The organism is Prosthecobacter sp. (assembly GCF_044378005.1).
GTDB lineage: Bacteria > Verrucomicrobiota > Verrucomicrobiia > Verrucomicrobiales > Verrucomicrobiaceae > Prosthecobacter.
Window position 1 is genome coordinate 1 of sequence record NZ_JBILYB010000013.1, and the last position, 56,804, is coordinate 56,804.

Annotated in this window: 53 protein-coding genes (1 of these 53 running past the window's edge); 30 read left to right on the top strand and 23 right to left on the bottom strand. The window is 59.7% G+C overall.

The features are described 5' to 3' along the window. The coding region (locus AC6FTP_RS04645; protein WP_497205735.1) for a hypothetical protein at positions 1–950 on the top strand (950 nt) is incomplete at its 5' end. A 46-nt stretch (positions 951–996) separates the two neighbouring features. Beyond that, positions 997–1,344, top strand: coding sequence for a VOC family protein (locus tag AC6FTP_RS04650; protein WP_497205736.1), 348 nt, complete (start codon positions 997–999; stop codon positions 1,342–1,344). 11 nt (positions 1,345–1,355) lie between these two features. Here the strand turns inward: AC6FTP_RS04650 and AC6FTP_RS04655 are convergent, their stop codons facing one another. Both AC6FTP_RS04655 and AC6FTP_RS04660 read right to left on the bottom strand, forming a co-directional pair. Continuing rightward, a complete protein-coding gene (locus tag AC6FTP_RS04655; RefSeq protein WP_497205737.1) occupies positions 1,356–2,594 on the bottom strand; it encodes a hypothetical protein in 1,239 nt (412 codons plus the stop codon). Positions 2,595–2,726: 132 nt separating this feature from the next. Beyond that, positions 2,727–4,766, bottom strand: a complete 2,040-nt coding sequence (locus AC6FTP_RS04660; protein ID WP_497205738.1) for a type II secretion system protein GspD — start codon at positions 4,764–4,766, stop codon at positions 2,727–2,729. An 837-nt stretch (positions 4,767–5,603) separates the two neighbouring features. Between AC6FTP_RS04660 and AC6FTP_RS04665 the strand changes: the two genes are divergently transcribed. From AC6FTP_RS04665 to AC6FTP_RS04715, 11 genes are read left to right on the top strand one after another with little or no spacing between them, the layout of a single operon-like run. Then, positions 5,604–6,569 (top strand): choice-of-anchor K domain-containing protein, encoded by a 966-nt coding sequence (locus tag AC6FTP_RS04665; RefSeq protein WP_497205739.1) that lies wholly within the window; start codon positions 5,604–5,606, stop codon positions 6,567–6,569. A 22-nt stretch (positions 6,570–6,591) separates the two neighbouring features. Next, positions 6,592–7,656, top strand: coding sequence for a type IV pilus twitching motility protein PilT (locus AC6FTP_RS04670; RefSeq protein ID WP_497205740.1), 1,065 nt, complete (start codon positions 6,592–6,594; stop codon positions 7,654–7,656). Continuing rightward, the gene (locus tag AC6FTP_RS04675; protein ID WP_497205741.1) at positions 7,643–8,512 is read left to right on the top strand and encodes a hypothetical protein; all 870 of its coding nucleotides are present in this window, start codon (positions 7,643–7,645) and stop codon (positions 8,510–8,512) included. Before AC6FTP_RS04670 ends, AC6FTP_RS04675 begins: the two co-directional genes overlap by 14 nt. Positions 8,513–8,532: 20 nt before the next feature. Next, positions 8,533–9,084 carry a hypothetical protein gene (locus AC6FTP_RS04680; protein ID WP_497205742.1) on the top strand — a complete coding sequence of 184 codons (552 nt, stop codon included), beginning with the start codon at positions 8,533–8,535 and terminating at the stop codon, positions 9,082–9,084. A 21-nt stretch (positions 9,085–9,105) separates the two neighbouring features. Next, positions 9,106–9,687: a hypothetical protein gene (locus tag AC6FTP_RS04685; RefSeq protein ID WP_497205743.1), complete on the top strand. Its 582-nt coding sequence runs from the start codon at positions 9,106–9,108 to the stop codon at positions 9,685–9,687. A gap of 33 nt (positions 9,688–9,720) precedes the next feature. Beyond that, positions 9,721–10,443 carry a hypothetical protein gene (locus AC6FTP_RS04690; protein WP_497205744.1) on the top strand — a complete coding sequence of 241 codons (723 nt, stop codon included), beginning with the start codon at positions 9,721–9,723 and terminating at the stop codon, positions 10,441–10,443. After that, a complete protein-coding gene (locus AC6FTP_RS04695) occupies positions 10,440–11,447 on the top strand; it encodes a pilus assembly FimT family protein (protein ID WP_497205745.1) in 1,008 nt (335 codons plus the stop codon). Before AC6FTP_RS04690 ends, AC6FTP_RS04695 begins: the two co-directional genes overlap by 4 nt. Positions 11,448–11,453: 6 nt before the next feature. Further along, positions 11,454–13,073, top strand: coding sequence for a hypothetical protein (locus AC6FTP_RS04700; protein ID WP_497205746.1), 1,620 nt, complete (start codon positions 11,454–11,456; stop codon positions 13,071–13,073). 50 nt (positions 13,074–13,123) lie between these two features. Continuing rightward, entirely contained in the window at positions 13,124–13,588 is a 465-nt protein-coding gene (locus AC6FTP_RS04705) for a prepilin-type N-terminal cleavage/methylation domain-containing protein (RefSeq protein ID WP_497205747.1), read from the top strand. Positions 13,589–13,609: 21 nt separating this feature from the next. Then, positions 13,610–14,836, top strand: coding sequence for a type II secretion system F family protein (locus AC6FTP_RS04710; RefSeq protein WP_497205748.1), 1,227 nt, complete (start codon positions 13,610–13,612; stop codon positions 14,834–14,836). A 58-nt stretch (positions 14,837–14,894) separates the two neighbouring features. Further along, entirely contained in the window at positions 14,895–16,202 is a 1,308-nt protein-coding gene (locus AC6FTP_RS04715) for a S8 family serine peptidase (protein WP_497205749.1), read from the top strand. A gap of 111 nt (positions 16,203–16,313) precedes the next feature. Here the strand turns inward: AC6FTP_RS04715 and AC6FTP_RS04720 are convergent, their stop codons facing one another. The 4 genes from AC6FTP_RS04720 to AC6FTP_RS04735 all read right to left on the bottom strand — a co-directional run bounded on the left by AC6FTP_RS04720 (position 16,314) and on the right by AC6FTP_RS04735 (position 18,396). Continuing rightward, positions 16,314–16,928, bottom strand: a complete 615-nt coding sequence (locus tag AC6FTP_RS04720) for a hypothetical protein (protein WP_497205750.1) — start codon at positions 16,926–16,928, stop codon at positions 16,314–16,316. Positions 16,929–17,014: 86 nt separating this feature from the next. Beyond that, positions 17,015–17,296: a DUF167 domain-containing protein gene (locus tag AC6FTP_RS04725; RefSeq protein ID WP_497205751.1), complete on the bottom strand. Its 282-nt coding sequence runs from the start codon at positions 17,294–17,296 to the stop codon at positions 17,015–17,017. Beyond that, positions 17,293–17,883 carry an N-acetylmuramoyl-L-alanine amidase family protein gene (locus tag AC6FTP_RS04730; RefSeq protein WP_497205752.1) on the bottom strand — a complete coding sequence of 197 codons (591 nt, stop codon included), beginning with the start codon at positions 17,881–17,883 and terminating at the stop codon, positions 17,293–17,295. The genes AC6FTP_RS04725 and AC6FTP_RS04730 overlap by 4 nt, the downstream gene beginning before the upstream one ends. Before the next feature lie 12 nt (positions 17,884–17,895). Beyond that, a complete protein-coding gene (locus tag AC6FTP_RS04735; protein ID WP_497205753.1) occupies positions 17,896–18,396 on the bottom strand; it encodes a LysM peptidoglycan-binding domain-containing protein in 501 nt (166 codons plus the stop codon). 61 nt (positions 18,397–18,457) lie between these two features. On the opposite strand from AC6FTP_RS04735, the gene AC6FTP_RS04740 reads away from it, so the two are divergent. Next, on the top strand, positions 18,458–19,759 hold the full coding sequence (locus AC6FTP_RS04740; protein ID WP_497205754.1) for an alpha/beta hydrolase family protein: 1,302 nt from the start codon (positions 18,458–18,460) through the stop codon (positions 19,757–19,759). Here the strand turns inward: AC6FTP_RS04740 and AC6FTP_RS04745 are convergent. Together AC6FTP_RS04745 and AC6FTP_RS04750 are read right to left on the bottom strand one after the other, a co-directional pair. Continuing rightward, positions 19,737–20,165: a hypothetical protein gene (locus AC6FTP_RS04745; RefSeq protein ID WP_497205755.1), complete on the bottom strand. Its 429-nt coding sequence runs from the start codon at positions 20,163–20,165 to the stop codon at positions 19,737–19,739. The two genes, AC6FTP_RS04740 and AC6FTP_RS04745, sit on opposite strands and share 23 nt — an antisense overlap. Further along, entirely contained in the window at positions 20,155–21,810 is a 1,656-nt protein-coding gene (locus tag AC6FTP_RS04750; RefSeq protein WP_497205756.1) for an AAA family ATPase, read from the bottom strand. Before AC6FTP_RS04750 ends, AC6FTP_RS04745 begins: the two co-directional genes overlap by 11 nt. Before the next feature lie 403 nt (positions 21,811–22,213). On the opposite strand from AC6FTP_RS04750, the gene AC6FTP_RS04755 reads away from it, so the two are divergent. Further along, positions 22,214–22,615, top strand: a complete 402-nt coding sequence (locus AC6FTP_RS04755; protein ID WP_497205757.1) for a hypothetical protein — start codon at positions 22,214–22,216, stop codon at positions 22,613–22,615. Between the two features lie 244 nt (positions 22,616–22,859). Here AC6FTP_RS04755 and AC6FTP_RS04760 read toward each other — a convergent pair whose 3' ends face one another. The 3 genes from AC6FTP_RS04760 to AC6FTP_RS04770 form a co-directional block, all read right to left on the bottom strand. Beyond that, complete coding sequence (locus AC6FTP_RS04760) at positions 22,860–26,129, bottom strand: LamG domain-containing protein (RefSeq protein WP_497205758.1); 3,270 nt, start codon at positions 26,127–26,129, stop codon at positions 22,860–22,862. 30 nt (positions 26,130–26,159) lie between these two features. Further along, complete coding sequence (locus AC6FTP_RS04765) at positions 26,160–27,476, bottom strand: right-handed parallel beta-helix repeat-containing protein (RefSeq protein WP_497205759.1); 1,317 nt, start codon at positions 27,474–27,476, stop codon at positions 26,160–26,162. A gap of 161 nt (positions 27,477–27,637) precedes the next feature. Beyond that, on the bottom strand, positions 27,638–29,092 hold the full coding sequence (locus AC6FTP_RS04770) for an enolase-like domain-containing protein (RefSeq protein WP_497205760.1): 1,455 nt from the start codon (positions 29,090–29,092) through the stop codon (positions 27,638–27,640). Between the two features lie 85 nt (positions 29,093–29,177). On the opposite strand from AC6FTP_RS04770, the gene AC6FTP_RS04775 reads away from it, so the two are divergent. From AC6FTP_RS04775 to dapA, 7 genes are all read left to right on the top strand, one after another. Then, entirely contained in the window at positions 29,178–29,642 is a 465-nt protein-coding gene (locus tag AC6FTP_RS04775; RefSeq protein WP_497205761.1) for a hypothetical protein, read from the top strand. A 51-nt stretch (positions 29,643–29,693) separates the two neighbouring features. Next, positions 29,694–30,506 (top strand): tryptophan synthase subunit alpha, encoded by an 813-nt coding sequence (trpA, locus tag AC6FTP_RS04780; protein WP_497205762.1) that lies wholly within the window; start codon positions 29,694–29,696, stop codon positions 30,504–30,506. 214 nt (positions 30,507–30,720) lie between these two features. After that, entirely contained in the window at positions 30,721–31,284 is a 564-nt protein-coding gene (locus tag AC6FTP_RS04785; RefSeq protein ID WP_497205763.1) for a transposase, read from the top strand. A 125-nt stretch (positions 31,285–31,409) separates the two neighbouring features. Next, positions 31,410–32,222, top strand: a complete 813-nt coding sequence (dapF, locus tag AC6FTP_RS04790; RefSeq protein WP_497205764.1) for a diaminopimelate epimerase — start codon at positions 31,410–31,412, stop codon at positions 32,220–32,222. 36 nt (positions 32,223–32,258) lie between these two features. After that, positions 32,259–32,486, top strand: a complete 228-nt coding sequence (locus tag AC6FTP_RS04795) for a DUF4160 domain-containing protein (RefSeq protein ID WP_497205765.1) — start codon at positions 32,259–32,261, stop codon at positions 32,484–32,486. A 2-nt stretch (positions 32,487–32,488) separates the two neighbouring features. Next, a complete protein-coding gene (locus AC6FTP_RS04800) occupies positions 32,489–32,749 on the top strand; it encodes a DUF2442 domain-containing protein (protein WP_497205766.1) in 261 nt (86 codons plus the stop codon). Positions 32,750–32,771: 22 nt separating this feature from the next. Continuing rightward, the gene (gene dapA / locus AC6FTP_RS04805) at positions 32,772–33,650 is read left to right on the top strand and encodes a 4-hydroxy-tetrahydrodipicolinate synthase (protein WP_497205767.1); all 879 of its coding nucleotides are present in this window, start codon (positions 32,772–32,774) and stop codon (positions 33,648–33,650) included. A 44-nt stretch (positions 33,651–33,694) separates the two neighbouring features. On the opposite strand, the gene AC6FTP_RS04810 is transcribed toward dapA, so the two are convergent. Further along, on the bottom strand, positions 33,695–35,278 hold the full coding sequence (locus AC6FTP_RS04810) for an arylsulfatase (RefSeq protein WP_497205768.1): 1,584 nt from the start codon (positions 35,276–35,278) through the stop codon (positions 33,695–33,697). 122 nt (positions 35,279–35,400) lie between these two features. On the opposite strand from AC6FTP_RS04810, the gene AC6FTP_RS04815 reads away from it, so the two are divergent. Together AC6FTP_RS04815 and AC6FTP_RS04820 are read left to right on the top strand one after the other, a co-directional pair. Then, positions 35,401–36,186, top strand: a complete 786-nt coding sequence (locus tag AC6FTP_RS04815) for a 3-keto-disaccharide hydrolase (RefSeq protein WP_497205769.1) — start codon at positions 35,401–35,403, stop codon at positions 36,184–36,186. 53 nt (positions 36,187–36,239) lie between these two features. Continuing rightward, entirely contained in the window at positions 36,240–37,502 is a 1,263-nt protein-coding gene (locus AC6FTP_RS04820) for a right-handed parallel beta-helix repeat-containing protein (protein ID WP_497205770.1), read from the top strand. Between the two features lie 3 nt (positions 37,503–37,505). Here the strand turns inward: AC6FTP_RS04820 and AC6FTP_RS04825 are convergent, their stop codons facing one another. Continuing rightward, complete coding sequence (locus AC6FTP_RS04825; RefSeq protein ID WP_497205771.1) at positions 37,506–38,624, bottom strand: DEAD/DEAH box helicase; 1,119 nt, start codon at positions 38,622–38,624, stop codon at positions 37,506–37,508. A gap of 47 nt (positions 38,625–38,671) precedes the next feature. Then, positions 38,672–39,973, bottom strand: a complete 1,302-nt coding sequence (locus tag AC6FTP_RS04830; protein ID WP_497205772.1) for a glycoside hydrolase family protein — start codon at positions 39,971–39,973, stop codon at positions 38,672–38,674. Positions 39,974–40,028: 55 nt separating this feature from the next. On the opposite strand from AC6FTP_RS04830, the gene AC6FTP_RS04835 reads away from it, so the two are divergent. The 5 genes from AC6FTP_RS04835 (at position 40,029) to AC6FTP_RS04855 (ending at position 46,791) form a co-directional block, all read left to right on the top strand. Then, on the top strand, positions 40,029–40,877 hold the full coding sequence (locus tag AC6FTP_RS04835; protein ID WP_497205773.1) for an alpha/beta hydrolase: 849 nt from the start codon (positions 40,029–40,031) through the stop codon (positions 40,875–40,877). A gap of 40 nt (positions 40,878–40,917) precedes the next feature. Next, on the top strand, positions 40,918–42,411 hold the full coding sequence (locus AC6FTP_RS04840) for a sulfatase family protein (RefSeq protein WP_497205774.1): 1,494 nt from the start codon (positions 40,918–40,920) through the stop codon (positions 42,409–42,411). After that, complete coding sequence (locus tag AC6FTP_RS04845) at positions 42,408–43,865, top strand: sulfatase family protein (RefSeq protein WP_497205775.1); 1,458 nt, start codon at positions 42,408–42,410, stop codon at positions 43,863–43,865. Before AC6FTP_RS04840 ends, AC6FTP_RS04845 begins: the two co-directional genes overlap by 4 nt. A gap of 41 nt (positions 43,866–43,906) precedes the next feature. Further along, the gene (locus tag AC6FTP_RS04850; RefSeq protein WP_497205776.1) at positions 43,907–45,346 is read left to right on the top strand and encodes an arylsulfatase; all 1,440 of its coding nucleotides are present in this window, start codon (positions 43,907–43,909) and stop codon (positions 45,344–45,346) included. Positions 45,347–45,438: 92 nt separating this feature from the next. Continuing rightward, entirely contained in the window at positions 45,439–46,791 is a 1,353-nt protein-coding gene (locus AC6FTP_RS04855) for a sulfatase family protein (RefSeq protein ID WP_497205777.1), read from the top strand. 82 nt (positions 46,792–46,873) lie between these two features. Here AC6FTP_RS04855 and AC6FTP_RS04860 read toward each other — a convergent pair whose 3' ends face one another. From AC6FTP_RS04860 to AC6FTP_RS04875, 4 genes are all read right to left on the bottom strand, one after another. Next, complete coding sequence (locus AC6FTP_RS04860; protein WP_497205778.1) at positions 46,874–48,073, bottom strand: NnrS family protein; 1,200 nt, start codon at positions 48,071–48,073, stop codon at positions 46,874–46,876. A 93-nt stretch (positions 48,074–48,166) separates the two neighbouring features. Beyond that, on the bottom strand, positions 48,167–49,657 hold the full coding sequence (locus AC6FTP_RS04865; RefSeq protein WP_497205779.1) for an amidase: 1,491 nt from the start codon (positions 49,655–49,657) through the stop codon (positions 48,167–48,169). Positions 49,658–49,663: 6 nt separating this feature from the next. Continuing rightward, on the bottom strand, positions 49,664–50,218 hold the full coding sequence (locus tag AC6FTP_RS04870) for a redoxin family protein (protein ID WP_497205780.1): 555 nt from the start codon (positions 50,216–50,218) through the stop codon (positions 49,664–49,666). Positions 50,219–50,264: 46 nt separating this feature from the next. Beyond that, positions 50,265–51,527, bottom strand: coding sequence for a Glu/Leu/Phe/Val family dehydrogenase (locus AC6FTP_RS04875; RefSeq protein WP_497205781.1), 1,263 nt, complete (start codon positions 51,525–51,527; stop codon positions 50,265–50,267). Between the two features lie 210 nt (positions 51,528–51,737). On the opposite strand from AC6FTP_RS04875, the gene AC6FTP_RS04880 reads away from it, so the two are divergent. Beyond that, complete coding sequence (locus AC6FTP_RS04880) at positions 51,738–52,241, top strand: 3D domain-containing protein (RefSeq protein WP_497205782.1); 504 nt, start codon at positions 51,738–51,740, stop codon at positions 52,239–52,241. Between the two features lie 4 nt (positions 52,242–52,245). On the opposite strand, the gene AC6FTP_RS04885 is transcribed toward AC6FTP_RS04880, so the two are convergent. The 5 genes from AC6FTP_RS04885 to AC6FTP_RS04905 all read right to left on the bottom strand — a co-directional run. Then, complete coding sequence (locus AC6FTP_RS04885; protein ID WP_497205783.1) at positions 52,246–53,127, bottom strand: sugar phosphate isomerase/epimerase family protein; 882 nt, start codon at positions 53,125–53,127, stop codon at positions 52,246–52,248. A gap of 42 nt (positions 53,128–53,169) precedes the next feature. After that, positions 53,170–54,009, bottom strand: a complete 840-nt coding sequence (locus AC6FTP_RS04890) for an alpha/beta hydrolase family protein (protein WP_497205784.1) — start codon at positions 54,007–54,009, stop codon at positions 53,170–53,172. A gap of 39 nt (positions 54,010–54,048) precedes the next feature. Continuing rightward, on the bottom strand, positions 54,049–55,338 hold the full coding sequence (locus AC6FTP_RS04895; RefSeq protein ID WP_497205785.1) for an aminopeptidase P N-terminal domain-containing protein: 1,290 nt from the start codon (positions 55,336–55,338) through the stop codon (positions 54,049–54,051). Positions 55,339–55,389: 51 nt separating this feature from the next. Beyond that, the gene (dgt, locus tag AC6FTP_RS04900) at positions 55,390–56,658 is read right to left on the bottom strand and encodes a dGTP triphosphohydrolase (protein ID WP_497205786.1); all 1,269 of its coding nucleotides are present in this window, start codon (positions 56,656–56,658) and stop codon (positions 55,390–55,392) included. A gap of 94 nt (positions 56,659–56,752) precedes the next feature. Beyond that, a protein-coding gene (locus tag AC6FTP_RS04905; protein ID WP_497205787.1) for a Gfo/Idh/MocA family protein crosses the window boundary here: on the bottom strand, positions 56,753–56,804 show its end. 1,070 nt of this gene lie beyond the right edge of the window; only the last 52 of its 1,122 coding nucleotides appear in the window; the start codon falls outside the window, past its right edge; it ends in the stop codon at positions 56,753–56,755.

A 56,804-nucleotide genomic window follows, 5' to 3' on the forward strand; every position in this document is an offset into this window, starting at 1 on the left:
CGGCTTTTCAGCAGGCATGGCTGGATGTGGAGTCGCGGCAGTTGGGGCCGATCCGTGTGTGGATGCCGACCTCGCTCAGCTACATTTATGCGGACCCTAGCCCGCTTTTCTACATGTTCAGCGGACCGGACATGCTGTATGCGCATGCGTTTTATCCCAATGCTTCGACCTACATTCTGTGTGGTCGCGAGCCGGTAGGGGAGGTGCCGAATGTGGCGGGGCTGAAGCCTGGGGTGCGGGCGGCGGCTCTGGGGAATCTGCGGAAGTCGCTAAATGCGATCCTGAGCTACAGCTTCTTTATCACGGCGGACATGAAGAATGATCTGGCGGCGACGCAACTGAGCGGGACTTTGCCGGTGATGATGGTGTTTCTGGCACGCGCCGGGTGTGTGATCACGAGTGTGGAGCTGGTGAAGCTGGATGCGGCTGGCGGGTTGACGACGGAGAAATCAAAGACGCCGGGGGTGAAGGTGGTCTTTATGGGGACGACTGGGAAGGTGCAGACGTTGTATTACTTCCAGACGGATCTTTCGAACTGGGGCATCCAGGACAATCCGGGCTTCATGGCTTTTTGTGCGAAGCAGGGGCAGGGGAATGCGCTGGTGAAGGCGGCGTCGTATCTGATGCACATGAATGAGTTTTCGACGGTGCGGGACTTCCTGCTGAACTCGACACGCAATGTGATGCAGGATGACAGCGGCATCCCGTGGCGGCATTTCCAGCAAAAGGAATGGATGATGGGGCTGTACGGGAACTATGTGGGGCCGATCAATCTTTTCAAACAGCACGATCAGGGGGATCTGAGAGCGGCTTTTGGGCAGCAGCCGGTGGGGGATCTGCCTTTCGGGGTGGGGTATCAATGGAAGCCGGGGATTTCATCAATGATCGTCGGGACGGCGCTGAGATCGGTGCCGAAGGCGGCGGTGGTGGCAGAGCCGGTAGAGGAGTGAAGTCTGTGCTATCGTGAGCGGCGGTCCTGTGCGAGATGCCACGCTTATGAATGTCGAACGCGTGAAGTATGTGATCTGGGCTGTGGATATGGCACGGGCGGTGAAGTTTTATCAGGAGGTCTTCGGGGGAGAGCTGCTGAAGCGGAATGATTACATCAGCGAGGTGCGCATCGGGGAGGGGATCATCGGCATCCACGGCGGTGGTGAAGGTGGCAGGACATGGACGGGGCTGAGCTTCCAGGTGGCGGATGTGATGGCCGGTGCAGCGGAGATCGTGCAGGCGGGCGGTCAACTGACGCGCGAGCCTGAGCCAGAGGATGATGAACCGCCGCATCTGGCGATGTGCGTGGACACGGAGGGCAATGAGATCATGCTGACGCGGAAGCGCTCGTGATGGAGCGGGGCTTAGCGCCCCGGAGCGGCGACGACATCGAGGATGAAGAGCCAGTTCCGCGTGACTAGGGCGCTGACGAAGATGGCGAGCATGAGGGTGACGGGGACGGTGAGTTTTTTCCAATGCTGGAGGGCGCGGTCGAGCCCGAGTCCGGCCGCGATGACGACGACGGAGGTCCAGAGGCAGGCGTAGAGGAGGAGGTGATCCTGACGGCCATACCAACTGACGGTGGCGATGCTCCAGATGAGGACGCCGATGACGCCGAGGGTGAAGGGTTCGATCTGCGCGCGCCAAACGATGCCGGCAAAGGCGAGAGCGAGGATGAGGAGCCAGCCGCCACTGAGGCCGCGCTGAAGTCCAAGGGCGGACCATTCGGGAGCCTGGAGCACGACTTTGCTGCGAGTGCGGTCCAGTTCCCTGGTGGCGTAGTCGGGGGCGACGATGTTGGAGACGAAGACTTCGCGCGCGACGAGAGCCTGGGTGTCGCGTGTGGCTTCCCAGTCACTGCGCAGGCTTTGCCAGTCATTCCAGCTTTTCGGCAAGGGAGTGGAGGTGGGGTAGATCTGGCGCTGAAGATTGGCGAGGCCGAAGGTGAGGGTGAAGGCGGCGAGGGTGATGAGGATGGGGCGCACGTTGAAGCTGCCGTTTTGAAGGCGGTCCTGGGCACAACGCGTCATGGCCATGATGAGGCAGGGGATGACATTGCCGATGAAGCAGCTCATCGCATAGACAGCGGCGGCGACATGCCAGGCTGGATGCACGAGCGCGCCGCGTGCGGTCACTGCGATGAGTGAGGCGACGCCGAGGCCAGCAAAGATCCAGGTCTCCGGCAAGGGGGCCATGATGAGGGCACAAGTGCCGGTGCCGAAAGTCATGGCGAGCAGGATGCTGTGTAGATTGCCCGAGCCTGACCACAGGAGCGCATGATAGACCATGACGACGGTGAGTGCGGCGGCCAGACAGGTGAGGAAGGCGACGCCATGCTTTTGGGCGCTGCCGAGATCCTGGCCGATGAACTTCCATCCTTTGATCATGATCTGGGCGAGCGGCTGATGCAGGAGGGTGAAGGCAGGATGAAGCGGGCTGATTTTGCCATGAGCTCCAAGGCGATCTGCAGTGAGATCCTGAAACACAGTCTGCGTGGCTGCACCAAAGATGCTGCCATCCCGGATATAGATGGGGGTGTCCTGAAATTTCAGGTGGGCGGCAAAGAAGAGACTGTAAAAGACGGCGGCAAGGAGGGCGCCCATGCCATGCCAACGCGTGAGGACGCGCGCGGTTTTGTCAGGTGATCTGGGGCGTGTGGATGGACGCATGAAAGGAGAGCGTTGTGAGAGACCACAACCCGAGAGTGAACTTGCAGCAAAGGCGAAAACCTGGGATCAGCGGTATTTTTTGCTGAACATCAGCCTTGCCAGCTCCTGGTGCCGCTTTTGCAATTTCATGACACGCTGATGGTGAGTGTCGATGACGGCGATCTGGTCGGGTGAACTCAGACGGAGGTTTGCGCAGTTTGCGGCCATCTGATCGATGGCGATCTTGAGTTCGCGCAGCTTGCGACTTTCGTCAGCGGTGATGCGGCTCTCATAGATGGTGTGATGGAGGATGTCTGTTTCACGTTCCAAATAGGAGATGGCATTGGGCAGGGCTTCGACTCCGCCAACGAGGCTGCCTGAGTTCGGATCGACCTGGGGGATCTTGGGCAACTGATTGCCAGGACGCTGGGGGATGACAGCCTGGGGTTCTGCGGGTAGTCCGCCATTACGCGCATCAATAATGGTCGGAGTGATGAAGAGCATGAGGTTTTTGTGGTTCTTGCTCTTGCTGTCATACCTGAATGCCTTGCCGATGAGAGGGATGGCCTGAAGGAAGGGAATGCCTGCTTTGCCCTCGCTCTCGCGGGCTTCATCGAGTCCGCCGACGGCCACGGTGTAGCCAGAATCTACCTCGACGGGGGCTGAGTAGAGGCGCGAGGATGCGATGGGGTAGGGATTGCCGCCGATGACTTCAGTGCCGACGATGCTGGAGACGGTGACGGCCATGTTCATGAGGATTTTATCACCGTCCATGCGCTTGGGTAGGATGTTGAGGACGGTACCAATCGGGAGGTAGGTGACGCTCTGCGCGGTGGTGGCTCCGGCTCCGACAGTGGAACTGGACTGGCCGTCGAGCACAGGCTGGTTTACAACCGCACGGATGGCGACTTCGCGGTTGTTCAGCGTGACCATGCGTGGGTAGGACGTGGTCTGAGTCTCTTCATCGCGGAGCATGGCGCGGAGTTTCACATTGATGTCTTGGGCACTGAGAATGCCGAGTGCGGGCCAGCCGAGGGCTCCTTTGGCGAGGTTCAGATTCGTGTCGGTCCAGAGATTGGAGAGGTCGGTGCGGTAACCGCCGTTGGTCCCGATTTGCTCGAATTTGACGGTCGTGTTGGTGCTGCCATCTTCGTTGACGTCCTGGGACACGTCGGTGGCTTGATTGAAGGTGCCCTGCTCAAATGTACCGCCCCAGTCGATGCCGAATTCGCGTTTCGGATCGCGGGAGGTCTCGATGAATTTAACCTCCAGGGCGATGAGCGGCTGCGGTTTGTCCGCAGCTTCTAGATAACCTTCCACCCACATGTGCTGAAGCCGAGTCGCGACGACGTAGAGTGTGTTGGAATCAGACTTCCAGATGATCTTGGGTTTGCGGAAGCTGCTCAGTTCATTGGAGTTCCATGCCTTCGCGACGTCTGCCATGCCCTGAGGTCCTGATGGAGTTGCAAACGAGTCAGCTCCGCCGCCCAGATCATCCGGTGGTAGTCCGAGCAGGTCACGAATGTCGCGGATGATCTCGCTGGGTTTCAGGGCGAAAGTCTCCTGCATGCCTTGCAGGCTCAAGCCGCCGCCGTTGAGGCCGCCAGCACCACCACCGCTGCCCCCGCCACTTCCGCCCCCGCCGCTGCTACCACCACTGCTGCTACTACCGCCACCGTTGGTGCTGATTTTTTCCACACGCTCGGCGGAGTTGTTTTTGATGATGTAGGATTTGCCGATGAGTTCGCGGTCATCCGATGGGCGGAAATAGAAGATGCCATTTTCAAAAATGACCGAGAGTCCATTGGCGCGGCAGACGGTTTCCAGAACAGCAAACGGGCTTGCCTTGATGGAAAAGGTGGTTAGTTTTGCTGCTTCAGGACTGTCCTGAGGCAACGAGATGAAGGGCACACCGGAATCTGTGGCGAGGAAGCGGATCACGTCACCAAGCATGGCTTGAGAGAAGTCATACTGAGTGGCCTGTGCCTGCCGCAAACCTGAAGCCATGGCTTCATACTGTGCGCTGGACTGACCATTGGGGTCTAAGAACACCTGTGCACTGCAAAAATGGCAGAGCGCAAAACAGGCCCCGAGAAGCAGTGGGCGGAAAGTGGAGGAGTGGCTCATATTGTGAAAAATATGGAAAACATAATTAAACTAATGAATTAGCTCAAACGAAATTTATCACTTTCACAATTAAATGATCAAAACATCCTTAATCCATAGTGATTCGATTTGAGATACATCCTATCAATGTGGTATTTATGGTATTTAGTTGCATTAGGGGTGAAGCTTCATTATTATTAACTATTCACCGAAAGTCATATGAACCTCGCGTCATCAAACTTTAGCTCATGCCGCCCTCGGGTGAGTTTGTCTGCCTTGAGGCGGGCCTTCTCGCTCGTGGAGGTTGTCATGCTGATCGCCATTCTGGGAGTTCTGGCGACGGTGGCTGTCACCATGGTCGGTAAGCAAAAAGTGGCTGTGATGGATACCAAGCTGTTGTCTGACGTCTCTGCGTTGAATCATCATGTGGCCATGTATCTGGCGGATGGGGGCTCCCTCACCGGTCTCACAAGTCCACAGGCTGTGATCGACAGATTGAAGAGGACTCGAGCGCAAGCAGACTGGCAAACGCATACAGGAGCGGTTTCGGGAAGATTGGTGGACACAAGACTGAGGGCCACAATCACCAACGCTGCCAATACAGACGGGAAACCACGCGCCCAATGGAATACGCGAACCGAGCGTTTCGAACTGACAACGGCAGGAGGCCAGGCGGTGTCTGAGTTCACCTTTGATGAGGCACTTCGAAATACAGAGTACGGGACAGACTCCAACAGAAGGGCTGGTCGTGTCAAATATAACGCCAGCTCGCGAGGCTGGATCTGGGGGGGCGCAGGTGCCTCCGCAGCCATTGCCTATCAGAATCCAGGTGGAACAAGCGGAGATGGCAGTACTGACATGTTTGATCCAGACGAGGCTGTGCCGGTGGCTCCACCACCGGATGCTGGTGGCGGCGATGATGGCGGAAGCGGTGGTGGTGGCGGCGGCGGGGGAGGAGGTGGCGGCACACCCGATCCTGTGCGTCTGCCATCACCCAGCATTTCGCCTTCAGGCGGCACCTTTTCGTATGCTACTTTTCCCACGACTGTCACTATTAGTCCGAATGGCGCTCCAGGTGGGACGATCTCTCAATTGCGCTTTCAGAAGAATGGCGGTGGCTGGGAGCCTTATCTGGGCATCCCCATCTCGTTGACCCCATCCGATGTCGTGGTGGCGAAAAATTTCGCGATCGACACCACCGGCTACTCTGACAGCAACTCCAGGAATGCGAAATACTACCGCCTCGTGTCAGGCTTTACTGGCACGAGCACTGGCACCTGGGGAAATGCCACGGGGGGATCTGGATTGCTCACCGAAACCGCCAACGGGGTGGATAACTCCACTTTCAAACATGGGAACACCAAGCTGGATCTCGGCAACGGTGAGTTTCTCGATGCAGGCACAGAGAATGTGCTGAGCTTCACGAGGAAGCCCTTTGACTCAATCATTCCGAATACATGGTTCCCACTCGGTGGGCTGGTCATGCTTAATGGCACCACCTTCTACAGCAGCGAGGCGGATGGAGTTACGCTGAGTATCAATCTCAACATTGCCGATCCCGCACAAACCGGGGTCGTGCATGTGAATCTTGGTTTGATCAGCACCGAAAACACCTCGGATCGCACTGCCAGTGCCGACATCGTCGAGCTGCGCAATCCGAGCACCGATTTCACCGTGCTGGTCGATGGGGTCACTTACAGGCTCGAACTCGGCTGGGCTACGCTTGATCCAGGCGCGGGCATCTCCCGTGGCAATCAATTCCTCGTTTACGAAGGCTCCTCTGCGACGGCCGAACTCCGCGCCAGATTCGTCAGCGACCGCTAATTCACCACCCTCTATCAGCATCATGGAAGACATCAACGAACGCAGTCAGCTTGGTTACCGAATGCTTCACCTTTCGAAGGACTCGGGAGTCAGTGACTTTTACATCACCCCATGGGAACCGCTGACCTATAAACGCAACGGCAAGCTCTTCTTCGACTCCTTCATCTACCAACCCGAGCGCCCTTTGGAGTTTACAGCCGGCTGTATTGACTACGCGCTCGCACTGGGCAACCGGCGCTATCGTGTGAATCGCATGGTCACGCGCGGACGCCCGCGCTGGGTCATGCGTCTGCTGCCGGAAAGCATTCCTGATATCAGCAAGCTCATGGTGCCACCTGCTGCCATCAAAGCTTTCCTGGAAGCGAAGAACGGGCTCTTTCTCGTCTGTGGGGCCACAGGTTCTGGTAAGTCCACCACGATTGCCTCGATGATCCTCGAACGAGCAAAGCGGCGTCAGGAGCATGTGCTCACATTCGAAGACCCGGTCGAATTCGTCTATCCTTCCGGCATCCCCTCACTCGTCTCTCAGCGCGAAATCGGCACGGATGAGCTGGACTTTAGCAAGTCTCTGCGCGCAGCCTTGCGCCAGGCGCCTGATGTGATTTTGGTGGGGGAAATCCGAGATGGCGAGACTGCTGAGATCGCTCTTCAGGCAGCTGAGACCGGACATGTCGTCGTGGCCACACTGCATACCTCCAGCGCGGCCCAGACCGTGCAGCGCTATTTAAAACTCATCCCCAGTGATCGCATGGAGAATGCCATGCTATCCTTTGCGGACAGCTTCCGTGGCATTCTCTGCCAGCGTCTCTTGTTTGATGAATCACGCGGCAAACGCTTCCCCATCCACGAGCTGCTTCTGCCCTATGACTCGGTTTGCGGCATGATCCGCCGTGGCGAGTTCAAGAACCTTGAGCAGGAGCTCGAAGCTGGTTTCACTCGCGGCATGCTCAGCTTCGAGCGCTGTTTGAACAACCGCATGGGTGACGGCTGGAAGCCCACACAGCCGAAGAAGAGCGGCTACGCCGAACACGAAGTCTATGACTACCTCCAACGCGAAAACCTGACCTCCATTTATGCTATTAGCTGAAATTAAATCCGTACTCACCTTCGCGGCATTCAAACCCGAGCCAGATGACTCCAACGTCTCCTGGGCGAAGCGTTTTGAGGGGCACAAATCCCTGCTCATCAATGTCAGCCGCAGTCAGACGAGCTGGCGCGCCATCAACAAAAAGGGCCGTTTCGAAGACGGTGGCGTCATGGAGGGCGAGTTCTCAGACATCGCCCCCCAGCGAGCCGACGAGTGGCGCCAGATGGTCGAGGGCGGGTGGTGCGCGCTCAGCGTGAACAACCGCTTCATCATCAGCCTCGAGAACAACATGATGCGCGGGGACAACGTCACCAGCCTCTTGCGCACCAATCCCCGCGCCGTCCTCGGACCGAAGTATGACCGCGGCAAACGTTATGCCATGTGCCACCACCCAGAGACCACGGCCAGCATGCTTCTCGCCTGCGAGGAGAGCATGGTAAAGACTACCGAGGACGTGCTCAAAAACATCGGGCTGCGCACCGGGCGAGTCTGCTGCGGGCTCTTCGCCATCCTTGAGCACGCCGTGGGAGAAGTCTATAGCATCAAGCGTGGTGGAGCGCCTGCCAACCTCGCCATCATCGCGGCTTGTGAAGGCTCCATCGCCGTCCTTGTCCAGCAGGATGGCGTCTGGAAAGAATTGCGCTGCCGCAGTGGTCTGGGGCCAGATGCCATCGAGACATCGCTTCAGATCATCACGCCGCTCATTCAAAAACTTCCCCAGGGAAGTCCGGTGCATTTCATCAGTGATGGGCAGGATCTCAAGTTCCGCAGCGAGCTGATGTCACATCTCGAAAAGCTCGGAGCCAACGACATGTCACAGGATGATCTTCTTTGGACAATCCTCGGCACCCACTAAGCCCCAAACCACCAACTGCCATGAGCGAAATCATCTGCCACGATTTTAAAACACCGCGCAATGACACATCCAAGCGTCTGCCGGACACCTTCAAGGCCATCCCTCTGCTATTCTATCTCTCCCTTGTCGGAGCGGCCTACTTCATGACCATGGACTGGCTGGCATACAAGCAGGCCCAGAAAGAAAAGATCGAGGCCGAGGCGAGCAAAACCCAGCATGATGAGGGGACTCGGCGCTTTCAGGAGGAAAAGGCCAAGCTCGATGCTGAAACCGAGAAGGCGGAGAAGCTCGCCAAATGGATCGAGGGCGCACGCAACGTGCAGCCCATCACCGCTGCCATTGCCCGGGCCATGCCACCGGAAGTACGGTTGTCTGATCTGACCATCGAACGCAGTGAGCAGGTGCCGGGGAATCTGTCTCTCTCTCTGCGCATCAATGGCGGTTCCGCCTCCGAGATCGGGCTGTTGGAGACAGGCATTTCCAGATTGCAGTATCGCTCATTTTCACCCCAGCAGAGCAAGGAGGGGGAAGCCATCGAATACCGCTCCACGCTCGTGCGGCAGGAACAATAAACTCAAAGGAATCCCACCCACATGAATTCCAAACAACTTGCCTGCGTCGTGCTGATGGTCTTCATCGGCATCGTCACCTACTGCGGCCAGATCGTGCATAAAAAGGTCACTGCCATGAAAGATGAGGCCACCGCAGCCATGGATGCAGCCACTGCTGCCGAGTCGGCTCTCAAGCTGGCGGAGATAGCGACTGCCAAGACAAAGGTGGAGACCGAGGATCTCCGCCGCTTCCTCAGTTCATGGACACCGCACGCAGATAAAATCCAGACCGAGCAGGAGATTGAGAGCGCCTTCGACATCAGCCTGCGGGACCGCAGCATTACCCTCGTGCGCTCCCGTAAAAGTGAGCTCAAGGCAAACCGCAGTGACAAGTTCATCCCCAAGGTCGTGCTGACCACCCTTGTCGTGGAGGACGAATACTCAAAAGTGCTCAATTGGTTTGGCGACATCGAAAAGCGTCTGCCACTCGCACGAGTCACCTCCTGCAACATCACGGGCGGCAGTACGGTCCGCCAGCTCCGCCTGGATGTGACCATTGAGACTCCCATCGTCGATGTCGGCGCTGACCTCACGGATCCAGCAGACAAGAAAAAGAAAGCCTGATCTCTTACCATGAAACCTATTCTGATCACTTTAATGACCTTACTCCTGGCTTCGGCAGTCATGGCCCAGGAGCAGTCCCTGGTCGATGCGGGCGAGGATGTCAAAGAGCGTGTCCAGTACACGCTCTTCCTGCCTGAGGAAAAGACTCCCGAACTCATCAAACCCGAGGAAAACAACCCCTTCGAAGCCGCCGCCGATCAGAATGAAAAGGAGGGCGACACCGAGGAGAACCGTGTTCGTGACAGGCTGCTTCAAATGCATGCGAAGGGCGGTGGCAACGGTCCTGAGGGCATGCGTGTCATGCTCGGCAGCATGAGGCTTGAGGCCGGGCAAATGGTGCCTGACGTGCTGCCGGACCAGCAGGTGAAGTTAAAGGTGAAGTCCATCAGCCCCACACAGATCGAGATGGTTTGGGTGGAAAAGAAGCCCACAGGCCTGCCGCCGAAGCCTTTTGTCATCGACGTCGATGTCTCTCCACGAGTGCGCTACCAAATGCCAAGCCCTGGCGCAGATACGGGGGGAGGGATCGGGACCATGAAGATGGACGGCATTTCCGCCTTCACCCGTGAGGAGGTCGTCAGCCGCCCTTTGCCGAGTGATTCACCGCCGGTCAAGGCCGTCGCCATGGATGACAAGCCTACTTCTTCGGAGCCCTCCACTACCCGCAGCAGCAGCAAGTCTGCACCTCCGCCCAACGTCCCTGAAGCTTCCGTGCTGAGAATGCTCTTCGGCAATCATGCCGCCAAAGGTCAATGAAGCAGACTCCTCCAGTTCGGCGCACCTCAGCTTCAGGCTTCACTGCCATGGAGTTGCTGACCGTGCTCGCGCTCGGGGCGGTCATTCTTGGCAGCATCGTCGTTGGTTATTGCACACTGGTGCGCATGCGCACAGGAGTCGCCGCGCTCGTCACTGTGGAGTTGGGGGCCGCCCGGCAGGCCGCCTTTGCCTACCCAGGAGCCACGGGTACCAGCCGCAATGTCGTCACGGCACCGAGTTACGGCATGATGGCACAGGCCGAGGAACTGCGTGAGTCCTTTCTCTCCGACACTCTCGGTGCCACGGCCGTCTTCTGTCTCCCTCGTGCTGGCGTGAACACCTACAAACCCCACACCATCTCCTACAACCCGGTGCAGCATGGTGAACTCGACACTCCGCAGAAGTTCCGTGATCACCTCTACCAGATCCTTGGTCGTCCGGCCACCTTCCCGTACCGTGACTATCGCAATCCGCTCAACACCACCGCCACCACGCCCTCGGAGAATGCCAGCATCTTTATCCTCGGCTTCAGCAAGGTGGAAAACAAGCTCAAGGTCCTCGCCCTCTATGACCTTGATGTCATCCGCTACACCGCCAGCAACGAGCCCCAAGGCTTCTACGCCAGCGTGAAACGCTACACCGACAATCCCCTCGGCACCACTCTACCACTCGCTTTCTCCGGCGGTTATGAGGTGTTTTATCCTCCCTCCATTCCAGATCCAGATCCTTATCGTCCCGAGCAGTGGGCTTCCGATGGGTTCACCCCGCTCTTCATCACCTTCGAGCGTGCCACACGTCTGGCCTGGGTGGAGAGCACGGAGATCGACCGCTTCAAGCGCGCTGCCGAGCGACCCTTTTACTTCATCTGGTGGCCTGATCCCGGTGCACGAAACTTCAGCCGCACTTCCTCCAGCCTGCATCCGCGTGATCCACGCCATGCCTACAACCACATGGGAGGCAGCACCTCCTACATGTTCACCGTGCCCATGTTCCCCACTCTCTGACGCCTCATGCGCATCTCTATCCCAAGTCGATTCAAGTCTCATCGTGGTGCCCTCATGGCCGCCGCCTTGCTGCTCATGATCGTCAGCGGCATGTTCATGACCGCCTGGGTCTCCCTCCTCAGCGCTCGCAGCACCCAGGTCGGTTTCATGGAGACGGTCTTGAAGCGCCGCCTCTCCGTGGAAAACTCGCGTCAGTTCGCCTGGCAGTGTGCTTTGGAGAAGGCCTTCGATCCCGGCAGCAATCTCTCCTCCGGCACCTCCGGCACCCTCGGAGCCAGCTTCGGCGGCCTCAGCAGTCACGATGGCTGGAGCGCTCTGAACATCTACACCTCCACCCGCACACCGGGTGCCATGACCAGTGTCTTCCCCTACAACTACACCGGCATGAGGCCCATGAGCAGCTACCTCAGCACAGAGCAGCTCAAGCGTCCCTCCGCCCTCACTAATGTCGATGACTTCAATGCCTACCTTTTCCTGAAAACCTACTGCCCGGTGCTCGCCGGAGACCTGCTCACCTACTTCCGCAAACCCGAAGGTGGCACCTACAACAGCCGCCAGATCGAGGCCAACAGCACCGCTGTCAGCAACACTCTCTGGACCGTCGAGGGTCGCACCGTCATCCGCGACAATGCCTCCTTCTTCGCCCGCACCACGCCCAGTCCGATGCAGTTGCCCTTCTACACGCGCTCCCTCTACATCCAGTCTCACGATAGTTATAACTCGCGCGCCATCCTCGGCACCACCACCGACTCCAACGGCGACCCAGTCAAGCTCCTCCCCTCCAATCTTCCCGCTGTCCCCAGCACCACGGGTCCCGTCTCCGCCACCACCGCCGACCGTTTTGCTGGTTACCTCAACGTCGTCAATAACGACCTTAATCCCGACAACTCTCTCTGGCACTTCATGGAGCGCGAGCAACTCGCCGGACGTGGCTCCTTTGTCGAAATCGATGTGTTCTCCCACACTGGCACATCCGCCTCTCCCTACTGGATGGAAGACCACACCGGCAATCCTGACGACCAGCCTCTCCATCCTCCCTTCGATTACAGTCTCAGCCTCAATTACATCCGCACCCTCTACATCCGGCTGGATCACCCTAACCTTCCCCACCTCCGCATCAGTGGCAACTCCGTGGACCAGATCGTCCTCCTCGGCCAGACCAGCTCCTCCACCCTCGAGGCCGCCGGTGCCATGCGGCCCATCATGATCGCCATCGACAAAGACGAGTCCCGCCCTCTCAACGACATCACCATGGTCGATGACAACAACCGCCGTCTCGTCGTCGGAGTCAAAGTCGCCCGCCCCTCCAATCGCGGCCTTTACATGAACTGGCTCCGCTCCACCGCCAGCATCGCCTCCCACGACTGGCGCATGGTCTTCATCAATGAAGGTCAGCTCACCATTCTCAAGCTCCCATCAAGTCTTAGCCAGAGCGTCCGCTGGATCGGCGGCGTCATGACGAACTGGTCCTTCAAGCGCTATGCCGCTGACGGCACCTCCCTCTCCCGTCTCCGCTTCGTCTCGGATGCCTCTGTCTCTACTCTCACCCCCGCCGGCCCCAGCTTCGCCTCCCTCCTCCCGCGTGATGCCTGGCTCGAGTCCTACTTCCTCCCCACACCGCCGTGAAGATCAGAAGTCCAATCCGCTTACAGTCGTTTACTGTGGTTGACCGTTGTTTGCGATGGTTTGGAAAACAACCGTCAACCCTCTGCCGGGCTGGCTACACACTCATCGAGGTTCTCGCCGCCTCCACCGTCGTTGCCATCGGCATGTCGGCCATGGTCTCCCTCACCGGCACCCTCATGCTCCAGGAGGAGATGACCTGGCGCGTGGCCGTCACGCGTAACTATCAAGAAAACATGGGCCGTCTCTGGCAGCTCGGTCTCCGGCCTGAAGATGTCCTCAACCTCATGCCCAGCCAGGCCGACAACGCCCAGCTCAATCAGATCATCAACGGCACCCCCAGCATCATCCAGACCGGCACCACAAACCCTTCCAGCCTCGGCGTCATGCAGGCTGCCGCCGTCACCGCCGCCGTTAATATCTCGCAAAACCCGAACGCCGAGTCTCAGGGAACACCCCTCACTCTCAGCGTCTATCGTCCCAGCCTCCCCGCCAATCTCCGCCCCGCTGCTCCCTGACCCTCCACCTGTTCCACGGTCATGCTCAAAAAAGTCACCATCACCAACATCAACACCGGGCACAAGGCCATCACTCTGGTCACCACCGACACGCATGACAAAGCCATCATCGGCTGCGGCATGTCGTCCAACGAGACCGCTGTCATCGAGGACGTCGGCGGCTTCGATGAAAAGCTCCAGGTTCTTACCTCCCCGAAGCCTGGCAATGAAGACTGCGGTGCCTTCTTCTCCGGGCTCGGACGCTGCCTTGAGCGTAACATCAGCATGGTCAAAGGCCTGAAACTCCAGGTCAACCGCGTCAGCTCCCCCGCCTACAAAGGCATGATCGCCGATGTCGTCTATGCCATCACCCAGGGGGAGAAATTCAGCGAGGCGATGGCCAAGTATCCCCATCTCTTCTCCGCTGACATCCTCTCCCTCCTCTTCGCCGGGGAAGAAGCCGGTCAGCTCGCCCGCGTCTGCAAGCGCATCGGCATCGCCCAGAAAAAGTCCTCCAAGACTCTCAAGAAGCTCAAGGGCGCCATGATCTACCCGGCCATCGTCATGGTCCTCGGTGTCATCGTTGTCATCGTCATGAGCTTCACCCTCGTGCCCGCCATGGCCAAGCTCTTCGCCAGCTTCGGCACTGAGCTGCCCGTCCCCACCAAGATCCTCATCTGGCTCTCCAACCTCTTCCTCCACCAGCCCTACATGGTCGCCATCCCTTTGGTTGGCCTGTACATGCTCTTCTCCAATTTCGGCAAGATCATGGCCCAGCGCTGGACCCAGGACCTCTGTCTCAAGCTCCCCGTCATCGGCAATCTCGTCCGCAAAGCCGCCGCCTCCACCGGCTTCCGCACGCTCGCCATGCTCACCGAGTCCAACATCCGCCTCACTGGCGCCCTGGAGATCACCGCCTCCGCCTCCTGGCACTACCATTACAAAGAATTCTTCACCCGCCTGCGCGATCACATCACCGTCGGCCGCAATCTCCACGAAGCCTTCCTCCTCGAATCCCACTGGCTCGGCACCGACGGGCGCAACCTCTGCGGCCTCATCGAACTCGCCTCCGAGACCGGCTCCGGCACCGAGATGCTCACCGAGATCGCCGACGACTACGAAGAGGAGCTCGACAACCTCGCTGCCTCCCTCGACAAACTCATCGAGCCCCTCACCATGCTCGTCCTCGGCGTCATCGTCGGCTTCCTCATCTACGCCATCTACGGCCCCATGTTCAGCCTGGGAGACGTCATCCTCAAAAAGAAGTAAAGCACTCCGGCTCAAAGATGAAACATGCAGCAGGGCAGGGGAGTCCTAGTCTGCACTCATGAACTCCTGGCCCAAAATCTTCCTCTCGCTGAGTGTCGTGCTCTGCCTCATCTCCTTTGGAGCCTTGGGCTGGCTGGCGCTGGAGACCACAGACATGGTGGAGGAGGGGGCCTCCGCGCCCCCACCTTTCGAGAAAAGCTCGGCCCAGGTGGGAAAGCAGGCGGGCAAGGCGGCCACATCCGGAGCCGTGGCCCCTGCCGCAGTGCCAGTGCAGGATGATCTCATCCAGAAGCTGGCAGAACTGAACAACTCCAAGTCCGCCGTGCCGGGGGAGCTCCTCCTCACCTTTGAGTCACCAGAAGCACTGAATGCCTTCCGCGTCCGGGCAGGGCTGGCCGGGATGGAGATCCTCTACAGCGATGCCCGGCTAAAAGTCGCTCGCGTGCGCTATCGGGATGCCGGGAGGATGGCGCAGGAGCTGCGCGAGCACGCGAAAGACTACGCCAATGTGGGACCCAACTACCGCGCCTGGGTGCCGGGCGTTCCCAAGGAACCTGCCAAGGATGCTGCCAACGCAGGCGGAGCCGCCCCCTTTGAAAGCAGCGGACTCGGCATGATCGGCGCGGACCGCGATCGCAGCCGCTGGGGAGCAGGCATCAAGGTGGCCGTGCTCGACACTGGAGTCACTGACCACCCAGACCTCGCAGGCGTCAAGATCACCCACATCGATCTCGTCAAAGACGGCCTCCCGCTGCATGGGCACGGCACCGCCATGGCATCCCTCATCGCTGGGCGGGACGCCGTCCACGGCGGAGTCGCCCCGGCCAGTGAGATCCTTGATGTGCGGGTGGCAGACTCCACCGGCGCGGGAAACACAGCCTTCGTCGCTCAAGGCATACTCCAAGCCGTGGACGCAGGAGCGCGCGTCATCAATATCAGCCTCGGCTCCGCCGCAGATGCCACCATGCTGCGGGACGCCGTGGCCTATGCCATCAGCCGTGGCGTCACCGTCGTCGCCGCAGCGGGCAATGAGCAGGCGTCATCCCTGGCCTATCCAGCGGGTTATGAAAAGGTCATCAGCGTGGCCGCCGTGGATGCACAGGGGCGGCAGGCCTACTTCTCAAACTCCGGGGAGGGCCTCTTCATCTCCGCACCCGGAGTCGGCATCGTCTCCGGGTATAGCGATGGCAAGACCGTGATCGGCAGCGGCACTTCCCAGGCTGCGGCGCTGGTCAGCGGTGGAGTGGCAGCCTTGCTCAGTCGGAATTATCAGGCGGTGAACATCCCGCTGGTATTGAGCACCAACGCCCAGCGCACCGGTGCTCCAGTGACGCAGGTGGGGGCTGGCATACTGAAGCTGCCGTGATCCAGCGGCTCATGCTGAACACTGACTCACTGTCCCGCGCCCGCCGGTGGATCAAACAAAAGGCGGAAGACTCGAAAGCCTTCCGCCTTTGGAAATGACATTAGTAGCAGCTTACTTGCTCTTCGCTTCGCCTTCAGCCTTCTTGCCATCAAGAGGCGTGATGAGCGGGCGATCCTTCATCTCAGGGGAGATGGTCCAGGAGTCGCCCTGCTTGACGAAGGAGATGAGGAAGAGTTCTTCGATACGATCCGTGAGCGTTTCCTGGGAGGTGCGGACGGTGGCGTGAACGAAACCTTTTTCCTTTTCTTCGACGAGGCCGAGCACGTCGATCTTGAGGGTGTCCTGCTTGCGCTTGGTGACATCAGCGGCGGCGTTGATGCGCTTGTGCCAGGCTTCGCGATCAAGGATGTAGAATTCCTGGGGAGTGAGCTTTTCGAGTTCGCGGATTTCTTTCACGCCAAAGCGTTCCAGCATCTGCTGCTCCTCGGTCATCGTGGGGGCGGTCTTGATGATGGCGATGGTTTCCTTTTGTTTGCGCTCCAAAGAGGAAGCCTGGAGCAAGCTGGAGGCGGTCTTCCATTCCTGGTTCACGACACTGGTGAGGTATTTTTTGACCAGCTCACCGCAGGGATGATCCGCAGGCAGAGGTGAACTGAAGGCATCACCGGTAATGGCGAGAAGGCTGATGGCCAGTGTGACACAGGAAAAGAGACGGGCAGATTGCATAGGGCTGGGTTTGACCGAGCAGGAGAGGAAACGTTCGGGCGAGTTTCTAGCCCGCTGCTATGACGGCGTCAAATGGAGAAACCCTTTCAACGCGCAGGCAGTTTCACAAGACACTCTGCCGGAACGTCCAGCACCTTCTGTCGGCTGCCCTCCCCACGCACGAGTTGCACTCTGCTTTTGGAACAACTGAGGCAGTCAGCCATGAAGCGGACAAGCTCGGTGTTCGCCTTTCCATCCACGGGTGGCGCGGCCAGCTTGATCAGCAGCACGGGGCGGCCTTTCTCATCCGCTCCCCAGCCAAGGATTTCGGACCGCCGGGCATTTGGTGTGACGCGGACGACGAGCTGGGCGGTGGTTTCAGCACTCATGATCGGGCCGCCAGGATGCCGCGGGCGATGGCTTTGGCCAGTTCTTCGCGATGATAAGCGGTCGCACATCGGCTGGAGTCGGTCTTGTGGCTCAAGTAGCCGCCCTCCACGAGCACGGCAGTCATCCGTGTGGCTCGCAGGACTTTGAGATCTTGATAAAAGATGCCGCGATTCACCCCTTTGCAGTTCACATCCATGCTGCGGAGGATTTTTGCCGCCACGGTCTTGCCTTTATCGCTGCGATAAAACACCTCCATCCCGCTGATGGATTTATCCCGGCTGGCATTGAAGTGAATGCTGACAAAGAGCGCGTTCTTTTGCCGGTTGGCGATGGCGGCACGCTGTTCGAGGGAGACAAAGGAATCGGTGCGCCGGGTCATCACCACTCGCAGCCCCTTGGCTTTGAGGGTTCGCTCCAGACGCAGGGCCACGTCCAGGCAGATTTTCTTTTCAATGAGCCCGTGATGAACACAGCCCCCGTCTTTGCCGCCATGCCCGGCATCGATCACCACCGTGGAGAAGCTCAGCGCCCAGGCGGGTGCCTGGAGCATCACGAACAGCAGCGCACTGAGGATCAATCGCAGCATGGGGGTGGCCGATTATTTCGGGATCTTCAGGGTCTTGCCTTCGCGGATGAAATCCGAGGACATGCCGTTGGCGGCTTTGATCTTGGACACCGTGGTGCCGTTCCTTTGGGCGATCGCTCCGAGCGTGTCTCCCTTCTTGATGGTGTAGCTGCTGCCACCTTTCGATTTGCTGGATGAGGAGCTCTTCTTCTTGCTGCTAGACGATGGCACTTTCCTCACAGGGGATGGATTCCTCCGTGAAACTGATCCTTCATGTGACTTCTGCCACGAATCATAATCTGAAACCGATCCCGCACGTCCGCTGTTGGAAGCCCAGGCCGTGAGGTATTCACCATTGGGAGCAAAGGGGTAATCTTCCTTCTCCATGCTGTGGGACGGTGTCGCGGCGGAGCCATGAAGATCGATCTTCGGCAGATTCCTGGGCACTCCGCGCACTCGGGGGGAGGACCCGCAGGAGGCCAGCGTGAGCAGGAGCGCCAGACTGAGAACGATGCGAAGGGGGGCAGGAATCATCCACTCATGATTCTGCTGAACACGCACTCCTGCAAACGCATTGTTCATTCAGTCAAAGCACATGAAAAATTCGCTCGGAATCAGTCGCGTGGCGGCGTTTGATCAGACCGCCATGAGGTTCCCACTCTTTACCGCCGCCTTACTCTCCGCCATCGCACCTGCCCTTCACGCTGAAAAAGTCGGCTCATGGGATCTCGATGCACTCAAAAGCAACGTGCCTGCCATGAAATGGGTGCGTCAGGATCAGCCCATTCACTCACTGACCTATGCCGGTGAAAAATATCTGGGCCATGACACCGAAGTCTTCGCCTTTTATGCTTCCCCCATCACCCTGGGCGAAGCCAAAGCAGGTGCCAAGTTTCCCGGCGTAGTGCTCATTCACGGCGGTGGCGGCACCGCCTTCGCGGAATGGGCGCAGCTTTGGGCCAGGCGTGGCTATGCCGCCATCGCGATGGATCTAAATGGCTCGCGCCCGCCCGAGGTGGAGTTCGACGCCAAAGGCATCGCCATCGGCAATGGTCACCGCGGCACGCGAACACGTCTGCCAAAGGGCGGCCCGCCGCATGGGGCTCCCGAGAAGTTCGACAGCATCGGCGGTGACACGAGTGACGACTGGCCCTTCCACGCCGCCGCCAGCGTCATGCGCGCTCATACCTTGCTGCGCAGCTTTCCCGAAGTCGATGCTGAGCACACCGCCGTCACAGGCATCAGTTGGGGAGGCTACACCACCTGCCTCGTCGCCTCGCTGGATGATCGCTTCAAAGCCGCCGTCCCTGTCTATGGCTGCGGCTTCCTCCATGAAGGTGAGTCCGTGCAGAAACCCAGCATCGACAAGCTCGGCGCCCGCGCCGCCGACTGGGTCAAAGCCTACGATCCCGGCAGCCTTCTGCCGCGCTGCCGTGTGCCCATCCTTTTCGTCAATGGCACGAACGATGTCCACTACGTCCTCGACAGCTACATGAAGAGCTACGCCGTCGTCCCCGGTGAGAAGCAGATGCGCATCCAGGTGAACATGCCGCATGGTCATCCGCCCGGCTGGGCACCGCAGGAGATCGGTCTTTTCATCGACTCCAAATGCCGCGCTGGCAAAGCTCTTCCCGTGCCCGGCAAACCCGAGATCAAAGGCGAACAAGTCGTCGTCACCTGCACGTCCAGCACCGCACTCAAAGCCGCCAAGCTCAACTACACCACCGATACCGGCCTGCGCTCAAAGCGCCAGTGGACCAGCATCCCCGCGATCATTGACGGCACGACCATCTCCGCACCCAAACCACCCGCTAACGCCAACACCTGGTTCTTCACGATCTTCGACGAACGCGACGCCGTGGTCAGCACGGAGGTCACGCTGGTTCCTCAGCCTTGACCCTTGAAAGACTGTCCAGTGCTCGATCACTCACCATCACGCCGATGAGCATGGCAAAGCTCGCGGCGAGGATGCCCGAGAACGGCTCAAAGAGCACACCATTCAGCGCCAGGATCGGCGTGAGCAGGAGCGTCAGGAAGGAGAGGCCGAGCAGATACAGATACTTCTTCCAGGCCGCCTCCAGCTCCATGCCCAGCCACGCACTGCTGAAGGCGAGCACGGTGTAAAACAGGTACTGCAGGGGCAATGAATGACGCAGCACTCCTTCGGGCAGCACGAGCAGATTGGGCAGACGCCCGCTGATCCATCGGGCAGCCTCCGGGAAGACACCAAAGTGATACAGTGCCAGCAGCGGAGCACTGACGAGGACACCAATGAAGAGGACGGCGGCGCGATTACGATTCATGCGGAGCGGAGGATGGCGAGTTGGCTTCGGGTTGGCGATAAGAATTCACGACGAGATCGCTCAGATACTTGTCCGGCGCATCCACGGCCTGGCGGTCGAGTTGGAAAGTGGTCTGACCCGTGCCCCGTGAGATCAGTTTCAGGCCAAAGGCAAAGTCTTTAAAGAGCCGCGAACACATCACGTCGATCGCGCTGCCCTCACGCTCCGCACGCTGCACCAGAGCCGAGATGGCAAAGCTGTCGAAATCCAGATGAAAGCCGGATTCATCGGCAAAACGAACGGCGAAGGCGCGCACCTCATCCGCGCGCCCATCGGTTTGCAGCTTCTCCGCTTCACTGCGGCAGCGCTCCAGCCGTGTCAGGGGATCATTCACCAGCGCTGCGTCGATCACGATCTCCGGCAGGCCCAGGCTCGGCAGCTCGAACTTGAAGTCACGCAGCACCTTTTCCCAGGCGGTCACGAGACCTCGGGCTCCCGTCTTCTCCTCCGCAGCGCGCCCGGCGAGCACACGCAGAGCCTCATCCTGGAAGGTGGCGCGCACGCCATAGGCATGAAACTCGCGCTCATACTGGCGGATCAGACTGCCCTCACTCTTCTTCATGATCAGGAAGAGATCGTCCGCCGTCAGCGAATCACAAAACACCCGCACCGGCAGCCGCCCGATGAACTCCGCCTCGAAGCCGTAGTCGATGAAATCCTTCGTCATCGCCTGGCGCATCAGCTCCTCGCTGCTCGGATTCTCCGCCACCGCCGCACCAAATCCGATGGTCGCCTTGCTCTGGCGCTTCTCGATGATCTTCTCGATGCCTGAAAACGCCCCGCTGACGATGAACAGGATGTTCCGCGTGTTGATCACCTCACGCCCCTGCTTCTTGCCCTGGCGCATCTCAAACATCATCTTCATCTGGCTGCGGAAGTCATTGCTCGCGTAGAGCGGCACCTCCGTCTCCTCCATCAGCTTCAGCAGCGCCGTCTGCACGCCACGCCCGCTCACATCCCGCCCGATCCGGCCCTCGCCGCCCGTCGCCAGCTTGTCGATCTCATCCAGGTAAATGATCCCGTGCTCGGCCAGCTCCACATTGCCATTCGCCTTCGCCACCAGATCGCGCACCAGATCATCCACATCCGCCCCCACATAGCCCGTCTCGCTGAACTTCGTCGCATCCGCCTTCACAAACGGCACGCCGATCAGCTCGGCAATGTGCTTCACCAGGTAAGTCTTGCCCACACCCGTCGGCCCCGTGATCACGACATTCTGCTTGGAGAACTCCAGCGCCTGAGCCCCCGGCTGGGACTCATGCTCCCGCAGCATCCGCGCATGGTTGTAGTGATCGCAGACCGCCGTCGCCAGCACCTTCTTCGCCTCATCCTGACGGATCACAAAGCGGTCGAGATGCGCTTTGATGTCCGCAGGCTTGTAGCGGAAATCAAAGATCGAGCTGTTGTCCTCCTCAGCCTGGGGCTCGGAGTCGCCCTCTTCCAGTTCAGGCGTCTTCGTGCCAAGGTTGTGAGGCTCGATGCGGGAAAAGACCACCTGCCCGCCGAGACTGTTCTTGATGAAATCCTCCAGCTTCCGCGTGATCTCCTCCGGAGAGGGCAGGGGCTTCTGCGGCGGCTGGGGCGGTTCGGAAGGAAAGTCACTCATGATACCAGCAGTCTCTGCGAGACCGGGCACGAGGGCAAGAGCAGAGCGTATCGCTCATCCTGCTTCATGAGATGAGCGGAATGCTTGCGTAAGGTATCTTTCTCGGCAGTCGTGCTGGGATCTGGAAGGCTTCACCCCCGGCACGGTGGTCTGGGTGTGCGTGCGCACGGTGGGCCGCAAGGGCGTGATGGGCTCGTGGAGTGATCCCGCGCAGATCCGTGTGGTGTAGCGCGCTGGAGCGCCGAGCCGTTGACGGTTGTTGAGGGCGCTTCGCGCCGTTGACGATGGTTTACAGTGGATACTCAGAGCCGAGAGCCGAGAACAGCCCCCGCTTCAAAACAACGGTCAACCACCGTCAACGCTCGCGCAGCGAGCCTCAACCACGGTCAACTTCTTCTAAGCCATGCCCTTCGACCCATCCCAGCCTGCTGAAAACTCGCCGCTTTCGAGTGCGGTGATGCGTTCCCAACTCAATGGCCTCAACACGCTCATCGACGCGGTGACGACGATTTCCTCGGCGGTGGTGGATGCGGTGAACACACTGCCCGCGGGTGATCCGGCGGAGGTGAGTGTGTCGGTGGTCGGCGACGTGCTGCACCTGACCTTCGGCATTCCCATGGGCCAGAGTGGCCCGCCCGGTGAAGTGTCGCTGGCAGACATGAATGCCGCCATCGCGACGACGAGCAGCAACTCGAACGCGGTCACCATGCTGAGCCAGGTGGCGGATGCGGAATACAGTCAGACGCAGATGCAGTCGCTCTTCACCAAGGTGGACGAGCTGCTCATGGCGCTGAGGAGGTCGTAGAACGAGTTTTCAACTCGTACATTGGTGCCCCGAGTTTTGAACTCGGGTGTGGGGGGATGGTCAGGGCTGGCGCATCCAATCGACAACTGATTGTTAATCAGGGCCTTGGTGACAGGATTGACATGATTGACAGGATGAACAGGATTTTCAGACCTGTGAATCCTGACCCTCTTGTGAATCCTGTAGTAATCAGCCCCTTCTCATGATGATGCGCGAAGCTCTGGGCGACGCGGGGGCGGTGGCCTCATGGCCGTTGCACCTTCATCCACTTCACGGTCTCGATGCCGGAGGCCAGCTCGCGCACGTGCACTTCCCAGGTGCCGGGCGTTTCGTTCTTGGCGAGATCGAGAGGCAGGGTGAGCACGCCATCCTCGACGACGTGATACCCGTCCCACTCGGCGGGGGCGCCATCGGCATCGCGAATGCGCACGGCGACAGGAATGGCGGCGGGCATGGGGCGACCTCCGGAGGTGTTCAGGGTGATGCGTGCTTCGGCGACATTTCCGCAGGTGGCGGTCTCGGGCAGATCGAGGTTCAATTCGAGCAGGGGGGCGGATGAGAGCAGGAACACGCGGCCTTCCGCAGGCCCGAGTTTCAGCGGAATGGTGAGCCCGTTGTCCTCGCGCTTTGGCAGGACAAAGGCGGAGCGTGTGAGGTCATAGACGTTGATGCTGTCGGAGCCAAGATTCAGACTGGCGGTGACGGGCAGTCCATTCTCCTTCACGAGACCATGCTGCCCGACATAGGTGCCGGCCTCACGGCTGTTGTTGATGACGAAAAGACAGGTGGCTTCCCCCGTGCTGCTGGCATGGAGGATGACATCGGGGCTGTCGCAGGTCACGCGCGGCAGCCAGCCGAGGTCTTGGCAGATTTGGGCAAGTCTTTCCGACAAGGAAGCGGGCGCGGGGGGAGGAGCGGCGGGTGTTGGAGCGGGCGTGCCGTTGGCAGGTGCAGGGGCTTCCGGTGGGCTTGCTGGCGGAGCTGGCACAGGCGCTTCAGACAATAAAGCATCTGCTTTCAGGGCAGGGCAGAGGTGCTCGTCGGCGATGATCTTGCCGCCGCCCTGTTGCCACTGCTTTAATTTTTCCACGAGGCTCGCGGGCAGGACATCACACTCGGTCATGATGAGGATGTCACGACCATCGAGTCCACCGGCGGAGAGGATTTCCTCATAGACCAAGTCTGCCTGGATGTGCGCGCGCTGGAGAGCCTGCCAGACTTCCAAGGAGCGAGGTGAACCTTTGCGGTAGATGCCGCGTCCCGCGAACATCTGCGAAGTAAAGCTCTCCACCATGGCCACGGGTGAGCGCGACTGCTGACGACGTGCCAGCATGGGGCCGAGAGGCCGGAGGATGCGGTCGGCGAAGTCACGGAATATGGTGCGGGCATGAGGATGCGTCGAGCGATCCATACCGATGGCATCGGTGGTGGGAAGCAAGGCAGACCAGCCCGTGCACACGAGCCCCTTCACAGGGCGGGCAAGCGTCATCCAGAGAGACTCTTTCAGGATTGCGGGGGACAGGGTGACCCGCCGGACAGGAGCGGTGCGCTCGGCCATCAGGATGCTTTCCGCCGTGCCTTCTGCCCCGAGGGGCGAGACGGTTTCGCGCTCCCAGCTCAATGGCAGAATGCCGAAGACTCCCTGTTCGCGGGCATTCGCCTGACGCATGGCCAGGAGCTGATCCAGACAAAGCCCCGTGAGCATCGGGTCACGGGCATCCGAGGTCTGATCGGCGATGTAGTTCACCGGCCCGGACGTTCCACCGATGGAAGGCTGACGCACGGCGGGATCTTGCATGGACCAGATGTCCAGGCGTTCCCCACGTTCACGATCCAGGCCCTGAAGCCAGCCTTCATGGACGCCCTTCCAGCCATTGCCTTCGGACCAGAACCAGCGGTAATAGGCAAGGATTGGATGATCGTCCGGGATGACTCGATCCGCTGGAAAGCCTGGCAGCGTCTTCCAGTCCACACCGCCACCGCTTTGAACCTCGGGCGGAATTTCATGCGTGGAAAACTTCTGATAGGCCTCCTTCTCCTCCTTGCTGAAGCCTGGCTGGGACTGGCTGAGCGGGGAGGAGTTTAACCAAGTGCCGGTCCAGATTTTGTTTTCACGGTAGTTGACCATGAAACGTCGGGCGCAGTTGGTGGTCAGGCCGACCACACCGCGATTGGTGGCATTGAGGTCGGCCGGCTCGTAGGTTTTGCCATCGCGATTCATGCGATGAAAGGCACTTTTCGGCAGCATGGCCCGCCAGGGTTCAAGAGCAACGATGGTGCGGAGTCCGGCGACGAGCCCGGCATCCAGCCAGGGCAGGGTATCCAGATGATGCGTCTTCCCATGAGGTCCCAGGTAGGGAGAGTCATCATTGGTAAAGCCCACCCAATGGGTGCAGGCCAGAGGTTGCAGTTGCGGCAGATCATCGACCTTTGCGCCCTGCATGATGACGGGAAGACTGGCGGGAAGACGCGGCACGATTTGGAACTCCTTCTTGCGGCTCAATTGAAGATTGCCGCTGCGAATCACCGCCTCCATCTGATAGGTGTCAGGCTTCAAAGAGGTGTCAGGCGCGAAGTCAGTCGCGTATTTGGCGCCCGGCTCAAGGTCAGGCAGAATGAACGACTGAGTGGTCCCGCCCACGGTGTAGGTCATGCCAGCTCCGACCAGGGGAACAGGCCGCAAATTCGTGCAGGTGATCTTCCAGGAGGTCGATTGCTCCTGCCTCTGCCAGACACGGCGAAGGCCTGCCAGCTCCAGCGCAAACGGGGCGAAACCGCGCACGCCATCGCACAAGCGGACTTCGTCGATGTCACCGGGGAACGAGGCTGAAAGCTTGAGCCCTTCGCCAAGACTCAAAGGCTGATCCCCCGCCTGCAAAGCTCCACAACCCTTCTGAAAAACGACTCCCAGGGATTCTGCATCGGCAAAGAACTCCACCCTGCCGGCAGCATCATAAGTGAAGGCCAGATGCCGCCACTGACCGGCAGGAATCAGCAAAGGCTCCGAGAGGAACTCTTTGGCCTCTGCTCCGAAACCCAGACTCACCGCCATGCGGCGTAGGCCACGCTCATCGGCAGCCATGAGGCTCCAGCGGTAATCCTCCAGACGCTCCCCCTGCTTATCCATCAAATAGGCGTTCTCTGTGGTCTGAATGTGTTCATTGGCCCGAACCCACATCTCCGCCGAAAAGGCAGCGACAGGCGAAAGGCGCGCAAGTGATGGCTGAGTCAGGGCGACGTAGCGTCCTTTGCCAGCCTTGATACGAAAGGTCAGTCCACCTCCAAAGCGACCTTGAGGCTGCAAGGTCGCTGTTTTCAAAAAGAGCTGCGCGCCATGCCCGGAAGCATCCGACAAAGGAAACTCATCAAACTTCCAGCAGGCGAGCACATGGGGAGCCGTGGCATCCAGATTGGCATAGCTCGCCTCCCAGGGGTCTTGCAATGACTGAGCCGGAGAACTGCTCAGCAGGAGCAGACTGAGAAGGGCGGCGGATAACTTGAGATTCAAAGACATACGCGGTGTGTGACGATGGCGAGTGGAGGGTCAAAGACCGCCCAGGTTCAGTGGGGTCCCGGTGGCTAATTCCTCCAGCTTCTGATGCTTCACGTAGCGCTTGGCTGGCTTCGGAAGTTCTGCTGCGAAAGTTGCCCCAGCGCCCTTGCAGGGGGAATCAGGCAGGAGAGTCAGGTCCAGTTTCTTCAGCGATACAAAGCCTGGCTCTTTCCCCTCCAGGGAAGGCTCCAAAGTCTTCAGATCGAGCTTGAGTTCTTCGACCGCCTTCACCCAGCCGGAGGTCAGCCAGTTCTTCCCCAGGGTCAGCGTGCCACTGCCGCCCATGAGCGAAAGCTTCATCCCCGGAACGGTGACATGCAGGATGTTGCCATGGCATTCCACTTTCTCTTCGGGAGTGGAGGGGCGGAACAGCACCGTGGTTTTGGTTCGGTGGGAAACGACGGTGTTGTGGTAGAAATGCAGCACCCCTTTGCGGTAGCCTGCGGTCTTGGTGCTGTCGCCACCGTAGTGGACGATCTGGTTGTTGCCGCCGTCCTCGTTCTCAATGAGCACATTGCCATACACCAGCGTGCGCCTGTATTCGGGAGAGGCGTTTAGGGCTTTGTTGCCCGTGGCATCCACGAGATCGAGCTGGCGGCTGCCGCCTTCGATCCAGTTGTAAGCGACCACCAGACCTGCGGAGCGATCCTTGAGGTTGATCCCCAGGCAGCCTTTCCGCAGCGGGCCGAAGTGGTTGCCCTCGAAGACGATGCCGTTGCACTCGGTGTAGGCGTTGTGTTCGGTGATGCTGCCTGGATTGCCATTGTCATAGATGTGGCAGCCTTCCACCCGCACATTGCTGGACTGGGCGCTGATCATGAGTCCGTTGCCGCTGTCGTGCAGGGTTAGATTTCGCAGCACCAGATGGTCAGCCTTTTCCACGATCACACTCGCCGCGTCTTTGCTGTAAGCGGTGGCTCCTTTCCGCCCGGCAAAGGTGAAGGGTCGCCGCGCGCCACGGATGTCGAGGTTTTCGATCAAGATGTGTGCCGGCATTCGATCCGCTGGCTTGTTGGCTCCGCCGATCTTCAGCACTCCGCGTTCCTCACCCCAATAGCTCAGCACCGGACGCTTCGTCGCATCCTGACCGTCGATCACCGGCAGTTGCCCTTTCGGTCCTGGCACGCCGCTGATGGTGATGGGCTGTTCCTGGGTGCCACGGAAGCACAAGACCCACTTTTCATGGTAAGGCTGTGCCCTCCAGTGGATGCGAACCGTGTCACCAGGCCTCAGCGCCTCCCAGGGAACTTCGCCAATCGTCGCGAGAGACTTGCCAGTTCCCACTTCATAGACCGCGGCAGGAGACATCAAAGGCCAGGCCAGCAAAATCCCGGCAAAGAGTGGAGAACAAGGGCGAAGAAAGCAGGTCATCAGGAGCTTCATACAATCTGCGAAAGGACTAGGCTCCTGAAATGTCTGCAAACGAATCTTTTCCAATCTCAAGGTGACCATGCGCGTGATGATTCATATCACAATGCGCCCATGCCACCGCCCATGATCCATGCCTTCAGCGGCGTGAATTGTGCGGCATCGATGGGGATGGCACAGCCGAAGGGCGCGGCATTCACCGAGGTCATATCGAGCAGGCCGTCCTGCACATCGAGCGTCGGGAAACCCAGTTCGTGTCGGCGATAGTAGCCCGGATGACACCGCAGCGCATCCGCCTGAAACTCTGCCGAATACATGCTCAGTCCCCGGAAGTAGTGGTGCCCATTTCGCTCCACATGAGGGATGCCAAGCGCGGACATCATCGCCAGATCCTGGAGCACGGAGACAGGACCGACATTGGCGAGGTCTTCGCCACTGAGGATCGGCGGGCGCTTCATGTGCGGGGCGCGGACCTTCAGCAACGCGGCGTTCGCCAGGCCTTTGACGATGCCTTTGCAGCTCTTGTGACTCGTGCCGCTGTAGCCGAGATCCAGAGCACGCGGCAGATCGGCGAGTGATCCATCCGATTCATCAATGATCATGCCCGGCCCATCACTCCAGCCTTGGAGAGCGGGGGCCACGTCATCCTTCAGCGCATGATCACGATGCAGCGGTTGCTCGATGAGGAGCAGGCTATCAAACAATGGCGCGAGCTTCGCATCCGCCTTCAGCGCCTCATAAAAGTCACGGAACGCCGCGAGGTCGGTGAACTGCTCATTGCCATCGAGCGTGGCTTTGAAGCCCTGCGGACAGCCCACCGTGAGCACCTCGGTGATGACCCGCAGCCGTGGCAGGTCCACCTCCGCCTGACCCGTGACCTTGATCTTAAAGTAGCGCAGCCCATAGGCACGAATGGAGTCGGCCAGCGTGTCCGGCAGCCCATCATCGAGATGGGGAGACTCCTCCGCACGCAGCGGATCACCGAGCCCGATGGTGTGCCGCAGCGCCACTTGAGCCAGTGGCTCCTCAGGCAGCACTTGAGCCACTGAGATGTCCGCCAGTTCCCCGCGCACCGCCCCCAGTTCGATGCCCAGCGCCTCAGACTTCAGCAGCCGATGAAGTGGCGTCGCCGCAGCCTTGCACAGCCCATCCAGCACCGCCCGCTCCATCAGGCTCACGCCCAGATTCGCCAGCAGCGGCGGTTGCTCACGCAGCCCGGCCCAGCGCGACTGTTCATCATAAAGATCCCGCCACCATCCGAAGTAACCCACCGGCTGCTGAGCCGCGTTTTCCGCGATGCGCGCCGCGTTCTGGATCACCGCCAGCATCTCCGCCACATCCTGCTCACAGGACGTCTCGGGATGCTTCGTGAACCACTTCGGCGCCAGCCCCTCCGAGGCCAACCCGCGCACTGGCCTTCCATCCACCACCATCTCCGCCGTCACAAAGAGGTGCGGCAGCTTGATCATGCTCGCGATCCCATATCTAAAAGGGAATCGGGTCTGCATCGGCAGGACGTGGAAATGGATGTCTGGGATCGTGAAGGTCACGCTCATGAAATGCCGCACGATCCAAGCCCTTTCATGCGAAAGCTGCTGACAATTTCAACGCTGACCCCATGGTCACCCAATTGCCAAGCCGATGCCCTCCGCCACCATCTCACAAGTCATGCCTTGCACATCGGTGAAGGTCTTTGAGCTGCTTCATGATTATTCGCGTCGGCTGGAATGGGACACCCTGCTGTGCGAAGCCCGACTCACGAGAGGTCATCAGGTTTCCGCCAAAGGCGCGACGTCGCTCTGCGTCGGCAAACCCTTCTTCGGACTCATTGGCATCGAAACCCAGTATGTCACCTTCACTCCAGGCTCCATTGCCGCCGTGGAGATGATCAACAAGCCTCCGTTCTTCGATCACTTCGCCGCCAGCATTCACCATCAGGACAAGGAAGGCGGCGGCTCGGTAGCCACCTACAAATTCCAGTTTCTAGCCCGGCCCGTCTGGATCAGATGGCTGCTGCATCCCCTCCTGCTTTTCACTCTCCGCCATGAGACCACCAAGCGCCTGAAAGCTCTGGCCGAGTTTCTTGGCAGCGAGGCGGAAAGGTGAATGGGAAGGGAAAGTTGCATCCCCGCTGTAGCCGGGTAGATAGCCCGCCCCATGTCCGACCCCGCCAACCGTATCGACGCCCATTTCGCCCACCTCCGTGCTTCCGGGAAGCGCGCCTTCGTGGCCTACGTCTGCGCAGGTGACCCGACGCTGGATGCCACGATCGATGTCGTCCTCGCCCTCGAACGCGCCGGGGTGGACATCGTGGAGCTGGGCGTGCCTTTCTCTGATCCGCTTGCCGATGGCGTGGTGAATCAGATGGCCGCTGACCGTGCGCTGAAAGCCGGAGCCTCGATGCCCAAGGTGCTGGAGATGATCCGCCAGCTCCGCACCAAGAGTCAGATCCCGCTCGTGCTCTTCACCTACCTGAATCCCGTGTACACTTACGGTTACGAGCGCTTCCACATCGATGCCGCCGCTGCCGGAGCCGATGGAGTGCTCGTCCTGGATCTGCCGCCGGATGAAGTCGCCGAGAATCCCGAGCTGAAGCCCACGCCCGAGCTGCGCCACATCCAGCTCATCGCTCCGACCAGCCCGCCGGAGCGCATCGCCAGCATCGCCAGCATCGCGGAAGGTTTCGTCTATTACGTCAGCCGCCTCGGCGTGACTGGCGCGCAGGTGGAGATCGCCAGCGGCATTGCCGAACAAGTCGCGGTGATCAAAGCCAGCACGCAGGTGCCCGTGTGCGTCGGCTTCGGTGTCTCGAACCCCGAACAAGCCGCCAAAGTCGCCAGCATGGCCGACGGCGTCGTCGTCGGCAGCGCCATCGTAAAGCTCATCGAGAAGAACGGCACCTCCCCCGATCTCGCCGCGCAGGTGGAAGCCTTCGTGAAACCACTCGTTGATGCCGTCCACGCGCTGTGACGTAGGCTCGTTCGCCAGAACGAGAGGATCGGAGTGCCCGCGCTCTTCCACGCGGACACCTCCGCAGTCTGGCGACTGCGCCTACGCCCCGTAGGCTCGTTCGCCAGAACGAGAAGATCGGGAACACAACCGCAGCCTCGAAGCCTGCGCTTTCCTCAGCCACCTGCACGAGTCCTGTCAGAACCAGCGGTCGGATCACGTTCCCGTCCCCCTCATGCCCACGCCGCTGCCTGATGATGATAACCATCCCGGACACCTCCCGCGTCTGGCAGATGCGGCGTATCGCGGCAAGGCCATCGTCCACTGGACTCTGACGGTGAGGGATCGCGGCACGGGCTGGCTGGACACGCGATTCACCACGCGCTTCCGCTGGCTGCTCCTGCATGCCTGTGGTCGCTACGGCGTGGACTGCCCCGTCCACTGCCTGATGCCGGACCATGTTCATCTCCTGCTGCATGGCAACCATCGGGAGGGCGATCAACGCGGGCTCCTGCGTTTTCTGCGTCGCCACTCTAACCCACTGCTCGCGGAAACCGGGCACCACTGGCAGCCGCAGGCCCACGACCATGTACTGCGCCCGGAGGAAAGCGACCGCTATGCCTACGAGCGTCTGGCGCGCTACATCATGCAGAATCCGGTGCGTGCCGGGTTGGTGAAAGAGGCCCAGGAGTGGCCGCACACCGGAGTAGTGATTCCCGGCTACCCGGAGTTGAAGCTCTGGCAGCCCGATTACTGGCCGCGCTACTGGCGGCTGAGGAGTTCCAGAGCCGCCCTGTAGCCTCGTTCGCCCCCCGTGCGCGCTCCCCCCGCAGTGTGGCGACTGCGCCTACGCGTAGGCTCGTTCGCCAGAACGAGGGGGCTTGACCGCTCCCCAGCCCTCGCTTTGACTCCGCGCCCTTTTCCATGACCCTGAACTTCACTAAAATGAACGGTGCCGGCAATGACTTCGTCATGCTGGACAATCGCGATCTCTCACTCGCCCTGAGCAAGGATCAGATCGAGAAGCTCTGCGACCGCCATCGCGGCATCGGTGCCGATGGCTTGCTCTGCGTCGAGCCCGCCACGGATGGCGGCGACTTCAAGATGCGCTACTACAACGCCGACGGCGGTGAGGCGGAGATGTGCGGCAATGGCGCGCGCTGTTTTGGCCGCTTCGTGAATCTTTTGCACGATGGCAAGCTCACCAAGATCGCCTTCGAGACACTCGCGGGCATGATTTCCGCCGAGTTCGAAGGCGACCAGGTACGCATCAACATGAGCGCTCCCCACAGCCTCAAGCTCGCTCAAGATCTGCCCGTTTCTCAAACAACACTCACCGTCCACAGCGTGAACACCGGCGTGCCTCATGCCGTGGTTTATGTCGATGATCTGGAAAACGTGCCCGTGATCGAATGGGGCGCGGCCCTGCGCTACCACGAAGCCTTCAAGCCCAAAGGCACGAACGCCAACTTCGCCAAAGTGCTCGCCCCCGGCAGCATCGCCATCCGCACCTACGAGCGCGGCGTCGAGGGCGAGACCCTCGCCTGCGGCACTGGCATGGTCGCCTGCGCGCTCATCCATCACGAACTCACCGGCGCTGCCAGCCCCGTGAGCGTCCTCGTCAAAGGTGGCGACACCCTCCGCATCGGGTTTGTGGAATCCGCCCCGCATGAATACACCGACGTGACCTTGTTTGGTCCGGCGGATGTGGTGTTCACTGGGACGGTTTCGATCTAATGTGCCATGCCAGAGATTAGCCGGTTTCTAGGGGTCGTGATCCGAATGCATTATCGGGATCATGCCCCGCCGCATTTCCACGCTCATTACGGCGACTACGAAGTCACGGTGGAGATCGAGACTGGCATCATCAACGGCAGATTCCCCAAACGTGCCCTCAATGCCGTGCTCGAATGGCATGAGTTGAATCGAAGCGCGCTTCTTCTCGACTGGCAGAAAGCTGAAAAGCGTGAGAGTTTGGACCCCATTCCACCCCTGGAGTAACCATGAACTTCCTGCACATCACCCAAGCAACCCATGCTGGCGCGCACCGCCTGCACCTGGAGTTCAATGATGGCAGCTTGGGCACGGTCGATCTCTCGGAAGAGCTCCAAGGCCCTGTGTTTGAAGCTCTCCGCGACATCGATTACTTCAGGCAGTTCAGCCTTGTCGGTGCAACCATCGAATGGCCCAACGGCGCTGATTTCGCGCCTGAATACTTGCACTCGCTGCTCGCCAGCGCATCCCGTCCGCTCACCGCCGCTTAATTTTTCCCAAACCACCCCATCCATGTTCGCAGGAACCCACACCGCCATTGTCACCCCCTTCCGAAACGGTCAGATCGACGAGGAAGCCCTCCAGAAGCTCGTCGATTTCCAGTTCTCCAATGGTGTGACTGGCGTGGTGCCTTGCGGCACGACGGGTGAATCACCGACACTCGATTACGATGAACACGAACGGGTGGTGAAGCTCACCGCCGAGTTTGCCAAAGGTCGCGGCATTGTCATGGCAGGAACGGGCTCCAACAGCACGCGAGAAGCCGTAGAGATGACGCAGGAAGCCGAGGCCGTCGGTGCCACCGCGATCCTGCAAGTCGCTCCGTATTACAACAAGCCCACGCCCGAAGGCCTCTACCAGCACTTCAAAGCCGTCGCTCAGAGCACGAAGCTCCCGATCATGCTCTACAGCATCCCCGGTCGCTGCGGCATCGAGATCGGTCTCGATGTGCTCGTGCGTCTCGCCGAGACCTGCCCGAACATCTGCGCCATCAAGGAAGCCGGTGGCAATCCCGAGCGCGTGAATCAGATGAAGCAGGTGCTGCCCGCCAGCTTTGAGATCCTCTCCGGCGATGACAGCCTGACGCTGCCCTTCATGGCCGTCGGTGGTGTCGGCGTGGTCAGTGTGGCCTCGAACCTCATTCCGAAACAGATCAGCGACATGGTGAAGCTCGCGCTCGCTGGCGACTACGCCGGTGCTGGCAAACTGCATCATCAATACTACCCGCTGCTCGCCGCCTTCCTGAAGCTCTCCACGAACCCCATTCCGATCAAAGCCGCAATGGCACTCGCCGGTCATTGCACCAGTGAGATCCGCCTGCCGATGGTCGAACTGGAAGAAGCCAAGGTCGCTGAGTTGAAGTCCACCATGGTGAAGCTCGGGCTGCTGTGACTGATTCGTCACGCTGACCGGAGTTCTCGTGCGATGGCGGTGCGTTACTTTTTCTTCCCCTTCTTCTTCCTGCCGCCTTTGAGGTCGTCGTTGCCTGGATAGGGCTTCACCTGGGCTCGCTCGGCCCAGGCATCCCACTGCGCGGCGAGTTCTCTGGCTTTCTCTGGCTGCACGGAAGCGAGGTCGTGGAGTTCGGTGCGGTCAGCCTTCAGATCGTAGAGTTCCCAGGGCCCACTGCGGCCTTTGCGGACCAGCTTCATATCACCGACACGGATGGCGGCATTGCCTTCGTGCTCCCAGAAGAGCGCCTCGCGCTGGATAGGCTCGTTTTTGAAGGCGGCGACGAGACTTCTGCCCTCCATCGCCTTCACGGGTTTGTCTTTATACTGCTGGGGATAAGAAGCGCCGCTGACATCGACGCAGGTCGCCATGATATCGATGAGATGGCCGGGCTGGTGCCGCAGTTCGTTCTTCGCGGTGATACCCGCGGGCCAATGGGCGATGAGAGGTGAACTGATACCGCCTTCATGGCTGTAGTGCTTGAAGAGACGGAAGGGCGTGTTTTGCGGGAAGGCCCAGCTTTCACCGCAGAACCAGTCGGAGTCGGCCTTCGAGGGATCGCCGTTGGTGCGACCTTTCGGACCAGCCTCCGCGTTGCCGCCGTTGTCGCTCATGAAAAGGATGAGCGTGTTGTCAAAGACACCGCGCTGCTTCAATCCTTCCACGAGATCGCCCACGGCCTTGTCCATGCGATGCACCGTGGCGGCATACACGGCCATGAGGTGATCGAAGCGCTCCTGCTCCTCCTTGGGAACGTTCGCCCAAGGTTGCACGGCCTGCGGACGCGGTGACTTGGCCCATTTCGCGTCGATGATGCCGAGTTCGATCATCTTCGCATAACGGCGGTCGCGCACTGCGCCCCAGCCGATCTTGTATTTGCCTCGGAACTTCGTGATTTCCTCTGCCGGAGCCTGGAGTGGGAAGTGGGGCGCATTATGGCAGAGGTGCAGGTAAAACGGCTGTTTCTCCGCGAGCGCCTCGTCGATGAACTTCAGGCCAAACGTGGTCCACAAGTCGGTGGAATACCAGTTGTGCGGCAAGCGTGCGTCGTTGTTCGCAATTGGCTCGCCGTTTAGAAACAGGGAGGCTTTGGCTGACTCTTGGAAATAAAAGCCACCCGCCGCCGCATTCAGGCTGCGATCAAACCCGCGCTCCCAGGGCGTGACGCCGTAGTTCTGACCCACATGCCACTTCCCGGTCATCGCGGTGAAGTAGTTCGCCGACTTCAGCACTTCGGCGGTGGTCACACACGAGTCATTCAGCCGCCCCGCATAGCCTGGCACACCCTTGTCATCCGTCATGTGTCCCACACCTGCCTGATGCGGATACAGGCCGGTGAGCAAAGACGCCCGCGTGGGGCAGCAGCGTCCCGTGTTGTAGAACTGCGTGAATCGCAACCCGTTCGCCGCCAACGCATCCAGATTCGGCGTGGGGATCTCCGAACCGTAGCAGCCGATGTCCGAGAAGCCCATGTCATCAACGAGAATGACTACAATGTTGGGCTTGTCCGCAGCGGTGATGGAACCACAAAGAAAAGCAGAGATCGCAAACAGGAGGATGAGCTTCATGAGGGGCGCTATAACGGTGGCAAAGTGTCCGACTTCCGGTTCTTCCGCACACGGGGCTATTCGAGATGCACTGCCATCTTCGGCTTGGAATTGACGGGTGGACGCAGCAAGATGACGGCACCATGCCCAAGTCACCCACCATCCTCACCGCACTCCTTTGTCTCATTGCGGTTTCCGTCTCCGCTGATGAACCCAAGTGGGTTTCCCTCTTCAATGGCAAGGATTTGAGCGGCTGGACGATCAAGATCTCCAAACGTCCCCTGGGGGAAAACTTCGCGAACACTTTTCGTGTCGAGGATGCAATCCTGAAGGTGAGCTACGACGACTACGAGAAGTTTGATGAGCAGTTCGGTCATCTCTACACAAACCTCGCCTACTCGCACTACATCCTGCGACTGGAGTATCGCTTCACCGGCAAGATGATGGCAGATGCACCCCATTACGTGAACCTGAACAGTGGCGTCATGCTGCACGCGCAGCCGCCTCAGAGCATGAGGTTCGACCAGGGTTTCCCCGCAAGTCTGGAGATGCAGTTTCTGGCCGATGAGGGCAAAGGGCCGCGCTCCACTGCCAATCTCTGCACTCCCGGCACGCATGTGGAGATGGGCGGGCAGCTTGTGACCAAACACATCGTCAAATCCAGCGCATCGACCTTTCCCGCCGAGGAATGGGTGCGCGCCGAAGTGGAGGTGCGCGGCAATGACGAGATCATTCATCGCATCAATGGTGTCGAAGTACTGCGCTACCAGCGCCCGCAGCTTGACCCGACGAACAACAACGCCCCGGCGACCGATCAGATCGAACTCGGCGGCAATCTCATGCTCAGCTACGGTCACATCGCCCTTCAGGCAGAGGGGCAACCGGTGTGGTTCAGGAAGATCGAACTCATGTCCCTGGAGAAGAAGTGATGCCAAACAGCTGCCTCCCGAGCTCAATCCACTGCTGACTGCTCTTTCCCTTCATGCGCTATCTCCTTTTCTCCCTTCTGCTCGCCAATGCCTCCGCCGCCGAGCTTTCTGTCACCGCCTATCCGTCCATCCAGGCTGCTTTGGATGCGAACCCGAACCGGATGATCTTCGTCCCGGCGGGCGATTACCCGATCCAAGAAAAGATCCGCATTCGCGGTGAGCGCAGCGGCCTGTTTGGCCCAGGGCGCATCATTCAGGAGAATGCGGAGCAGCCGATCATCGTGATCGAAGAGGCCAAGGAGGCGGAGGTCCGTGACCTCACCCTGACACGCCCCGAGGGGAAGATGGAGACGCGCCTGGAGGGCCTCATCGCCATCAAATGCCGTGACCTCGTCATCGACAACGTGCGTGTCATCGACAACCGCAGTCCCGCAGGATCGATCACCCTTCGCGAGAGCCAGAACTGCCGCATCAGCCGCTGTCTCGTGCGGAATTACATGCGCGTCAGCATTGATGACCGCACCAAGAGCCCGGAGTGGGGCTACGCCTTCAATTGCTCCGACGGCACGGGCATCAGCGTCAGTTACAGCACCGGCACGCTCATTGAGGGCAATCGCGTCATCGAAGCAAACCTCGTCCCCACACCCGAGATCAAGGCGAAGCACAAGCTCGGCGACTACGTGAAGAAGAATCCGCAGAAGGGCACGATCATGAGCCAGCAGGCCTGGGACGCAAACTACACGGACAACTGGCAGCAGGGCAGCGGTCTCATCGTCACTGCACCGAGTGTGAGCGACCTCACCCGCATCATCGGCAACCACATCGAAAACGCCGCGCAGGGCATCGACCTGCACTCGGATCATGTCATCGTCAGCAACAATGTCATCGTGAACTCCTTCATGGGCATGAAGGCCATGCACGGCAGCCGCAACGTGCTCATCACCGGCAATCAGTTCATCAAAAACTGCCTCTGGGCCATCGGCCTCATGCCTGGCGCCGCCGCGAATGCCGAGAACGCCGATGGCGGCTCCATCATCTCCAACAACATCATCTCCGACTTCGGCCACGGAGACGCGCATTGGATCTGGGGTGATGAGCGCTCACCCTTTAAGTTCGACACCGGCCAGCAGCCTGACGATCCGCCGCTCACTGACGTGATCGTCTCCGGCAACGTCATCCACAGCATCGGCAAGCCGCGCTACAAATACGCCGTCATCATCGGCGGCGGGCCAAATACACCACGCGGCATGCATTTCTCCAACAACCTCTTCCCCTCAGGATCACAGGGCGTGGCGAACATCGAGCTACCGCAGTGAGGGTCAGCCGCGAAACTCGCGGAACTGAACATGCAGCTCCTTTTCGAGCTGCGTGAGCTGCCAGCGCTCCTTCGGGTGGATCAAAGCTAGCGACATGCCTTTCTTCCCGGCACGCGCCGTGCGTCCGCTGCGGTGCGTGTAGTATTCAAGCTGCTCGGGAAGCTGGTGATGGATCACAAAGGACAACCCCTCGACATCAATGCCGCGCGCCGCCACATCCGTGGCCACCACGAACTGCACGCGCTGCTTTTTAAAGGCGCGCATCACCTTGTCGCGCTCCTTCTGCATGAGATCACCCTGAAGCACATCCACCGGCATGCCCATGGCGATCAGCTCCTGACAAAGCGTCACTGCTCCCGCCTTCGTGCGGCAAAAGATCAGACCTCGGCCCTCCTTCTGACGCTTCAGGAATGAGGCGATGAAAGCCGTCTTGTCCTCCCGCTTGCAGAGGGCAAAGCGGTGATCGATGTCGCGGTTCACCACATGCGCCTGATCGATCTGAATCGAGTGCGCGTTCGCGGACATACAGCCTTTGATGAGCTGCTGGATCGCATCAGGGAAGGTCGCAGAAAAGAGCCAGGTGCTGCGGCGCATCGCCGCCAGTTTCAGGATGGCCGCGAGCTCCTTTTTGAAGCCCATGCTCAGCATCTCATCCGCCTCATCCAGCACCACATAGCGGACGAATTCCAGCGTCAGTGCATCCCGCTCGATCAGGTCAAGCAGACGCCCCGGTGTCGCGACGATGATGTGAGTCGGGCGGCGCAGCGCATCGATCTGACGATCCATGTCATCCCCGCCCGTCAGCACCTCGGTGAAGATCTTGTCCGTGTATTTCGTGAAGCGGAAGAGCTGCTTGCCGATCTGCTTCGCCAGTTCACGCGTCGGTGCCAGCACCAGCCCCTGGATGTCCCGGTGCTTGGGATTCATCTTTGTCAGCAGCGGCAGGCCAAACGCCGCCGTCTTGCCCGTGCCCGTCTGTGCCTGCGCGATGAGATCGCCCCCATCCGTCAGCAGGAAAGGGATGACCTTCTTCTGAACCTCCGTGGGCTTGATGATGGCCATCTCTTCGAGGCCGCGGATCATGTCCTCAGGGATTCCGAGTTCTTTGAATGTATTCGACATGCCCTGCTCTCCATCACGATTCGACCGATTGCCAGCGGGAATGCACCTCAGTCTGGCAAACGCCACTCGCTGGCGCGCAATGATCTGACAGCCGCCGATTGAAGCGAAATCCGCACCTGTCCGGGGCTGCCGGGCAAACGAGCCGCAAGGGAGTAACGGTCATGCATGAAGACCTCGACGATGTTGCCGTCGATGAAGACGCGCACGGTGATGGTCTTTGCCATGGGTAAATCGACAGGCAATTCGCTCCAGCATTCGCCAGCGGTGTCGAGTATGCGGAGTTGCTCACGCCTGACGACGATCTCGCCAAGCGGAGCAATGCTCACACGTGCTTCCTTCGTATTTTCAGGGATTGTGAGGGCGAACTCGGCGACGAGACGACTCCACTCGCCGAATTCGGACTGCCAGGGCAGACGCTCGAAGGTCTTGCCAAGTTTCGCAGGCAGACGGGTGCCGAGTTTCCCATCTGGCAAAGCATGTACTTCACGAGGCAACGCGAGATGACCTCCCCAGGTTTGTTTGCCAGGCTTGGCGGGATCGAGCGGAATCCAGCCAAAGAGGACGGGGGATTCGCCTTCGAAGGCGATTTGCGCAGCGCAGAGATCTTTGCCATCGAGCATGCCTTCGGGCTCGTTTTTCCACGGGCCCAGCGGCGAGCTGCTGCTCCAATACACCGGTCGGCCCACGGCTCGATCATAGATGCTGGCGATCAGATACCAACGTCCGCCGAGCGGTAACATCTGCGGGCACTCGGGCTCTCCGATGGTGCCTGGATCGAGGATGGGGCCGTGATCTTTCCACTGCTGCAAATCGGGCGAGGTGGCGAGACTCACCGCTCCGCAGGTCTCTTTCGGGCGGCCTTTCATCCAGGTCGTCATGACGCAGCCGTATTGTTTCATCTCTGGAATCCAGAAGACGAAGGGATCGCGACGGCGCTGGTAGTAGTCGCCAGCAGGAACGTGGAACCCCTTCGGCGCACAGGACCAATGCCGCAGATCCTGACTCACGGAGCTGACCATGCGCCCCTGCGCGTGGCCGTAGAAGCTGCGGAACATTTTCGCAGATGGATCATGAAACACGCCGAGCACAAAGTAGGTCGACATCCAGTCGGCGGGCTTCACGGGATCATGCGTGATCGGCGCTTCCGTCCAGTGCAGCCAGTCGCGTGAGCGAACGAGCATGGAGTCATACTTTCCAGGCTTCAGGTAGTAGAGGAAGCATTCACCCTCATGGAAGAACGGATGCACATCGCCCAACGCATGATCCTGCGGTTTAAAATGCATCTCCTGCGCATGGCAGATCCATGAGGAAAGCAGCAGTGAAACGAAGGTGATGGCGAGGGGGCGCATGAGTTGCTGGGTAACATGATGACGGCTCAGGCCGTTGATGCACTCGTCATTTCTCATGAAGTCCATTTTGCCTATCCTCCTGCTCATCGCCACGAGCCTCCCTGCTGCAGAGAAACCCATCGTGCTGTGGCCTGAAGGTGCTCCCGGAGCACTCGGCAATGCGTCGCAGGACATCCCAACGCTTACGCCTTATCTTCCCACGAAACCCAGCGGCGCGGCGATGCTGCTCATTCCCGGCGGTAGTTACAGCGGCATCTATGAAGGACAGGCGGAGCCCTTCGCGCTTTGGCTCAATGAGCAGGGCCTTACCGTCTTCGTGCTGCGTTACCGGCTCGGCAGTGCGGGTTATCGGTATCCCTCGCAGCTTCAGGATGCAGTGGAGTCCATGTTTCAAATCCGCGGTGCTGCCGAGAAATGGAAGATCGACCCGAAACGCATCGGCGTGATGGGTTTCTCCGCGGGCGGACATCTCGTATCGACACTCATCAACCGGCCTGAAGACGGCATGATCCTCGGCAGCGACCGCGCATTCAGTTCACGTCCCGATCTCGCCATCCTGTGCTATCCCGTCATCAGCATGATCGCCAAACCGCACGCCACCTCGCGCAAGATGCTCGTCGGCGAGTCACCGGATGAAAAACTTGTCCGCCAGACCTCCAGCGAGCTTCAAGTGAAGCCCGGCCTCCCGCCCGTCTTCCTCTGGCACACGATGGAGGACAAAATGGTCCCCGTGGAGCACGCGCAGCTCTACGCTGCTGCCTTGCATCAAAACAACCTCCCCCACGAACTGCACCTCTACCAGCACGGCGACCACGGCACCGGCCTCATCGGCACGCAGCACCCGTGGTTCGCTGATCTGCTCTTCTGGCTGAAGGCGCAGGGATTCATGCCTTCTACTAAATAGCCGCTGACACAAACCAACCATTTTGACGTTCTAGCCCGCCATGCGCTTTTTCAGCCTCATTCTTTCGTCATTCGTCATTCTGACTTCGTCATTCGCCGCAGAGCGGCGTCCGAATCTGCTCTTCATCCTCGTCGATGACCAGTCGCCGTTTGATTTGAAGATGTACAATCAGCAGTCCACACTTCAAACGCCAAACTTGGACAAACTAGCGGCGCAGGGGATGGTCTTCGATGGAGCGTATCACATGGGCTCATTCAGCGGTGCAGTGTGCATGCCATCGCGTCACATGATCATGAGTGGACGCACGGTCTGGCATCTACCGCCCGCGCCCTGGGGAGCCAAGACGAGCCCGCCTGCGCTGGAGCAGCAGACGATCCCAGCGGTCTTTAATCGCGCAGGTTATGCCACAATGCGCACCTGCAAGATGGGGAACAGCTACGAGGCGGCGAACAAGCTCTTCACCGTGCGCAAAGATGCCTCGAAACGTGGTGGCGATGACGAAAACGGCAGCACTTGGCATGGCGATCAAGTGATGAACTACCTCAGCGAACGCGAGACCACCAAAGACGAGAAACCTTTCCTCATCTACTACGGCTTCTCGCACCCGCACGACACCCGCGATGGCAAACCGGAGCTGCTGGCAAAGTATGGTGCCACGAATCACACCGATGAGGCGAATCCGCCTTCGCTGCACTCCTTGCAGCCGCCTTTGCCTGCGAATCACCTCACCAAGCATCCTTTTGACACCACCGACTCCGGCGTGCGCGATGAAGTCGCCGTCAGTGGTGTGTGGAAGTGCCGTGATGAAGCAAGCATCCGCAACGAGATCGGCCGCCAGTATGCGTGCAGTGAGAACATCGACATCCAGATCGGTCGTGTCTTGAAGAAGCTCGAAGACATGGGCGAACTCGACAACACCTACATCATCTACACCGCCGATCACGGCATCGCCATCGGTCGCCACGGCCTCATGGGAAAACAAAACCTCTACCAGCACACCTGGCGCGTGCCTTTCATCGTCAAAGGCCCAGGCATCGCCGCTGGATCACGCGTGGAGGGCAATATCTACCTGCTCGACGTGCTCGCCACGCTATGTGATCTCGCCGGAGTCCAGCCGCCGCAGACGAATGAAGGCCAAAGCTTCAAACCAGTGCTCGAAGGCAAAACCAGAGCCATCCGGGACGTGCTCTACGGAGCCTACAGCGGCGGTGGGAAGCCCGGCATGAGAGCCGTGAAGCAGGGCGATTGGAAACTCATCCGCTACGAGTCCCCTGACCGCAGTGTGAATGAGACGCAGCTCTTCAACCTCACCGAAAACCCCGACGAACTGCTCCCCGAGCACGGCAAGCCAAACCTCGCCGCCGATCCCAAACACGCCGACAAGCTCAAGGAGATGGAAGCCCTGCTCCTCGCCGAAATGCGCCGCCTGGATGATCCCTTCCGCTTCTCGAATCAACCCGGCGATGATCTACCAACGCCGCCGACTCCTGCGAAAAAAGGAAAAGGGAAAAAGGCACCGAAACAATCCCGATGATCCTGAGACTACTGCTCACTGCCATGATCGCGTTGCCTTTGCAGGCCGCGACCAAACCGAACTTCGTGTGGATCATCGCCGATGACATGTCACCGGACATCGGTGCTTATGGATTGAAGCAGGTCAGCACACCAAACCTAGATCGTCTCGCTGCGGAAGGTCGTCGCTACACGCGAGCCTATGCCACCGCCCCCGTGTGCAGCTCCTCGCGTTCGGCCTTCATCCTCGGCTGCTATCAAACGACGACGGGACTGCATCCGCATGATGTAGAGAATCCGCAGCCACTGCCCGCGCCTTACAGGCATCTGCCGGGCCTGCTGCGCGAGGCAGGCTGGTTTGTCACGAATGCGGCGGCACCAGGAACCATGCGCAGTGGCAAAGCAATCAAGAAGGGCAAAACACACTACAACTTCGCCCACGATGCGGCGGAGATGTTTGATGGAGACGACTGGCGGAAACGAAAGCCCGGACAGCCGTTCTTCGCGCAGTTTCAGATCACCGAGCCGCATCGGCCGTTTCCGATTCCTGAGAGCTATGATGAAGCAAAGCTCCGCGCCATCGAACTGCCACCCAAATACCCGGATCATCCACTAATGCGCCGGGATTGGTATGCCTACCAGCGCAGTGTCGAGATCGTGGATCAGCGTGTCGGCGTGATTCTGGATCAATTGAAGGCCGAAGGCGTGCTCGATGACACCATTGTCATGTTTTTCGCCGATCATGGCCGCCCAATGCCATGGGGAAAACAATGGCTCAGTGTCGAAGGACTTCAGGTGCCGCTGATCATGCGCGGGCCGCAGATTGAGGCGAAAAGCGTCGAGGAGCGTCTCGTGAGTTTGATCGACCTCGCGCCGTCGATGCTGAAGCTTGCGGGCTTGCCTGTTCCAGCCTGGATGGAGGGCAAAGCCATCCTCAGTGGTGATTTTCCTGAGCGTGACGTGCTCTTCGCTGCGCGTGATCGCTGTGGTGATGCGATGGATCGTATCCGCACCGTCATCAGCCGCGATGCATGGCTTGTGCGGAACTTCCACACCGAGCTTTCACGCCTGAACTGGTCCGGCTATAAAGAAGCCAGCTATCCCGGCATAGCCCTGCTGCGCGTACTGAATGAAGCCGGCGGCCTCGACACCTTCCAGGCACGGTGGTTGCAGCCGACTCGGCCCGAGATCGAGTTTTATGACCTCAAGACTGACACGCTCGGCCTGCATGACGTTTCACAGCATCCTGATCAAGCCGAGTCGGTCGCCCATTTGCGAGGTGTGCTCGATGAGTGGATCAAATCGAGTGGAGATCGCGGTGCTGCCGGAGATCCGCCAACTGAGCCTTCGATGGCGACAATTCTCAAAGACAAACGCCTCGACTACCAGCGCACCTGGAAGACACGCCTCAAAAAAGCCGAGCCAACGGATGTGGAGCGCCTCTCATGGTGGATGAGGAGTTACGGGCTGGATTGAATTGGAAGATGGAGGCTCTGGCGCTCGTTCGCAGCCACTCCATGAAGCTGCTTCTCGCTCTCCTCTTTTTATCTGTCGCTCACTCCTCATTGTCGGCCCAGCCCGACTCCACCCAGGCTCCGAAGAGCAGGACGAACATCATCTGGATCATGGCGGATGATCTCGGCTGGGGCGATCTCGGCTGCTATGGGCAAAAGGTCATCACCACGCCAAACCTCGACCGCATGGCCAAGGAGGGCATGCGCTTCACGCACTTCTACTCCGGTGCCACCGTCTGCGCCCCATCGCGTAGCGTGCTCATGACCGGTTTGCATCACGGCCACACGCGCATCCGTGGTAATGCAGGCCAGACAAACCCAGCCGCACAGGCTTTGAAAGAAGGCGATGTCACCGTGGCGTCCGTCTTGAAAAACGCAGGCTACAAAACCGCACTCATCGGCAAGTGGGGTCTCGGCAATGTCGGTGCAGCGGAAAGCGGCCTGCCGCGCAAGCAGGGCTTCGACTACTTCTACGGCTACCTGAGCCAGCACCATGCGCACAATCACTTCCCCGACTACCTCTGGCGCAACGAGAGCAAAGAGCCGCTCTCAAACGTCATCGTTCCCGTCGGCGAAGACGGCGCGGGCTATGCCACGGAGGCGATTCATTACGCGGACGATCTCTTCACCGACGATGCGCTTAAATTCGTCACCGAAAACAAGACCGCGCCCTTCTTTCTCTACTGGGCGATGGTCATCCCGCACGCCAACAACGAGCGCGGTCGCATCCTCGGCGATGGCGCGCATGTGCCCGACTACGGCCCCTATGCCGACAAGGACTGGCCGAAGCAGGACAAAGGCCAGGCGGCGATGATCACACGTCTCGACAGCTACGTCGGCCGCATGATGGAGCATCTCAAAGCCCTCGGCATTGCAGAGAACACACTCGTCATCTTCAGCAGCGACAACGGCCCGCACAACGAGAGCAAGCACGACCTGGAGCGCTTCGATCCCAACGGCCCCTACACCGGCATCAAGCGCAGCCTCACCGACGGCGGAATCCGTGTGCCCTTCATTGCCTGGTGGCCTGGCAAAGTGAAGCCCAGCGAGTCGGCGCATGTCGGTTACTTCCCGGATTTCATGCCCACCGCCGCCGAACTCGCCGGAACACCTGCGCCGGACAAAACCGACGGCATCAGCCTCGTGCCAACACTGACTGGCAAAGAGCAGCCCAACCACGAGTTCCTCTACTGGGAATTCCACGAAGGCGGCTTCAAGCAGGCTGCTCTCTATCAAGGCCGGTGGAAGGGCATCCGCAGCGGCGGCCCGGATGCTCCCGTGCAGCTCTTTGATCAGCAAAACGATGTCGCAGAGCTAACCAACGTCGCAGCTCAGCATCCCGACATCGCCGAGAAGGTCGGCACTTATCTCAAGACCGCCCGCAGTCCACTCGCTGAATGGGAGCCGCAGTGGAAAGTCGGCGGCAAGAAGAGTAAAAAGTAATGAAGGTTCAACCTAGTCCGCATCCTCTCCGTTTCGTTCGGAGATGGGAGGGATGGATTTGAAATCAAGATCCCAGCAACCCACCAACCAACATGAAGCGACTGCTACTCACTCTGTTCGCCCTTGGCTCCACGCTCGTGGCCGCGGAGCCAAACATCGTCATCATCTTCGCTGATGATCTCGGTTACGGCGATCTCGGCTGCTATGGCTCGCCGGTCATTCGTACACCTCATCTTGATCAAATGGCTGCCGAGGGGCTGCGCTTCACGGATTTCTACTCCGCCGCGGAAGTTTGCACCCCGAGCCGTGCGGCCTTGCTGACGGGGCGTCTGCCGATCCGCAGCGGCATGTGTGGTGCGAGACGTTTGCTTTTCTCGAACTCCGCAGGCGGCCTGCCACTGGCGGAGATCACCATCGCCGAGGCTTTGAGAGAAAAAGGCTATGCCACCATGCACATCGGCAAGTGGCACCTCGGTATTCATGTGGGATCGCGCCCGCTTGATCAAGGCTTCGAACACAGTTTTGGCCTGCCTTACTCGAATGACATGGATGGCCGCCCCGGCCTGCCGAAAGGCAGCAGCGCCTCGCCGAACCCACCGCACGATGGCTGGAATGTGGCCCTGCAGCGTGATGGGAAAGTCGTCGAGCAACCCGCCGACCAAACCACACTCACAAAGCGCTACACCGAGGAGGCTGTGAAGTTCATCTCCGAGAAAAAGGGCGGCCCCTTCTTCCTCTACATGCCGCATACCTTCCCGCATGTGCCCATGTTTGCTTCGCCCGATTTCAAAGGCAAAAGCCGCGCCGGCATCTATGGCGACGCCGTGCAGGAGCTGGACTGGAGCGTCGGTCAGGTGTTCGCGGCCTTGCGCAAAGAAGGCATCGCGGAAAACACGCTGGTCTTCTTCACCAGCGACAACGGCCCCTGGCTCATCATGGGGGATCAAGGCGGCAGCGCTGGACTGCTGAAGGACGGCAAAGGCAGTACCTGGGAGGGCGGCATGAGAGTGCCCGGCGTCGCTTGGATGCCCGGCCGCATCAAGCCCGGCGTCACCACGCAACTCGCCAGCACCATGGACCTCCTGCCCACCGCGCTTGCGCTCGCAGGCGCTGCCGCTCCGAAGGATGTGACACTCGACGGCACCGACCTCGCTCCGCTGCTCTTTGAATCCAAGCCGCTGCCGGTGCAGCCCTATTTCTACTATCGTGGTGATCAACTCTTCGCCTGCCGCCTCGGCGAATGGAAAGCGCATTTTCAAACCCAAACCGGCTATGGCCAGCCCAAGGCCGAGTCGCACGAACCGCCGCTCCTCTTCCACCTCGGGCGAGATCCCTCTGAGAAACGCAATGTCTCCGCCCTACACCCCGACGTGCTGGTGCAAATCCAAGAGGCCGTGAAAGCGCACCAAGCTGGAGTCGTCCCTGGTGTGCCGCAGTTGCAGTAAGCCAGCACCGATCAGTCTAAAGGCATGAGCGAGATGGAATCCAGCTCCACCACCTTACGACTCGGAAAGTCGTGCTGCAGGCTTAGTCCTCGTCCCGTGTGACGAACCGGTGGCGGTGCCAGAGAAGCCAGAGGAGGGAGAGCAGGCCCCAGGTCCAGGCTGCGTAGATATGGTGGGAGACGGTGGTGGATGGCACCCAGGCTGGAGTGGCACGCGTGGTGGCGGCGAGGACTCCGAGAAAGATGAGGAGGCGAACCCATTTCGACTTCCCAAAGAAGCCCTCAAGGTCACCGCTGTGCCCGAACAAGACGCGACTGCCAACGATGAGCATGAGCATGCCAAAGCCGCCGATGTAGAGCAGGTGTTCGATAGAAACATGCTGCACGTAATGAAAAGGGGCGAGCACGATGCCGAGCCAGCCGAGGGCGAGCGCCCAAAAGAGTCCCGTGGTGAGGGAACCGGACTGCTGCGTCCTCCAGTTCACCTCGATGAACAGGTAGGACGCTGCAACGATGGCCCGCAAGGCATAGCCGGAGAGGGGTTGACCAAAGGCTTCGAGGAAGAAGCTGGTGACCAGCAGCACGGCGGCGATGATGGATCGGATGAGCTTTGCCCGGCTTTGCGCGGCGGTTTTGGGGTCGCCAAAGTCTCCGCCCAACATGCGGGGGAAGACGAATGCGCCGATGCCGAGCACAGGCGGGAGCAGCAGTCCCTGATAGAGAAGCAGATTGGCAAGACGGAGGCGCTGCGGGTCGAGCAGGGTGGCTGGCACGAGCAGCAGGGCAGCACCGGCAATGCCACAAGCCAGTCCGGTGAGGGCGAGGAGCATCTGCGGTGGAGGAGCTTCTTTGCGGAATTTCACCACGCGAATGAGGAGACAGAGCAGCAGGGAGACAAAGAGAGCGACGAAGAGTGCGTCACCCCAAGTGTGAAGCAGTCGCAGATGGCTGATGGCCGATGCCTGATGGAGGGCGAAGAGCCCGAAAAGCTCCAGAGGTGTGAGCTTCGGAGCCGTGGCCATGCGTGGACCAGCAGTGCCGAGAAAGCCAATGACGAAGGCTCCACCGAAGGCCTCGATCATGAGTCGGGCATGGACGATGTTCGGATAGAAGCCGAGCTGCTGCGCATAGAACAAGGGCCAGAGCGAGACGCCGATGATGCTCCACAGCGCACCACTGGCGAAGAAGAGGCGGTAGGGCTCAGATGCGAGCCAGCGGACGCCCTCTTTGCGCGTGCCTTTGGACTTGTGCTTCTTGTGTTTGCAGACGGGGAACTGGCTCATGGAAGGGTGGAGTCACTTTCAGTAAAGCTTTGTTACGGCAGCAGATGGCAAGCCCCGCAAAGGATTGGCGTTTGGAGGCGAGAGGCACCTGACTCAGCGGGAGTGCAGGGTCTCAAAGGCATGGCCGTAGGCGAGGAGGCGGGCTTCGCTCCAGGCGGTGCCAATCAAGGAGAGTCCGACGGGGAGGCCGTCTGCCCTGCCCATGGGGAGGGTGAGGTGGGGGTAACCGGCGACGGCGGCGGGTGTGGAGGCGACGCGAGTATCGGCATCTCCTTTCGAGAGGTCGATTATGCCAGCGGGATCGTTGGTGGGGCAGATGAGGGCGGCGAGTTGATGTGCTGCAAGTGCAGCGTCGATGCCTTCGGGGCCGGAGAGACGACGTGAGCGGGCGCGTGCTGCGGCGGCCTCGGCGATGATTTCGGGCGTGTTGCGGCGTTCGGCTTCCTCAAAGATGTCCTGGCTGAAATGCGGCATCTCCTCGGCGCGGTGGGCTTCATTGAAGGCGATGAGTTCGGCGAGGGTGCTGACTTTGCCGCCGCGCTTGGCGAGGTAGGTATTCAAGTCGGCGCGGAACTCGGTGAGCATTGCTTTCCAGGCGAGCCCGCCAGCGGCACGGTGATGGGGGATCTCCACGTCATCGACAATGATTGCTCCGGCTTTTCTAAGGGTATCAAGAGCGCGATCAAACTCGGCGAGCACGCCTGAATGATGGCCGCATTGATCGCGAACGATGCCGAGACGGACTCCGCGCAAGGCATCAGGCGAGAAGAGCGAGGTGTGCTGAGTGATGGCATCGGCGGGAGGAGGGGAGGACTGCGCGTCCTCAGGATCATGAGCGGAGATGGCATCCATGAGCAGGGCGGCATCGCGCACGGTGCGGGTCATCGGGCCGGCGGTGTCCTGCCAATGGGTGATGGGGATGATGCCGCTGCGGCTGACTTTCCCGAGGGTGGGCTTCAAACCAACGATGCCGCAGTCGCTGGCGGGGCTGACGATGCTGCCATTCGTCTCGGTGCCGATGGCGGCGGCGCAGAGATCGGCGGCGACGGCGGCGGCGGAGCCACTGCTGCTGCCGCTGGCAGAGTGGGTGAGTCGGTGAGGATTGCGCGTGAGGCCACCTCGTGCGCTCCAGCCGCTGGTGGAATCATGGCTGCGGATGTTTGCCCACTCGCTGAGGTTAGTCTTGCCAAAGATGAGGGCTCCGGCCTCGCGCAGGCGGGTGACGATGAATGCCTCCCTGGCTGGTGGCGGGGCATCAATGAGGGCGAGCGATCCGGCCGTGGTCAGCATCCCATCGCAGGTTTCGATGTTGTCTTTGATAAGGATCGGGGCGCCGTACAGCAAGCCTTGATGGCTGGTGCGAGGCGCAGGATGAAGCTCGATGACTGCGCGGAGTTCAGTGTCGAGTTTGGCGATGCGCTGGTGGTAGTAAGCGAGGAAGTCGGAGGCGTCAGCCTCACCCAAGCGGATGAGGCCGATGATCTCCGCCATCGTGTGATCGTTCCTGATTTCAGGGTGCGTGCGCTGGCAGGAGCTGAGCGCTGCCAAGGCTGCGCTGCTTTGGAGGAAACGGCGACGGTGCATGGCGGTTTACTTGAGTCCGCCGATCTTGCAGCCCTGAGCTGGCTCTTGCGGGGATGGTGTGGGTTTTCCCGCGAGCACGGCATCGATTGCATCACGCAAATCCTTCGTGGTGGCGGCACGCTGGCGTTTGGTGGGACCGAGGTAGAGATCGTTGATTCGGCCACGATAGAGCACTTCTCCAGCGGGTGAGACGATCACGGCTTCGGGCGTCATGGTGGCGCCGACGTGTTTCGCCAGTTGCTGAGCTTTGTCGATCAGCACGCGTGCTTTTACCTGCTCCATGTCGGCGTGCTGAAAAGCGATCTCGACAGTGATCTCGGCATCTGAATGGACGAGGGAGATGGCTGCCTTGTCCGCGTAGTCGGCGGAGATGGCATTGATCTCCTTCATGAAAGGCCGCGTAGTGGAGCAGAAGGGGGAGACGAAGAACAGCACGACGGCCTTCTTCCCGGCAGGATCAAGAGGCGGGTAGCTTTTGCCGTCGGTGGCAGGAAGCTCCGCAGGTGGTGCCGCGTGTAGAATGCCGATGAGGCTGAGGAACAGAAGGGCTCGGTGAAACATGGGGAAGGGAAGGGCTGATTTCAGCCCACAGGTTTACCGAACGACTTCACGGATACAAGCCGCGCAGGCTTTTGGCATCATAGACACGCTTGATGCCGAGACTTAGGGCGGCGAAGCGCATGGAGATGTTGTGTTTCCGGGCGTGGTTCAGCGTCTGCATGTAGGACTGCTCCAGGAGTCGGAAGAGTTTGTCCAACACCTCGCCTTCGCTCCAGAAGAAGCTCTGCAAGTCCTGCACCCATTCGAAGTAGGAGACGATGACGCCGCCGCTGTTGCACAGGATGTCCGGAATCACGAAGATCTCGGGGCGCTGAGCGAGGATGGCGTCAGCTTCGGGAGTAGTAGGGCCATTGGCTCCTTCGGCAATGATGCGGCACTGGATCTTGGATGCGTTTGCTTCGGTGATCTGCCGTTCGAGGGCAGCGGGGACGAGGATGTCACAGGGAATGAGCAGCAATTCCTCATTGGTGATGGGCTCTGCGCCGGCATAGCCAACAACGCTGCGCATGGCGGCGACGTGGGCGTCGAGCAGATTCAGATCCAGGCCATTCGGATTGTAGATGCCGCCAAAGGCATCACTCACAGCAATGATCTTGATGCCTTGTTTGGCCATCGAAAGGGCGGCGACAGAGCCGACATTGCCATACCCCTGGATGACGGCAGTGGCTCCCTGGGCCTGAATGCCGAGAGTGTCCATGGCGCGGGAGGCGAGGTAGGCCACACCACGGCCCGTTGCTTCACGACGACCGAGTGAGCCGCCGAGTAGCACAGGCTTGCCTGTGACGACTCCTGGCACTGCGTGACCTATCTGAAGAGAATAGGTGTCCATGATCCAGGCCATGATCTGCTCATTGGTGCCGACGTCGGGAGCGGGGATGTCCACCTGTGGCCCAATCACGGGAATGAGTTCCTGCGTGTAGCGACGGGTCAGCCGTTCCAGTTCGCCGTTTGAAAGAGCGCGGGGATCGCAGGTGACGCCACCTTTGGCTCCTCCATAAGGCAGGCCGACGAGGGCGCACTTCCAGCTCATCCACATCGCCAGAGCGGCCACCTCACCAATGGTGACGTCGGGATGATAGCGGATGCCACCTTTGGTTGGGCCAAGGGTGAGATGATGTTGCACGCGATAGCCCATGAAGACCTTCGTGCTGCAATCGTCCATGTTTACAGGTATGGAAACCGAGAGGGACCGCTTCGGCATTTTTAGCCGGTCACGTGCCGACTCGGGGATGTTCATGAAGTCGGCCACGAGGTCGAACTGTTGGCATGCCATCCGGAAAGTGGGTGAGTCGTAGAGATGCAGATTCATGGTGGATGCCATATTATACGCACCACGGCAGGGGGATCGAAACCGAAAGCTGGGTGGTGGACTAAAATTGCCAAAATGAGCACACTGACTGTAGGGTGACCCCTTGAATTACAGTTTGACAGGTCCGCCTACCCCGACACCATGCGCGCCCCTCCGCCGGACCGGCTTGCTGATCTCTCGGAGTGTGCCCCAACTACCCCACAACCTGTTTTGCGAAGCCTGATCCTCTCCAGTATTTTCCTCGTTACCTTAACCAGTTACGCGGAGGATGCCAAGAAGACCACCGCCACTCCCACCGTCCCTCCTGGCACGGTAATCTCTGGAGTGCGCACCACTGCCTACACTCACACGGAGGCTGATCATATCGAATATGGAGCCCGGACAGGCGCTGGCACGGGGCTTCTGCATGGTAAGGTGCGCAGTGCAGCTGCGGACTGGTCCATCTATCCGGTGGGCACTGTGTTTCAGATCTCTGGGGACTCGAGTCTCTACCTCGTGGATGACTATGGCTCTGCGCTTGTCGGCACACGTACGATTGATCTCTACAAGCCGACCACCTCGGCGATGAACAACTGGGGCACGCGAACTGTGACGATCCGCATTTTGAAATGGGGCTCCTACACGAAGAGCCTCGCCATCCTCAAGCCGCGCGCTTTGAAAGCATCCCATGTTCGGGAGATGGTGTCCCGTCTCGTGAAGCGCGTGACCACCTGATCCATCAGGCAGCCGCCGCGCGTGCCTGTGTGATCATCTCCATGAAGAGTTTTCTTTGTTCGGCCAGGGCTGCGACGCGGTCCCCAGGTTTGGTGCGCGCCTCCAGCAGCACCCAGCCAGCGTAGTCGGCATCGACGAGCAGGCGCGCGAGTTCGGGGTAGGGGTAGCCGGGTTCATTCACCTCGCGGATGTGCGTCGTGGCACCGAGGAAGTCCTTCACCTTGGCAAAGTTCGCGGCGATGCCATCGCCCTTGAGGTCGTCAGGATTGGAGTTCCAGCAGACGCGGACATTGTCGCGTGCTGCAGCTTCCATCACCGTTTTAATGTGGCCGAGATCACTGACTCCGCCGTGGACTTCGAGGCGGATTTCCTGACCAAAGCCAAGGGCGTAGTCACCGATTTCAGCGAGTGATTTGCCGATCTGCTCCAGCGTCTTCTCCACGGGCACTTCCTTCGGCAGGTTGTTGGGCTTCACTTTCACGCCACTGCCGCCGATGTCGTGGCTGAGCTTGATGTACTCCTTGGCGATTTCGATCTGCTTCTTCACTTCAGCGGGGTCCGCGCTGTGAAACTCGCAGTTCGTACCCATGCCGAGCACATCCACGGGAGAATCTTCAAAGCGTTTCTGCACCTCCTTGCGCTGAACGGCATTCAGATTCGGCTCCACCTTGTGCGCGTGTTCGATGCGCAGTTCCACACCAAGGACCTCAGACGTTTCACAGTTCTTGATGAGCGTCGGCAGGTCCCAGTCCGCTCCCCACATGTAGGTCACGAGACCAAAGTGGATGTTTTCGCCCTTGTAACTGAGCTTGGTGTTTTGAGCAAAGAGTGGCGTGGCGAAGGCTGTGCTCAGGGCGGTGGTGAGGAAGTGGCGGCGGGAATTCATGGCGGTGGAGGAAACGGGTTATAAACGTGAAAATCGCGCTGATTACTTGTCTGGGACGGGGGGCAGAAGTCCCTGCATCCATTCGATGGCTTGTGGGATGCCTTCTTTGATCATGGGGTCATAATGGCCACCGCTCAATGCCTCCACGGATTTCACGATCTTGCCCTTCTCCTTAATGGCCGAAACATAGTCCACGATCATGTCATGTGGAACCTCAGGATCGTCGGTGGAGTGGAAGATAAAAACAGGGCACTTGATATCTTCGATGTGTCGTCGAGGGCTGTATCCCAGAATGAAACTTTTGAAGCCTTTAACGGAAGTCTCAATCTCGTCCATTGCCTTGGCTCCATACCTCTTCTCCAGATCTGCTGGTGCTGCGTATGCGATGCATCCCTTAAACAGTGAGGACTTCTGGGCAAGATTCAGTGCCAGGACACCAGCAGAGCTGTGACCTGCCACAAATGCCCGGCCAGTATCAATCACAGCATGCTTCGACTTCGCGAGCTTTAAGGCTTCAACTGCATCATTCACACCGCCCTGACTTTGAATGAAATCCTGGATGGATTTTCGAACCGAAGCCTCTGTGATCTCCTTGGGCCAAGGGCCACTCAACCCATAGGCAACAACCGCAAAGCCTGCCTTCACATACGGGATGTGTTCCGGCATATCCCCATCCGCCAGTCCGATGCCATGAAAGATGCGCGTGCCCGCCGCAGCAATGAGAATACAGGGCAGGCTTTCTGTCTTTACTTCAGCAGGCAGATAGACCCAGACCTGATTGCCCGAAGGGGTGAGGTACTGAGATTTGATCACGTCTGGGGGCAGATCCTGTCCCATTAGCACGAGTGGGATCAGGCAGGATAGAATGAAGGTGCGCAACATGTTCATCAACGATTTAGGCTACAAGGCGTCAGGTGGCTATTATGCGTTCATCAGAGCCTCGATCTCCTCGGCTTCGATGGGGATGGAGGCCATGAGGTCGGTGTTGCGGTCGGGGCCGATGAGGATGTTGTTTTCCAGGCGCACGCCGAGTTTTTCCTCACGGATGTAGATGCCGGGTTCGATGGTGAAGACCATGCCAGGTTCGATGGGCTTCCAGGTGTGGCCCACATCATGAACGTCGATGCCGAGATGATGGCTCGTGCCATGGGGGAAGTATTTCTTGTACAATGGCTTCTCGGGGTCCTGTTTCTCCACGTCTTCGCGTTTCAACAGGCCGAGGTCGATGAGTTCAGAGGTCATGATCTTCGCGACCTCTTCCTGATATTCACGGATGATCACACCGGGACGCAGGATCTGGCGGCACTCGCGGAAGATGCGCAGCACGGCGTCATACACTTGGCGCTGGCGCGGTGTGAAGCGGCCATTCACGGGGATCGTGCGGGTGAGGTCGGCGTTGTAGTTGCCGTAGTTCGCGGCCACATCCAGTAGCAGCATCTCGCCGTCCTGGCACTGACAGTGATTCGTGATGTAGTGCAGCACGCAGGCATTCGCTCCGGTGGCGATGATTGGTGTGTAGGCAAACCCGCGCGCGCGCTGGCGGAGGAACTCATGGGCAAGCTCGGCCTCGATCTCAAACTCATGCACGCCGGGCTTCACAAACTTCAGCAGACGGTGGAAACCAGCCTCGGTGATTCGGATGGCCTCGCTCAGCGCGCGGAGTTCCTGCGGCTTCTTGATGCAGCGGAGACCGTGCATAATCGGCGCGAGACGCTGGTAGTCATGCAGCGGATACTCACGCAGGCAGCGGTGGGTGAAACGGGTCTCGCGTGTCTCTGTGGGGATGGTGGCGCGGGGATGCTCGTTGGAATTCAGGAACACATGATCACATTGGCACATGAGAAGGCGGAACTGCGTCTCGAAGTCTGTGAGCCAATGTACGCGTTCGATGCCCGAGCGGTCCTTGGCCTGATCCTTGGTCAGCTTTTCACCTTCCCAGACGGCGATGAGTTCGCTCGTCTCACGCACAAAGAGCATCTCGCGCTGCTTCGGGTCCTGCGCATCGGGGAAGAGCATGAGGACCGTCTCCTCCTGATCAATGCCGCTCAGGTAGAAGAGATCGCTGTTTTGCACGAAGCCCATCGAGCCATCGGCATTCGTGGGCAGTACGTCATTGGCGTGGAGGATGACGACTGAGCGCGGTGGTAGCTGGCGGTAAAGACGCTCGCGGTTGGAGATATGGAGGTCGGCAGGCAGGGGTTGGTAGCGCATCGCGCTGCATTGGAGCGTGAACCCGTCCTGCCGACAATCTTGTTTTTCAAATCACACGAAGTCCGTGATCGAGCCGAAGTTCGCATCGAAGAGACGGCGGTAGGTGCGGAAGGCGAAGGCGTCCGTCATGCTGGCCACCCAGTCACAGACGAGGCGGGCACGCGTGGCGGCATCAGGAGCTTTGGTGATCTCGGCTTCCACGGTGGCAGGCAGGAGGTGCAGCTTCGAGCCATCCTGCTCGATGTAGCGGTCCCGCAGCACGCTGAACATCTTCGTCAAAATGACATCCGCCTTGTAGTCGAGTTGCTGGAGCTGCGGGCTGCGGAAGACGATGTCGAGGGAGATTCTTTTGTTCAGCTTCGACTGCGCCTTCATTTCAGGGGCGATCTCAAGCCGGAACTGATGCCTGCGTGACATGGCGCTGAGGAAATTGCTCTCGGGTACCAGCTTCGTCGCGCGGATGTAGTCACCGATGTTCCGGTTCAGTCGTGCTTCCACACGCTTCTCGCGGATGGCTTTGCAAAGGAAGGTCACATGCTCCGCCTGGGCTGCGTCCAGCGTCCGTGCCTCCGCCCAGTGCTCCAGGGAGGTGACAGTGATGAAGCCCGCGTGGATGCCATCGGCGATGTCATTGAGCGAGTAGGCCGTGTCATCGGCCCAGTCCATGATCTGGCATTCGATGCTCTTGAAGCCATTGCGTACATCACCCGGCGTCAGCTCCGCTGGAAAAGCCTGCCCGCCGAGGGTGAAATCCAGCCAGACCTCCTGATCATCGTAGAGGTAATGGTTCGGCGCACCGCCAGCCTCGATGTGCAGAGTCTTGTACTTCAGAATGGCATCCAGCAGCGCGCGGGTTGGGTTCATGCCATCGCGGCCTTCATTGAAGAGAGTCTGGGTCAGCAGACGCAGCGTCTGGGCATTGCCCTCAAAACCACCGTAGGGCTGCATGAGCCGGTGCAGCGTGCGCTCGCCCGTGTGGCCGAAGGGCGGGTGCCCGAGATCGTGGGCCAGACAGGCGCATTCCACGAGATCGGCGTCGATGTAGCAGTCCTCCGCCAGCACTCCGCCCTGCTGCGCCAGCCAGCCGCAGATGCTGCGCCCGATCTGCGCCACTTCGATGCTGTGGGTCAGGCGCGTGCGGTAGAAATCATACTCCCCGGAGAGGAAGACCTGCGTCTTGTTTTGCAGCCGACGAAACGCACTGCTGTGGATGATGCGGTCGCGGTCGATCTGAAAGGCGCTGCGATACTCCCCGGGATGCGCCGGGCGCGGCTTCAGCGTTTCAGAATCAAAGGCGGAGTAAAAGCGGTTGGCAGGCATCGGTTGCGGCGATGCTAGGCTGTGATCGGATCATGGCAAGGCTCGTTGCGGGTTCATCTGAACCCGCCGAAGCCTCATGAGCTGGATGAAGAAATCAGAGCGCGATGACCTGCCGCGTCTTCTGGCTTTCCAGCGCGGCGGCAAAG

What these genes read in the sequence shown, in the direction of transcription:
- AC6FTP_RS04650 (WP_497205736.1), top strand. Translation starts at nt 997, where the DNA reads ATGAATGTCGAACGCGTGAAGTATGTGATCTGGGCTGTGGATATGGCA.
- AC6FTP_RS04655 (WP_497205737.1), bottom strand. Translation starts at nt 2,594, where the DNA reads ATGGGCGCCCTCCTTGCCGCCGTCTTTTACAGTCTCTTCTTTGCCGCC.
- AC6FTP_RS04660 (WP_497205738.1), bottom strand. Translation starts at nt 4,766, where the DNA reads ATGAGCCACTCCTCCACTTTCCGCCCACTGCTTCTCGGGGCCTGTTTT.
- AC6FTP_RS04665 (WP_497205739.1), top strand. Translation starts at nt 5,604, where the DNA reads ATGTTTGATCCAGACGAGGCTGTGCCGGTGGCTCCACCACCGGATGCT.
- AC6FTP_RS04670 (WP_497205740.1), top strand. Translation starts at nt 6,592, where the DNA reads ATGGAAGACATCAACGAACGCAGTCAGCTTGGTTACCGAATGCTTCAC.
- AC6FTP_RS04675 (WP_497205741.1), top strand. Translation starts at nt 7,643, where the DNA reads ATGCTATTAGCTGAAATTAAATCCGTACTCACCTTCGCGGCATTCAAA.
- AC6FTP_RS04680 (WP_497205742.1), top strand. Translation starts at nt 8,533, where the DNA reads ATGAGCGAAATCATCTGCCACGATTTTAAAACACCGCGCAATGACACA.
- AC6FTP_RS04685 (WP_497205743.1), top strand. Translation starts at nt 9,106, where the DNA reads ATGAATTCCAAACAACTTGCCTGCGTCGTGCTGATGGTCTTCATCGGC.
- AC6FTP_RS04690 (WP_497205744.1), top strand. Translation starts at nt 9,721, where the DNA reads ATGACCTTACTCCTGGCTTCGGCAGTCATGGCCCAGGAGCAGTCCCTG.
- AC6FTP_RS04695 (WP_497205745.1), top strand. Translation starts at nt 10,440, where the DNA reads ATGAAGCAGACTCCTCCAGTTCGGCGCACCTCAGCTTCAGGCTTCACT.
- AC6FTP_RS04700 (WP_497205746.1), top strand. Translation starts at nt 11,454, where the DNA reads ATGCGCATCTCTATCCCAAGTCGATTCAAGTCTCATCGTGGTGCCCTC.
- AC6FTP_RS04710 (WP_497205748.1), top strand. Translation starts at nt 13,610, where the DNA reads ATGCTCAAAAAAGTCACCATCACCAACATCAACACCGGGCACAAGGCC.
- AC6FTP_RS04715 (WP_497205749.1), top strand. Translation starts at nt 14,895, where the DNA reads ATGAACTCCTGGCCCAAAATCTTCCTCTCGCTGAGTGTCGTGCTCTGC.
- AC6FTP_RS04720 (WP_497205750.1), bottom strand. Translation starts at nt 16,928, where the DNA reads ATGCAATCTGCCCGTCTCTTTTCCTGTGTCACACTGGCCATCAGCCTT.
- AC6FTP_RS04725 (WP_497205751.1), bottom strand. Translation starts at nt 17,296, where the DNA reads ATGAGTGCTGAAACCACCGCCCAGCTCGTCGTCCGCGTCACACCAAAT.
- AC6FTP_RS04730 (WP_497205752.1), bottom strand. Translation starts at nt 17,883, where the DNA reads ATGCTGCGATTGATCCTCAGTGCGCTGCTGTTCGTGATGCTCCAGGCA.
- AC6FTP_RS04735 (WP_497205753.1), bottom strand. Translation starts at nt 18,396, where the DNA reads ATGATTCCTGCCCCCCTTCGCATCGTTCTCAGTCTGGCGCTCCTGCTC.
- AC6FTP_RS04740 (WP_497205754.1), top strand. Translation starts at nt 18,458, where the DNA reads ATGAAAAATTCGCTCGGAATCAGTCGCGTGGCGGCGTTTGATCAGACC.
- AC6FTP_RS04745 (WP_497205755.1), bottom strand. Translation starts at nt 20,165, where the DNA reads ATGAATCGTAATCGCGCCGCCGTCCTCTTCATTGGTGTCCTCGTCAGT.
- AC6FTP_RS04750 (WP_497205756.1), bottom strand. Translation starts at nt 21,810, where the DNA reads ATGAGTGACTTTCCTTCCGAACCGCCCCAGCCGCCGCAGAAGCCCCTG.
- AC6FTP_RS04755 (WP_497205757.1), top strand. Translation starts at nt 22,214, where the DNA reads ATGCCCTTCGACCCATCCCAGCCTGCTGAAAACTCGCCGCTTTCGAGT.
- AC6FTP_RS04760 (WP_497205758.1), bottom strand. Translation starts at nt 26,129, where the DNA reads ATGTCTTTGAATCTCAAGTTATCCGCCGCCCTTCTCAGTCTGCTCCTG.
- AC6FTP_RS04765 (WP_497205759.1), bottom strand. Translation starts at nt 27,476, where the DNA reads ATGTCTCCTGCCGCGGTCTATGAAGTGGGAACTGGCAAGTCTCTCGCG.
- AC6FTP_RS04770 (WP_497205760.1), bottom strand. Translation starts at nt 29,092, where the DNA reads ATGAGCGTGACCTTCACGATCCCAGACATCCATTTCCACGTCCTGCCG.
- AC6FTP_RS04775 (WP_497205761.1), top strand. Translation starts at nt 29,178, where the DNA reads ATGCCCTCCGCCACCATCTCACAAGTCATGCCTTGCACATCGGTGAAG.
- trpA (WP_497205762.1), top strand. Translation starts at nt 29,694, where the DNA reads ATGTCCGACCCCGCCAACCGTATCGACGCCCATTTCGCCCACCTCCGT.
- AC6FTP_RS04785 (WP_497205763.1), top strand. Translation starts at nt 30,721, where the DNA reads ATGCCCACGCCGCTGCCTGATGATGATAACCATCCCGGACACCTCCCG.
- dapF (WP_497205764.1), top strand. Translation starts at nt 31,410, where the DNA reads ATGACCCTGAACTTCACTAAAATGAACGGTGCCGGCAATGACTTCGTC.
- AC6FTP_RS04800 (WP_497205766.1), top strand. Translation starts at nt 32,489, where the DNA reads ATGAACTTCCTGCACATCACCCAAGCAACCCATGCTGGCGCGCACCGC.
- dapA (WP_497205767.1), top strand. Translation starts at nt 32,772, where the DNA reads ATGTTCGCAGGAACCCACACCGCCATTGTCACCCCCTTCCGAAACGGT.
- AC6FTP_RS04810 (WP_497205768.1), bottom strand. Translation starts at nt 35,278, where the DNA reads ATGAAGCTCATCCTCCTGTTTGCGATCTCTGCTTTTCTTTGTGGTTCC.
- AC6FTP_RS04815 (WP_497205769.1), top strand. Translation starts at nt 35,401, where the DNA reads ATGCCCAAGTCACCCACCATCCTCACCGCACTCCTTTGTCTCATTGCG.
- AC6FTP_RS04820 (WP_497205770.1), top strand. Translation starts at nt 36,240, where the DNA reads ATGCGCTATCTCCTTTTCTCCCTTCTGCTCGCCAATGCCTCCGCCGCC.
- AC6FTP_RS04825 (WP_497205771.1), bottom strand. Translation starts at nt 38,624, where the DNA reads ATGTCGAATACATTCAAAGAACTCGGAATCCCTGAGGACATGATCCGC.
- AC6FTP_RS04830 (WP_497205772.1), bottom strand. Translation starts at nt 39,973, where the DNA reads ATGCGCCCCCTCGCCATCACCTTCGTTTCACTGCTGCTTTCCTCATGG.
- AC6FTP_RS04835 (WP_497205773.1), top strand. Translation starts at nt 40,029, where the DNA reads ATGAAGTCCATTTTGCCTATCCTCCTGCTCATCGCCACGAGCCTCCCT.
- AC6FTP_RS04840 (WP_497205774.1), top strand. Translation starts at nt 40,918, where the DNA reads ATGCGCTTTTTCAGCCTCATTCTTTCGTCATTCGTCATTCTGACTTCG.
- AC6FTP_RS04845 (WP_497205775.1), top strand. Translation starts at nt 42,408, where the DNA reads ATGATCCTGAGACTACTGCTCACTGCCATGATCGCGTTGCCTTTGCAG.
- AC6FTP_RS04850 (WP_497205776.1), top strand. Translation starts at nt 43,907, where the DNA reads ATGAAGCTGCTTCTCGCTCTCCTCTTTTTATCTGTCGCTCACTCCTCA.
- AC6FTP_RS04855 (WP_497205777.1), top strand. Translation starts at nt 45,439, where the DNA reads ATGAAGCGACTGCTACTCACTCTGTTCGCCCTTGGCTCCACGCTCGTG.
- AC6FTP_RS04860 (WP_497205778.1), bottom strand. Translation starts at nt 48,073, where the DNA reads ATGAGCCAGTTCCCCGTCTGCAAACACAAGAAGCACAAGTCCAAAGGC.
- AC6FTP_RS04865 (WP_497205779.1), bottom strand. Translation starts at nt 49,657, where the DNA reads ATGCACCGTCGCCGTTTCCTCCAAAGCAGCGCAGCCTTGGCAGCGCTC.
- AC6FTP_RS04870 (WP_497205780.1), bottom strand. Translation starts at nt 50,218, where the DNA reads ATGTTTCACCGAGCCCTTCTGTTCCTCAGCCTCATCGGCATTCTACAC.
- AC6FTP_RS04875 (WP_497205781.1), bottom strand. Translation starts at nt 51,527, where the DNA reads ATGAATCTGCATCTCTACGACTCACCCACTTTCCGGATGGCATGCCAA.
- AC6FTP_RS04885 (WP_497205783.1), bottom strand. Translation starts at nt 53,127, where the DNA reads ATGAATTCCCGCCGCCACTTCCTCACCACCGCCCTGAGCACAGCCTTC.
- AC6FTP_RS04890 (WP_497205784.1), bottom strand. Translation starts at nt 54,009, where the DNA reads ATGTTGCGCACCTTCATTCTATCCTGCCTGATCCCACTCGTGCTAATG.
- AC6FTP_RS04895 (WP_497205785.1), bottom strand. Translation starts at nt 55,338, where the DNA reads ATGCGCTACCAACCCCTGCCTGCCGACCTCCATATCTCCAACCGCGAG.
- dgt (WP_497205786.1), bottom strand. Translation starts at nt 56,658, where the DNA reads ATGCCTGCCAACCGCTTTTACTCCGCCTTTGATTCTGAAACGCTGAAG.